General features: G+C 61.2%; 51 protein-coding genes and 1 pseudogene (1 of these 52 only partly in view). 21 read left to right on the top strand and 31 right to left on the bottom strand.

The features are described from left to right. Together ABQX22_RS11800 and pilV are read right to left on the bottom strand one after the other, a co-directional pair. On the bottom strand, positions 1-179 hold the 5' portion of the coding sequence (locus ABQX22_RS11800; protein WP_349799636.1) for a PilW family protein. The gene continues 514 nt to the left of window position 1, outside the view; only the first 179 of its 693 coding nucleotides appear in the window; the start codon lies at positions 177-179; its stop codon lies beyond the left edge, outside the window. Further along, positions 176-634, bottom strand: coding sequence for a type IV pilus modification protein PilV (pilV, locus tag ABQX22_RS11795; protein WP_349799634.1), 459 nt, complete (start codon positions 632-634; stop codon positions 176-178). The genes ABQX22_RS11800 and pilV overlap by 4 nt, the downstream gene beginning before the upstream one ends. 214 nt (positions 635-848) lie before the next feature. On the opposite strand from pilV, the gene ABQX22_RS11790 reads away from it, so the two are divergent. Continuing rightward, positions 849-1,379 (top strand): GspH/FimT family pseudopilin, encoded by a 531-nt coding sequence (locus tag ABQX22_RS11790; RefSeq protein WP_349799632.1) that lies wholly within the window; start codon positions 849-851, stop codon positions 1,377-1,379. On the opposite strand, the gene ispH is transcribed toward ABQX22_RS11790, so the two are convergent. The 6 genes from ispH to murJ form a co-directional block, all read right to left on the bottom strand. Then, positions 1,363-2,310 carry a 4-hydroxy-3-methylbut-2-enyl diphosphate reductase gene (ispH, locus tag ABQX22_RS11785; protein ID WP_349799630.1) on the bottom strand — a complete coding sequence of 316 codons (948 nt, stop codon included), beginning with the start codon at positions 2,308-2,310 and terminating at the stop codon, positions 1,363-1,365. The genes ABQX22_RS11790 and ispH overlap by 17 nt on opposite strands. 82 nt (positions 2,311-2,392) lie before the next feature. Then, entirely contained in the window at positions 2,393-2,860 is a 468-nt protein-coding gene (locus ABQX22_RS11780; RefSeq protein WP_349799628.1) for an FKBP-type peptidyl-prolyl cis-trans isomerase, read from the bottom strand. Next, positions 2,853-3,359, bottom strand: coding sequence for a signal peptidase II (gene lspA / locus ABQX22_RS11775; protein WP_349799626.1), 507 nt, complete (start codon positions 3,357-3,359; stop codon positions 2,853-2,855). The genes ABQX22_RS11780 and lspA overlap by 8 nt, the downstream gene beginning before the upstream one ends. Then, on the bottom strand, positions 3,352-6,183 hold the full coding sequence (gene ileS, locus ABQX22_RS11770) for an isoleucine--tRNA ligase (RefSeq protein ID WP_349799624.1): 2,832 nt from the start codon (positions 6,181-6,183) through the stop codon (positions 3,352-3,354). Before ileS ends, lspA begins: the two co-directional genes overlap by 8 nt. Then, the gene (gene ribF, locus ABQX22_RS11765; RefSeq protein ID WP_349799622.1) at positions 6,180-7,130 is read right to left on the bottom strand and encodes a bifunctional riboflavin kinase/FAD synthetase; all 951 of its coding nucleotides are present in this window, start codon (positions 7,128-7,130) and stop codon (positions 6,180-6,182) included. The genes ileS and ribF overlap by 4 nt, the downstream gene beginning before the upstream one ends. A gap of 118 nt (positions 7,131-7,248) precedes the next feature. Further along, positions 7,249-8,835: a murein biosynthesis integral membrane protein MurJ gene (gene murJ, locus ABQX22_RS11760; RefSeq protein WP_349799621.1), complete on the bottom strand. Its 1,587-nt coding sequence runs from the start codon at positions 8,833-8,835 to the stop codon at positions 7,249-7,251. A gap of 203 nt (positions 8,836-9,038) precedes the next feature. Here murJ and rpsT point away from each other — a divergent pair, with 203 nt between their 5' ends. Beyond that, the gene (gene rpsT, locus ABQX22_RS11755) at positions 9,039-9,317 is read left to right on the top strand and encodes a 30S ribosomal protein S20 (protein ID WP_037015424.1); all 279 of its coding nucleotides are present in this window, start codon (positions 9,039-9,041) and stop codon (positions 9,315-9,317) included. Between the two features lie 168 nt (positions 9,318-9,485). Here rpsT and ABQX22_RS11750 read toward each other — a convergent pair whose 3' ends face one another. The 5 genes and pseudogenes from ABQX22_RS11750 to rplU form a co-directional block, all read right to left on the bottom strand. After that, entirely contained in the window at positions 9,486-9,956 is a 471-nt protein-coding gene (locus ABQX22_RS11750) for a CreA family protein (RefSeq protein WP_349799619.1), read from the bottom strand. Between the two features lie 29 nt (positions 9,957-9,985). Continuing rightward, positions 9,986-11,104: a glutamate 5-kinase gene (gene proB / locus ABQX22_RS11745; RefSeq protein ID WP_349799617.1), complete on the bottom strand. Its 1,119-nt coding sequence runs from the start codon at positions 11,102-11,104 to the stop codon at positions 9,986-9,988. 245 nt (positions 11,105-11,349) lie between these two features. Then, positions 11,350-12,411, bottom strand: a pseudogene (gene cgtA / locus ABQX22_RS11740) (Obg family GTPase CgtA); the annotation flags it as partial. A 287-nt stretch (positions 12,412-12,698) separates the two neighbouring features. Next, entirely contained in the window at positions 12,699-12,971 is a 273-nt protein-coding gene (gene rpmA, locus ABQX22_RS11735; RefSeq protein WP_268798113.1) for a 50S ribosomal protein L27, read from the bottom strand. Between the two features lie 36 nt (positions 12,972-13,007). Further along, positions 13,008-13,319 (bottom strand): 50S ribosomal protein L21, encoded by a 312-nt coding sequence (gene rplU, locus ABQX22_RS11730; RefSeq protein WP_349799613.1) that lies wholly within the window; start codon positions 13,317-13,319, stop codon positions 13,008-13,010. 241 nt (positions 13,320-13,560) lie between these two features. Between rplU and ABQX22_RS11725 the strand changes: the two genes are divergently transcribed. Next, positions 13,561-14,529 (top strand): polyprenyl synthetase family protein, encoded by a 969-nt coding sequence (locus tag ABQX22_RS11725; protein ID WP_349799611.1) that lies wholly within the window; start codon positions 13,561-13,563, stop codon positions 14,527-14,529. A gap of 149 nt (positions 14,530-14,678) precedes the next feature. Beyond that, positions 14,679-14,921: a PA4570 family protein gene (locus ABQX22_RS11720; protein ID WP_349799609.1), complete on the top strand. Its 243-nt coding sequence runs from the start codon at positions 14,679-14,681 to the stop codon at positions 14,919-14,921. Between the two features lie 93 nt (positions 14,922-15,014). Here the strand turns inward: ABQX22_RS11720 and ABQX22_RS11715 are convergent, their stop codons facing one another. From ABQX22_RS11715 to ABQX22_RS11695, 5 genes are all read right to left on the bottom strand, one after another. Continuing rightward, positions 15,015-15,632 (bottom strand): FKBP-type peptidyl-prolyl cis-trans isomerase, encoded by a 618-nt coding sequence (locus ABQX22_RS11715; protein ID WP_349799607.1) that lies wholly within the window; start codon positions 15,630-15,632, stop codon positions 15,015-15,017. A gap of 95 nt (positions 15,633-15,727) precedes the next feature. Then, the gene (locus ABQX22_RS11710) at positions 15,728-16,036 is read right to left on the bottom strand and encodes a DUF6482 family protein (RefSeq protein ID WP_349799605.1); all 309 of its coding nucleotides are present in this window, start codon (positions 16,034-16,036) and stop codon (positions 15,728-15,730) included. A 15-nt stretch (positions 16,037-16,051) separates the two neighbouring features. Next, positions 16,052-16,540: a TIGR00645 family protein gene (locus tag ABQX22_RS11705; protein WP_349799603.1), complete on the bottom strand. Its 489-nt coding sequence runs from the start codon at positions 16,538-16,540 to the stop codon at positions 16,052-16,054. Between the two features lie 171 nt (positions 16,541-16,711). Beyond that, complete coding sequence (locus ABQX22_RS11700) at positions 16,712-17,044, bottom strand: PA4575 family protein (protein ID WP_349799601.1); 333 nt, start codon at positions 17,042-17,044, stop codon at positions 16,712-16,714. Between the two features lie 180 nt (positions 17,045-17,224). Continuing rightward, the gene (locus ABQX22_RS11695) at positions 17,225-19,657 is read right to left on the bottom strand and encodes a Lon protease family protein (RefSeq protein WP_349799599.1); all 2,433 of its coding nucleotides are present in this window, start codon (positions 19,655-19,657) and stop codon (positions 17,225-17,227) included. Between the two features lie 277 nt (positions 19,658-19,934). Here ABQX22_RS11695 and ABQX22_RS11690 point away from each other — a divergent pair, with 277 nt between their 5' ends. Together ABQX22_RS11690 and ABQX22_RS11685 are read left to right on the top strand one after the other, a co-directional pair. Then, the gene (locus ABQX22_RS11690) at positions 19,935-20,423 is read left to right on the top strand and encodes a DUF3015 domain-containing protein (RefSeq protein ID WP_349799597.1); all 489 of its coding nucleotides are present in this window, start codon (positions 19,935-19,937) and stop codon (positions 20,421-20,423) included. A 74-nt stretch (positions 20,424-20,497) separates the two neighbouring features. Further along, a complete protein-coding gene (locus ABQX22_RS11685; protein ID WP_349799595.1) occupies positions 20,498-22,357 on the top strand; it encodes an Lnb N-terminal periplasmic domain-containing protein in 1,860 nt (619 codons plus the stop codon). Positions 22,358-22,479: 122 nt separating this feature from the next. Here ABQX22_RS11685 and ABQX22_RS11680 read toward each other — a convergent pair whose 3' ends face one another. Next, positions 22,480-22,677, bottom strand: a complete 198-nt coding sequence (locus ABQX22_RS11680; RefSeq protein WP_349799593.1) for a heavy-metal-associated domain-containing protein — start codon at positions 22,675-22,677, stop codon at positions 22,480-22,482. 156 nt (positions 22,678-22,833) lie between these two features. Here ABQX22_RS11680 and ABQX22_RS11675 point away from each other — a divergent pair, with 156 nt between their 5' ends. From ABQX22_RS11675 to cueR, 3 genes are all read left to right on the top strand, one after another. Then, complete coding sequence (locus ABQX22_RS11675; RefSeq protein ID WP_349799592.1) at positions 22,834-23,214, top strand: hypothetical protein; 381 nt, start codon at positions 22,834-22,836, stop codon at positions 23,212-23,214. 74 nt (positions 23,215-23,288) lie between these two features. Beyond that, a complete protein-coding gene (locus ABQX22_RS11670) occupies positions 23,289-25,487 on the top strand; it encodes a heavy metal translocating P-type ATPase (RefSeq protein WP_349799590.1) in 2,199 nt (732 codons plus the stop codon). After that, the gene (gene cueR / locus ABQX22_RS11665; protein WP_349799589.1) at positions 25,484-25,891 is read left to right on the top strand and encodes a Cu(I)-responsive transcriptional regulator; all 408 of its coding nucleotides are present in this window, start codon (positions 25,484-25,486) and stop codon (positions 25,889-25,891) included. Before ABQX22_RS11670 ends, cueR begins: the two co-directional genes overlap by 4 nt. A 91-nt stretch (positions 25,892-25,982) precedes the next feature. Here cueR and ABQX22_RS11660 read toward each other — a convergent pair whose 3' ends face one another. From ABQX22_RS11660 to ABQX22_RS11650, 3 genes are all read right to left on the bottom strand, one after another. Further along, positions 25,983-26,876, bottom strand: coding sequence for a PA4780 family RIO1-like protein kinase (locus ABQX22_RS11660; RefSeq protein WP_349799587.1), 894 nt, complete (start codon positions 26,874-26,876; stop codon positions 25,983-25,985). A 314-nt stretch (positions 26,877-27,190) separates the two neighbouring features. Beyond that, positions 27,191-27,460 (bottom strand): hypothetical protein, encoded by a 270-nt coding sequence (locus tag ABQX22_RS11655; RefSeq protein WP_349799585.1) that lies wholly within the window; start codon positions 27,458-27,460, stop codon positions 27,191-27,193. A gap of 317 nt (positions 27,461-27,777) precedes the next feature. Continuing rightward, complete coding sequence (locus tag ABQX22_RS11650) at positions 27,778-28,584, bottom strand: AraC family transcriptional regulator (protein ID WP_349799583.1); 807 nt, start codon at positions 28,582-28,584, stop codon at positions 27,778-27,780. A gap of 97 nt (positions 28,585-28,681) precedes the next feature. Between ABQX22_RS11650 and ABQX22_RS11645 the strand changes: the two genes are divergently transcribed. Then, positions 28,682-29,710, top strand: coding sequence for a bile acid:sodium symporter family protein (locus ABQX22_RS11645; RefSeq protein ID WP_349799581.1), 1,029 nt, complete (start codon positions 28,682-28,684; stop codon positions 29,708-29,710). A gap of 220 nt (positions 29,711-29,930) precedes the next feature. Here the strand turns inward: ABQX22_RS11645 and ABQX22_RS11640 are convergent, their stop codons facing one another. Then, positions 29,931-31,208 carry an acetyl-CoA C-acetyltransferase gene (locus ABQX22_RS11640; RefSeq protein ID WP_349799579.1) on the bottom strand — a complete coding sequence of 426 codons (1,278 nt, stop codon included), beginning with the start codon at positions 31,206-31,208 and terminating at the stop codon, positions 29,931-29,933. A 195-nt stretch (positions 31,209-31,403) separates the two neighbouring features. On the opposite strand from ABQX22_RS11640, the gene ABQX22_RS11635 reads away from it, so the two are divergent. From ABQX22_RS11635 to ABQX22_RS11610, 6 genes are all read left to right on the top strand, one after another. Then, positions 31,404-32,759 (top strand): 3-oxoacyl-ACP reductase, encoded by a 1,356-nt coding sequence (locus tag ABQX22_RS11635; RefSeq protein WP_349799577.1) that lies wholly within the window; start codon positions 31,404-31,406, stop codon positions 32,757-32,759. A gap of 24 nt (positions 32,760-32,783) precedes the next feature. After that, positions 32,784-33,641 (top strand): MaoC family dehydratase, encoded by an 858-nt coding sequence (locus tag ABQX22_RS11630; protein WP_349799575.1) that lies wholly within the window; start codon positions 32,784-32,786, stop codon positions 33,639-33,641. Positions 33,642-33,817: 176 nt separating this feature from the next. Continuing rightward, positions 33,818-34,123 carry a nucleotide pyrophosphohydrolase gene (locus ABQX22_RS11625; protein ID WP_349799573.1) on the top strand — a complete coding sequence of 102 codons (306 nt, stop codon included), beginning with the start codon at positions 33,818-33,820 and terminating at the stop codon, positions 34,121-34,123. Next, positions 34,120-34,869, top strand: a complete 750-nt coding sequence (locus ABQX22_RS11620; RefSeq protein ID WP_349799571.1) for a methyltransferase domain-containing protein — start codon at positions 34,120-34,122, stop codon at positions 34,867-34,869. The genes ABQX22_RS11625 and ABQX22_RS11620 overlap by 4 nt, the downstream gene beginning before the upstream one ends. Before the next feature lie 23 nt (positions 34,870-34,892). Next, entirely contained in the window at positions 34,893-35,522 is a 630-nt protein-coding gene (locus ABQX22_RS11615; RefSeq protein WP_349799569.1) for a DUF4136 domain-containing protein, read from the top strand. Positions 35,523-35,540: 18 nt separating this feature from the next. Next, positions 35,541-36,107, top strand: coding sequence for a DUF4136 domain-containing protein (locus tag ABQX22_RS11610; protein ID WP_349799567.1), 567 nt, complete (start codon positions 35,541-35,543; stop codon positions 36,105-36,107). 123 nt (positions 36,108-36,230) lie between these two features. On the opposite strand, the gene pbpC is transcribed toward ABQX22_RS11610, so the two are convergent. Continuing rightward, on the bottom strand, positions 36,231-38,561 hold the full coding sequence (gene pbpC / locus ABQX22_RS11605; protein ID WP_349799565.1) for a peptidoglycan glycosyltransferase PbpC: 2,331 nt from the start codon (positions 38,559-38,561) through the stop codon (positions 36,231-36,233). Between the two features lie 95 nt (positions 38,562-38,656). On the opposite strand from pbpC, the gene ABQX22_RS11600 reads away from it, so the two are divergent. Beyond that, positions 38,657-38,950: a hypothetical protein gene (locus tag ABQX22_RS11600; RefSeq protein WP_349799563.1), complete on the top strand. Its 294-nt coding sequence runs from the start codon at positions 38,657-38,659 to the stop codon at positions 38,948-38,950. A 139-nt stretch (positions 38,951-39,089) separates the two neighbouring features. On the opposite strand, the gene ABQX22_RS11595 is transcribed toward ABQX22_RS11600, so the two are convergent. Continuing rightward, complete coding sequence (locus tag ABQX22_RS11595) at positions 39,090-44,006, bottom strand: alpha-2-macroglobulin family protein (protein WP_349799561.1); 4,917 nt, start codon at positions 44,004-44,006, stop codon at positions 39,090-39,092. Between the two features lie 168 nt (positions 44,007-44,174). Between ABQX22_RS11595 and ABQX22_RS11590 the strand changes: the two genes are divergently transcribed. After that, positions 44,175-45,515, top strand: a complete 1,341-nt coding sequence (locus ABQX22_RS11590; RefSeq protein ID WP_349799559.1) for an MATE family efflux transporter — start codon at positions 44,175-44,177, stop codon at positions 45,513-45,515. Here the strand turns inward: ABQX22_RS11590 and ABQX22_RS11585 are convergent. The 6 genes from ABQX22_RS11585 to ABQX22_RS11560 all read right to left on the bottom strand — a co-directional run bounded on the left by ABQX22_RS11585 (position 45,505) and on the right by ABQX22_RS11560 (position 52,697). Next, a complete protein-coding gene (locus ABQX22_RS11585; RefSeq protein ID WP_349799557.1) occupies positions 45,505-46,395 on the bottom strand; it encodes an alpha/beta hydrolase in 891 nt (296 codons plus the stop codon). The genes ABQX22_RS11590 and ABQX22_RS11585 overlap by 11 nt on opposite strands. Before the next feature lie 168 nt (positions 46,396-46,563). Next, positions 46,564-48,006 carry a type VI secretion system Vgr family protein gene (locus tag ABQX22_RS11580; protein WP_349799555.1) on the bottom strand — a complete coding sequence of 481 codons (1,443 nt, stop codon included), beginning with the start codon at positions 48,004-48,006 and terminating at the stop codon, positions 46,564-46,566. A 430-nt stretch (positions 48,007-48,436) separates the two neighbouring features. Further along, on the bottom strand, positions 48,437-50,350 hold the full coding sequence (speA, locus tag ABQX22_RS11575) for an arginine decarboxylase (RefSeq protein ID WP_349799553.1): 1,914 nt from the start codon (positions 50,348-50,350) through the stop codon (positions 48,437-48,439). A 171-nt stretch (positions 50,351-50,521) separates the two neighbouring features. Continuing rightward, positions 50,522-50,893: a translation initiation factor Sui1 gene (locus ABQX22_RS11570; protein ID WP_349799551.1), complete on the bottom strand. Its 372-nt coding sequence runs from the start codon at positions 50,891-50,893 to the stop codon at positions 50,522-50,524. Positions 50,894-51,056: 163 nt separating this feature from the next. Continuing rightward, on the bottom strand, positions 51,057-51,602 hold the full coding sequence (locus ABQX22_RS11565) for an NUDIX hydrolase (protein WP_349799549.1): 546 nt from the start codon (positions 51,600-51,602) through the stop codon (positions 51,057-51,059). A gap of 3 nt (positions 51,603-51,605) precedes the next feature. Then, on the bottom strand, positions 51,606-52,697 hold the full coding sequence (locus tag ABQX22_RS11560; protein WP_349799547.1) for a DUF2333 family protein: 1,092 nt from the start codon (positions 52,695-52,697) through the stop codon (positions 51,606-51,608). A 337-nt stretch (positions 52,698-53,034) separates the two neighbouring features. On the opposite strand from ABQX22_RS11560, the gene ABQX22_RS11555 reads away from it, so the two are divergent. The 3 genes from ABQX22_RS11555 (at position 53,035) to aroQ (ending at position 57,298) form a co-directional block, all read left to right on the top strand. Then, positions 53,035-54,693 (top strand): PleD family two-component system response regulator, encoded by a 1,659-nt coding sequence (locus tag ABQX22_RS11555; protein WP_349799546.1) that lies wholly within the window; start codon positions 53,035-53,037, stop codon positions 54,691-54,693. A gap of 213 nt (positions 54,694-54,906) precedes the next feature. Beyond that, on the top strand, positions 54,907-56,691 hold the full coding sequence (locus ABQX22_RS11550) for a protein-disulfide reductase DsbD (protein WP_349799544.1): 1,785 nt from the start codon (positions 54,907-54,909) through the stop codon (positions 56,689-56,691). Positions 56,692-56,845: 154 nt separating this feature from the next. Next, positions 56,846-57,298 (top strand): type II 3-dehydroquinate dehydratase, encoded by a 453-nt coding sequence (gene aroQ / locus ABQX22_RS11545; protein ID WP_349799542.1) that lies wholly within the window; start codon positions 56,846-56,848, stop codon positions 57,296-57,298. Positions 57,299-57,335: the final 37 nt, after the last annotated feature.

Here is a 57,335-nt window from a genome sequence, read left to right as displayed (position 1 = left end):
TGCGCCAGTTTGTTAAGCACAAACCGCGCATCCTCCTGCAGGTGGGCCGACGCGGTCTGACTTTGATAAGTGTCTTTGGCGCTCAGGAAGATTTGGATCAACGCCAGTGACAGCAGCAGCCCAAGCGTCAGCGCCACCATCAGTTCGACCAACGCGAAGCCTTCAGAGCGGCACTTCACGGCTTGATGCTCGTATCAGCCGATACCGTGCTGCTCAGCATGAATGTCTCCCGATGACCGTCTTGCCGGGCGCCTCGGGCATCGCTCCAGTCGATCTGGATAGTCACGGCGTTATCCGTGGCGGCAATCCGACCCTCCGCACTTTCACCCATGCGCTTGAGGTTGCTGGCGAAATCAAATAGATCTTGCTGCCGGGGGTCGTCGAGATTTCCCACCGCGGGCGCCTCACCTGAGGAAGCGAGCGAGTAGTTGGCTTGGGGGTTGGCCCGAATTCGCTCAAGCATGTCATGGGCGATGAAACTCGCCTCGGTGGTGCGCAGAGCGCTGTCCGTCAGTTTGAGTGCGTTGAGCTGAACGGCGGCTGCGCCGAGCGCCCCAACTGACAAAATCAACAATGCGACCAACACCTCGATCAACGTCATCCCTGACTGCCCCGCTCCCTGCTTTTGCGTCATCAATGCGCTTCCGACTTCCTGAGTCCCCCTCATTGAAGCCGAGGATCGGAAGATTGCTCACGTCAAAGCTGGCAGGTGTGTAACCGCCGTTTGCCGACATACCGGCTCACACAGCGGGCTCGGGCAACGCCTTGTGCGCAGGCGAAATCGGGTGTTTTCTTGGCGCCCGGGCGCAACGAATGTCAGCGCCGGATGCGCATCAGGGAGGCACGCAGTGAAACAGACAGGGTTCACGCTGATGGAGTTGTTGGTGGTTGTGGTGCTGATCGCGATTGTGGCGAGCATCGCGTTGCCGGCGTTTAGCGCAACGATTGACTCACAGCGCAGGCAAGACGCTGCGCAGCAACTGGCCAGCGGCATACGCATGGCCAGGGCCGAGGCAATCGCGCGCAACGAGGTGGTGATCATGTCACCCGTGGACGGGGACTGGAGCAACGGCTGGCGCACCTTCATCGACGCCAACCGCAACGGGGTCCAGGACGGTGACGAACCTACGCAGGCAGAGCGCCCGGGTTACCGCAATGTGAAGGTGGTGGGTAACAGCAAGGTCCGGGAGTCGATCCCGTTTGACAGTACCGGGGGATCAATCAATGCCGGCACGGGTAATGGCACGTTGTTCATCTGCGAGAAGACCCGGGCCGCCAGCCAGTACCGCGTGATACTGGCGCCCTCTGGACGCGCCCGGATTGCCACCGAGGAAGTGGCAACCGGGTTGTGCAGTCAACGCGTTAAAGCAGCGACTTGACCCGCAGCTCCTTGGGCATGGAGAACGTGATGTTCTCCTCGCGGCCCGCCAGCTCGTCAGCGCCTGTGGCGCCCCAGGCCTGCAACTGTTGAATCACGCCACGCACCAGCACTTCCGGCGCAGAAGCACCCGCCGTGATGCCGATACGGTCGACGCCATCGAACCAGCCACGCTGCATGTCTTCGGCGCCGTCGATCAGGTACGCCGGGGTGGACATGCGTTCGGCCAGCTCGCGCAAGCGGTTGGAGTTGGAGCTGTTCGGGCTGCCGACCACCAACACCACATCACACTCGTCAGCCAGTTGCTTGACCGCGTCCTGCCGGTTCTGGGTGGCGTAGCAGATATCGTCCTTGCGCGGGCCGCCGATACTCGGGAAGCGCGTGCGCAACGCGTCGATCACGCGGCTGGTGTCGTCCATGGACAGCGTCGTCTGCGTCACGAACGCCAGCTTTTCAGGATTGACCACCTGCAATCTGGCAACGTCGTTCTCGTCCTCCACCAAGTAAATCGCGCCGCCGTTGCTGGCGTCGTACTGGCCCATGGTGCCTTCGACTTCCGGGTGGCCTGCGTGGCCGATCAAAATGCATTCACGACCGTCGCGGCTGTAGCGCGCCACTTCGATGTGCACCTTGGTCACCAACGGGCAAGTGGCATCGAACACCTTGAGGCCACGCCCTGCCGCTTCGGTGCGCACGGCCTGAGAAACGCCGTGAGCGCTGAAGATGACAATCACGTCGTCAGGCACTTGCTCGAGCTCTTCGACAAAGATCGCACCACGCGAACGCAGGTCCTCGACCACGAATTTGTTGTGCACCACTTCGTGCCGCACATAAATGGGCGGGCCGAAAACTTCCAGCGCGCGATTGACGATTTCGATCGCACGGTCCACCCCGGCGCAGAAGCCACGTGGGTTGGCGAGCTTGATTTGCATGATGTGCCTCGTCTTTACGCGCAGTGAAACATATAAACGAAAAGGCCCCGACCGAAGCCGAGGCCGATTGCGCCCCGACTGATCAGAGCGCCTTGACCTCGAAAATCTCTACATCAAAGGTCAACGTCTTGCCGGACAACGGGTGATTGAAGTCGATGGTCACCTGATCATCGTCGAACGCTTTCACGACACCGGGCAGCTCAGTGTTGGCCGCATCGTTGAAAATCACCAGCAGACCTTCGGAAAGCTCCATGCCCGCAAACTGCGAACGGGCGATCACTTGTACGTTCTGCGGGTTCGGCTGGCCAAACGCGTTTTCCGGCAGCACCTGGAGGCTGCGTTTGTCGCCCGCCTTGAAACCGAACAACAAAGTCTCAAAGCCCGGCAACAGGTTACCGTCTCCCACCTTGAACGTCGCTGGCGCTTTGTCGAACGTGCTGTCGACCGTCTCGCCGTTCTCCAGACGCAACGCGAAATGAAGGGTGACTTCCGTGTTCTGACCGATGCGTTGTTCCTGTGCAGCGGCTTCGGTCAATAACTGGTCAGTCATGAACGGTCTCTCCGGTTTTCTTGCTCTTGAACATATCCAGGGCAAGCATGATGGCGCCCACGGTGATGGCACTGTCAGCGACGTTGAACGCTGGGAAGCCATGCTCTTTCCAGTGCACAAAGATAAAGTCGATCACATGCCCGATGGCAATGCGGTCGTACAGATTACCTAGCGCACCGCCCAGCACCAAGGCCAGCGCAATCGCCAGCCAGGTTTCATCACGGCCCAGGCGTTTAAGCCAGACCACCAGCACGGCGCTCACCACGATTGCAATCAGGGCGAACAACCAGCGCTGCCAGCCGGAACTGTCGGCCAGGAAACTAAAGGCCGCGCCGGTGTTGTAGGCCAGCATCCAGCTGAAGTAGTCAGGGATGATGACGATCTGCTCGTACAACTCCAACCGGTTTTCGAAGTAGTACTTGCTCGCCTGATCAATGATCAGGACCAGCACGCTCAACCACAACCAGCTCAGACGGCCAAACCGGCCTGCGTTAGGCATAGTGACGAACCTCGCCAGCGCCGTAGATGTTGTCTACGCAGCGACCACAGATTTCCGGATGCTCGGGATCGACCCCAACGTCCTCGCGGTGATGCCAGCAACGCGCGCATTTGGCATGACCGGACTTGACCACTTTCAGCTTCAGCCCGCTGACTTCGGTCACCACCGCATCCGCAGGGGCGCTGACGAACGGCGCAACACCAGCGGTGGAGGTGATCAGCACGAAGCGCAGCTCGTTGCCCAGCTTGGACAAGTCGACGCCCAGTGCATCTTCCGCATACAGCGTGACCTCGGCCTGAAGGTTACCGCCGATGGCTTTCGCCGCCCGCAGGTTTTCCATTTCCTTGTTGACCGCCACCTTGACGGCCATGATCCGCTCCCAATAGGCGCGATCCAGCTCGATGCCTTCGGGCAGCTCGCTCAGGCCTTCGTACCAGGTGTTGAGCATGACTGACTCGTTACGCTCGCCCGGCAGGTACTGCCACAGCTCATCGGCGGTAAACGCCAGGATCGGCGCCATCCAGCGCACCAGCGCCTCGGAGATGTGGAACAGTGCAGTCTGGCAGGACCGACGTGCCTTGCTGTCGGCGCCAGTGGTGTACTGACGGTCCTTGATGATGTCCAGGTAGAAACCACCCAGCTCCTGCACGCAAAAATTGTGCACCTTGGAGTAGACATTCCAGAAACGGTATTCGCCGTAATGCTCTTCCAGCTCACGCTGCAACAGCAACGCGCGGTCGACAGCCCAACGATCCAGCGCGAGCATTTCTTCGGCGGGAAGAATGTCGGTGGCCGGGTTGAAGCCGGTCAGGTTCGAGAGCAGGAAACGCGCGGTGTTACGGATGCGACGGTACGCATCGGCGCTGCGCTGCAGGATGGTTTCCGAGACGGCCATTTCGCCGGAATAGTCGGTGGCCGACACCCACAGACGCATGATGTCGGCGCCCAGCGTGTCGTTGACCTTCTGTGGCGCAATGACGTTGCCCAGCGACTTGGACATCTTGCGACCGTTCTCGTCGACGGTAAAACCGTGCGTCAGCAATTCGCGGTACGGCGCGTGATCGTCGAGCATGCAACCGGTCAGCAAGGAAGAGTGAAACCAGCCGCGATGCTGATCCGAGCCTTCCAGGTACAAGTCAGCGCGCGGTCCGCTTTCGTGACCCATCGGGTGCGAGCCGCGCAGCACATGCCAGTGCGTGGTCCCTGAGTCGAACCAGACGTCCAGCGTATCGGAGATCTTGTCGTACTTGGGCGCCTCGTCACCGAGCAGTTCGGCAGCGTCCATCTTGAACCAGGCTTCGATGCCCTCTTTCTCGACGCGCAGCGCCACTTCTTCCATCAGCTCGACGGTGCGTGGGTGCAGCTCACCGCTTTCCTTGTGCAGGAAAAACGGGATCGGCACGCCCCAGTTACGCTGACGGGAGACGCACCAGTCAGGCCGGTTGGCGATCATCGAATGCAGACGCGCCTGACCCCAGGTCGGCACGAATTTGGTGTCTTCGATGGCTTTGACTGCGCGCTCCCGCAGGGTGTCGCCCGCCGTCGGCTGCTTGTCCATGCCAACGAACCACTGCGCCGTGGCGCGGTAGATCAGGGGCGTCTTGTGGCGCCAGCAGTGCATGTAGCTATGGGTGATGACTTCTGTGTCCATCAGCGCACCGACTTCTTTGAGCTTGTCGATGATGTTCTGGTTGGCCTTGAAGATGAACTGGCCGCCGAAGAACTCCAGAGACTCGACGTACACGCCGTTGCTCTGCACCGGGCTGATGATGTCATCGTTGGTCAGGCCGTAGCTTTTGCTGATCACGAAGTCGTCAACGCCGTAGGCAGGCGAACAGTGAACGACACCGGTACCCGCGCCCAGCTCGACGTAGTCCGCCAGATAGACCGGCGACAGGCGATCATAGAACGGGTGCCGGAAGTTGATCAGCTCAAGCGCAGCGCCAGGGGCAGTGGCGATCACCGAACCCTGCAGGTTGTAGCGCTTCAGGCACGATTCCACCAGCTCTTCAGCCAGCAGCAGCACGCGATCACCGACGTCGACCAGGGCGTAGCTGAATTCCGGATGGACATTGAGCGCCTGGTTGGCCGGGATGGTCCACGGGGTGGTGGTCCAGATCACGACGGCCGTGGGCTTGCTCAACGCAGGCAGGCCAAACGCCGCCGCGAGCTTGTCTTCGTCGGCGATCGGGAACGCCACGTCGATGGTGGATGATTTCTTGTCCTGGTATTCGACTTCGGCCTCAGCCAGCGCAGAGCCGCAATCGAAACACCAGTTCACAGGCTTGAGGCCCTTGAACACAAAACCGCCCTTGACCATTTCTGCCAGCGCGCGGATTTCTCCGGCTTCGTTGGCGAAATCCATGGTGCGGTACGGATTGGCCCAGTCGCCCAGCACGCCCAGACGGATGAACTCGGACTTTTGGCCCTCGATCTGTTCGGCGGCATAAGCGCGGCACAGCTCGCGGGTCTTGTCCGCGGGCAGGTTCTTGCCGTGGGTGACTTCGACCTTGTGCTCGATCGGCAGGCCGTGGCAGTCCCAGCCCGGCACATACGGGGCGTCAAAACCGGACAGGGTCTTGGAACGGATGATCATGTCCTTGAGGATCTTGTTGACCGCGTGACCGATGTGAATATTGCCGTTGGCGTAAGGAGGACCGTCGTGCAGGACGAACTTTGGACGATCCTTGCCAATTTCGCGCAGCTTCTGGTACAGGCCAATGCTGTCCCAGCGCTGCAGCGTTTGCGGCTCGCGCTGGGGCAGGCCGGCCTTCATCGGGAAGGCGGTGTCCGGAAGATTAAGCGTGGCTTTGTAATCGGTCATTTCAGGCTCTTGGTTAGCGGTTGGCCATGCCAATGGGCACGGGCGGCGGCGATATCCGCGTTGATCGCTGTCTTCAGCGCCTCAAGAGAGGCAAAACGCTGCTCATCACGCAGCTTGTGGTGGAAAACCACCGTCAAACGCCGGCCATAAATATCGCCGGTAAAATCCAGGAGATGCACTTCGAGATGGGCATTGCCATCACCTGCCACGGTGGGACGCACACCAATGTTGGCGACGCCTGGCCACGACGTACCGTCCAGTTCCGCGCTGACGAGGTAAACCCCGGTCAGAGGCACACGCCGTCGCTTGAGCTGCACATTCGCTGTGGGCGTGCCCAGCTGTCGTGCGAGCTTTTGGCCATGCAGGACCCGGCCGGATATTTCAAATGGGCGTCCCAGCAGACGCTCGGCCAAGGCAAAATCTGCGCTGGCCAATGCGGTGCGGACTTTCGTACTGCTGACCCGCGTACCTTCGATCTCGACGGTCTGCGCAGCTTCGACGGTAAAGCCTTGGGCGTTACCTGCCTGCTGCAGGAAGTGGAAGTCGCCGACACGGTCGCAACCAAAGCGAAAATCGTCACCGACCTCAAGATGCTTCACGTCCAGCCCGTCAATCAACACGGTATCAACGAACTCGGAAGCGCTCAGCCGGCTAAACCGCTGGTTGAAGGCCAGGCACAAGACGAGGTCCACGCCTTCATCGGCCAGCATTTTCAGCTTGTCACGTAGACGCGCCAACCGGGCCGGCGCCGTTTCCGGAGCAAAGAATTCGCGCGGCTGCGGTTCGAAAATCACCACGCAACTGGGCAGTCCCAACTCTACGGCACGCTCACGCAGACGCGCCAGGATTGCCTGGTGGCCACGGTGAACACCGTCGAAATTGCCAATAGTGGCGACGCAGCCCCGATGCTGGGGGCGCAGATTGTGAAGGCCTCGAACCAGCTGCATAACGCGCTTCTTGCTCATAAAGTGGCCGATTATAACCACACACCGCCGTCAACGACAGGCGACACATCCAGGCGAAACACAACAATCGGCGTTAACCGCCAAAAACCGCCGATTGTCCTTACATGATGGCGCTACGGGCGAAATCTTTCAGACGAAAGCCCAGCAACAGCAGCATGGCGAAATAAGTCACGCCCCCTGCTGCAACCAGAGCACCCAGACGAACCAGGCGCTCCAGCATCTGCCCCTCGCTCCATGCCGGCATCACATGCATCAAGCCCAACAGCACGATGGACATCACCGCGACCGCGATCACCAGCTTGCCCAGGAATATCGCCCAGCCCGGTTGCGGCTGAAACAGATCCTGTTTGCGCAACTGCCAGAACAGCAGACAGGCATTGATGCAGGCCCCGACACTGATCGCCAACGCCAGGCCCGCGTGCTGCAGCGGGCCGATGAAGATCAGGTTCAGCAACTGAGTAACAATGAGGGTGAAGATCGCAATTTTCACCGGGGTGCGAATATTTTGTTGAGCATAAAAACCCGGGGCCAGGACCTTGATCACGATGATCCCCAGCAATCCCAGCGAATAAGCGACCAGCGCGCGCTGCGTCATGGCCGCATCCAGAGCGTCAAACTTACCATACTGAAACAGCGAGACGGTCAGTGGCTCAGCGAGCAATCCCAGCGCCAACGTGCAAGGGAGTACCAATACGAAACACAAGCGCAGCCCCCAGTCGAGAATCCGCGAATACTCGTGCCGGTCCTTACTGGCGTAGGTCTTGGAGAGTATCGGCAGAAGAATAGTACCCAGCGCAACGCCGAGGACACCGGATGGCAACTCCATTAAACGGTCGGCGTAGTACATCCACGATACGGATCCGGCGACGAGAAATGAGGCAAAAATCGTGTTGATGATCAGAGAAATCTGACTCACCGAGACGCCAAGTATTGCAGGCAGCATCTGCTTCATTACTCGCCAGACGCCACGGTCGCGCAAATTGAGGCGTGGCAATACCAGCATTCCGATCTTCTTCAGATGCGGAAGTTGGTAAAGCAACTGCAGAAGACCGCCTGCCAGCACCGCCCAGCCCAGTGCCATCACCGGCGGATGGAAATACGGTGTCAGGAACAGCGCAAAGAAAATCATCGCCAGATTGAGCAGCGTCGGCACAAACGCCGGTACCGAAAACCGGTTCCACGTATTGAGGATCGCCCCCGCCAGCGAGGAGAGCGAAATCAGCAATATATAAGGAAAGGTCACGCGCAGCAGATCGGAGGTCAGCTGGAATTTTTCCGGTGTGTCCGCAAAGCCTGGCGCGGTGGCCCAGATGACCCAGGGCGCAAAGACGATGCCCAGTAGCGTGACCAGGGCCAGCGCCAATGTCAGCAACCCGGTGACGTAGGCGACAAACGTGCGGGTCGCCTCTTCACCCTGCTGACTCTTGTATTCCGCGAGGATTGGCACGAATGCCTGAGAAAATGCCCCTTCGGCAAAGATCCGGCGCAGAAGATTGGGCAGTTTAAAGGCGATGAAGAAGGCATCGGTAGCCATCCCCGCGCCGAAAGTACGCGCGATGATGGTATCTCGAACGAACCCAAGAACCCTTGAAAGCATTGTGATAGAGCTTACGGCGGCCAGCGATTTGAGTAGATTCATCGAGAGGTTGTATGCCCAGACCAAAGGATGCGAGATAACGCGATCCATTTATGCGATACTCCGCGCCGCAAAACAGCTCAGAGCCAAAACCCGCGAGTTTACAGGTCGCACGCCGGAAAGAAATATCCACGGCGGCACATGGCGACCACTCAGCGGAACGCATCATCTGCCCTTGACAAGACTTCAACTCATCGGCATGATTCGCGGCCTATTTTGTTAGCTATTTCCCAAGTCTTTCGAGGAGCTCGACGGTGGCCAACACACCTTCCGCCAAAAAACGTGCAAAACAGGCTGAGAAGCGTCGCAGCCACAACGCCAGCATGCGTTCCATGGTTCGTACCTACATCAAGAACGTAGTGAAAGCCATCGACGCTAAAGACGCTGAAAAAGCGCAAGCTGCTTATGTTCTGGCTGTGCCAGTTATCGACCGTATGGCCGATAAAGGCATCATCCACAAGAACAAAGCTGCTCGCCATAAAGGTCGCTTGAATGGCCACATCAAGGCTCTGAACCTTGCTGCTGCAGCCTAAGCGATACGCTTGTTAAAAAACCGACCCCAGGGTCGGTTTTTTATTGCCTGCCATTTGAGGCACTGACATGTGTAGGAGCGGGCTTGGCCGTAAAGACACCAGGATATGCGAAGCACAGTTCTAAACCGTGCTAACCACTTCGCGGGGCAAGCCTCGCTCCAACAAGGTTTACGGGGCTGGAGCTTGCGCCCATGGCAGGATAGGAATCGCGGTCACTGCGTTCTGAGGACTGCCTTCGACAACACGGTCGCTGTAGACCAGATAGACCAGCGCATTCCTTTTCTTGTCGAAGAAGCGCACCACCTGCATGGTTTTGAACACCAGCGACGTACGCTCCTTGAACACCTCGTCGCCGTCCTTGAGCTGCTCCTTGAAGTGAATCGGCCCGACCTGGCGACAAGCGATGGAGGCCTCGGCACGGTCCTCAGCCAGACCCAAACCGCCCTTCACTCCCCCGGTCTTGGCCCGAGACAGGTAGCACGTCACGCCATCAACCTTGGGATCGTCAAAAGCCTCTACCACGATCCGGTCGTTCGGACCGACAAACTTGAACACCGTTGAGACTTCGCCGATCTGCTCTGCAGAGGCCAACAGGGGCAGCATTGCAAGCGCGCCCAGCACTACTTTCACGATTCGCATCGCAGATTTCCTTAAATGAAGACTGGGGATCAGACCAGAATCAGATTATCCCGATGGACCAACTCCGGCTCAGCCATATACCCCAACGCATTCACGATGGCGTCGGAAGGCTGGCCGATGATTTTTTGAGCTTCCAATGCACTGTAGTTGCTCAGGCCTCGAGCGATCTCACGGCCGTCAGGCCCTACGCAGACGACCATCTCGCCACGACGGAAACTGCCCTGCACCAGCTTGACGCCTACCGGCAGCAGACTTTTGTGGTCTTGAGCCAGTGCTTTTACCGCGCCCTCGTCCAACACCAGCGTCCCGCGGGTTTGCAGATGCCCGGCAAGCCACTGCTTGCGGGCCGCGAGCATTTCGCGCTCAGGAGAAAGAAGGGTACCCAATCGCTCGCCCGCTTTCAGTCGCGCAAGCACGCGCTCGATACGGCCACCGACGATCACCGTATGCGCGCCCGAGCGAGCGGCCAACCTGGCCGCACGCAACTTGGTCTGCATGCCGCCACGCCCTAGCGCCCCACCCGTACCGCCCGCCACAGCGTCCAGCGCCGGGTCGTCTGCACGAGCTTCATAGATCAATTGGGCTTCAGGGTTATTGCGCGGATCGGCGTCAAACATGCCGTCACGGTCCGTGAGAATGACCAGAAGATCAGCCTCGACCAGATTGGCCACCAATGCCGCGAGGGTATCGTTGTCACCAAAGCGAATTTCGTCGGTGACCACCGTGTCGTTCTCATTGATGACCGGCACCACACCCAGATCAACCAACGTGCGGAGCGTGCTGCGCGCATTAAGGTAGCGCTTGCGGTCAGACAGATCGTCATGGGTCAGCAGAATCTGCGCAGTGTGGCGACCATGCTCCGCAAAGCTCGACTCCCACGCCTGCACCAAACCCATCTGCCCGATGGCCGCCGCCGCCTGAAGCTCATGCATGGCGCTCGGTCGCACAGTCCAGCCCAGTCGGCTCATGCCGGCAGCAACAGCACCAGATGACACCAGAACCAGCTCGACGCCCGCCTCGTGCAGCGCCACCATCTGCTCGACCCAAACACCCATTGCGTCGCGATCAAGACCCTTGCCATCTGCCGTCAGCAGCGCACTCCCGATCTTCACCACCCAACGCTGGGCACCTGTCACCTTGCTGCGCATGATCTTTCAACCTTCAGCCAGAGTTCAAATTCAAGATACTAAAACGCCGCTATCTAAGCGGCGCTGTAGTTTACTTCAGTGAATCAGTCGCGGACGTAAATGATTTCCGGACCGTCTTCATCATCCACATCTTCCTCATCCCAGTCATCGTCACCGATATCGTGGACGCTCTTCACGCCACTGCGACGCAGTGCGCGCTGATCATCGAGCGCTTGCAACTGCGCCCGCGCCTCGTCTTCGATGCTCTGATCCAGCTCAGCCAAGGCCTCAGCGTAAGCGGGGTCGTTCGCGAGGCGGTCAGCGCGATCTTCGAGATAACGCATGATGTCGCGAGTGAGCTGCTCGGTGCCCTCTTTGGCAATCGCGGAGATCACGTACACCGGGCCGGTCCACTCCAGACGATCAATGATCTCCTGCTTGCGAGCTTCGTGCTCTTCTTCGAGGATCTGGTCGCACTTGTTCAGCACCAGCCAGCGATCCCGCTCGGCGAGGGACGGGCTGAATTTCTCCAGCTCACTGACGATCACCTCTGCCGCATCCGGGGCGCTGGTTTCGTCCAGCGGCGCCATGTCGACCAGGTGCAGCAGCAGACGCGTACGCGCCAGGTGCTTAAGGAAGCGAATGCCCAGACCAGCGCCGTGGGAGGCACCTTCGATCAGGCCAGGGATGTCAGCGATGACGAAGCTTTTCCAGCGATCGACACTGACCACGCCCAGATTCGGCACCAACGTGGTGAACGGGTAGTCAGCGACTTTCGGCTTGGCAGCCGACACCGAGCGGATAAACGTGCTTTTGCCTGCGTTCGGCAATCCCAGCAAACCGACGTCTGCCAGCACCTTGAGCTCAAGCTTGAGGTCACGCTGCTCGCCCGGCTTGCCTGGGGTGGTTTGACGCGGCGCGCGGTTGGTACTGGATTTGAAGCGGGTGTTGCCCAGACCGTGCCAGCCACCCTGAACCACCAGCAGGCGCTGGCCGGCTTTGGTGAGGTCGCCGATGATTTCCTGAGTGCCCGCATCGATGACCGTCGTACCGACCGGAACGCGCAGCACCATTTCTTCGCCCTTACGGCCGGTGCAATCGGCGCTGCCGCCATTGGAGCCACGCTCGGCATCGAAGTGACGGGTATAGCGGTAGTCGACCAGGGTGTTGAGGTTTTCATCAGCGACCATGTAGATCGAGCCGCCGTCACCGCCGTCACCGCCGTTAGGCCCACCGTTCTCGATGAATTTTTCGCGGCGGAAGCTCATGCAACCGTTGCCGCCGTCGCCAGCCTTTACTCGAATGGATACTTCATCAACAAATTTCATAACACACGCCTCCCGTCACGAAGACGAGCAGAAACAGCATAAATACATAAGGCTCTTGCAAAGATGAGCGTTGCGATACCGATCAAAAACCAGCGACCCTCGGGTCCACATCACAACGGCTCACACAAACAGCTTTGCAAGAGACTCACCAAACAGATCCATCTGAAACCGATTCACCTGCACACCGACTTAGTGACAAACAAAAAGGCCCTGTCGCGAGACAGGGCCTTTTGAACTCAGACAACGCGAAGACGCAGGGCCCTCTCGCAGACTGAGCTGCTGCGAGATTATGCCGCGACTTCAGTCTTTGGCACGATGCTCACATAACGGCGGTTGAAAGCGCCCTTAACCTGGAACTTGATCACGCCTTCCACTTTCGCGAACAGGGTGTGATCTTTGCCCATGCCAACACCGTAGCCGGCGTGGAACTGGGTACCGCGCTGACGCACGATGATGTTGCCTGGGATGATAGCCTGGCCGCCGTACATCTTCACGCCAAGACGTTTGGCTTCTGAATCGCGACCGTTACGGGTACTACCACCAGCTTTTTTGTGTGCCATGAGTTCAATACTCCTATTGGGCTAGCAGGCTGAAATTCAGGCCGTGATAGCGGTGATTTTGATCTCGGTGAACCACTGGCGGTGGCCCATACGCTTCATGTGGTGCTTACGACGACGGAACTTGATGATGCGGATTTTATCGTGACGCCCTTGGGAGATCACTTCAGCCACAACAGTAGCGCCGGTTACGACTGGAGCACCGATATTGACGGTTTCGCCATCGGCAACCAGCAATACGCGGTCAAAAGTCACGGATTCGCCAGTGGCGATTTCCAGTTTTTCGATTTTCAGGTATTCACCTGGGGCGACTTTGTACTGCTTGCCACCGGTAACAATTACTGCGTACATGGGTATTTCTCCGAAAATCCTGCTCACCCAGCTCTTTATAAGAAGAGTATCGGCTGGCATGGCTGCATGCGGCTGGAACGGCTCACATGCAATTGCGTAAGGCAGGTGCTGCCCAGGAAAGTTAGGGTGCGCGATTGTACGCAAGCGACGTACGCCTTGCAAGCGGTGCAATGTGACGCCTTGACAGGGTGGGGCCTGCAACCTAGCATGCCGCGCAACCCTTCTGGAGCACGTCTCGCTGATGCAACCCCAAGCCTTCTACCGCGCTGTGGCGGACGACTTTACTGCCGTCGACCACATTATCAAGAAGCAGCTGACATCGCGCGTGCCGCTGGTCTCGAAAATCGGCGACTACATCACCTCCGCTGGCGGCAAACGTCTGCGTCCACTGCTGGTATTGCTGTGTGGCAAAGCACTGGGCAAAGGCGGTGATGACTTGCGTCTGTTGGCCGCAACCATCGAATTCCTGCACACCGCGACCCTGCTGCATGACGACGTGGTCGACATGTCCGGCATGCGCCGTGGACGCTCGACCGCCAACGCCATGTGGGGCAACGCACCCAGCGTGCTGGTGGGCGACTTCCTTTATTCGCGCTCATTCGAAATGATGGTCGAGCTCGGTTCGATGCCGGTCATGCAGATTCTGTCCAAGGCCACGCGCATCATTGCCGAGGGGGAAGTCCTGCAGTTGTCGAAGATCCGCGACGCCAGCACGACAGAAGAAACCTACATGGAAGTGATTCGCGGCAAGACAGCCATGCTGTTCGAAGCCTCGACCCACAGCGCCGCCGCACTGGCCGAAGCGTCCCATGAGCAGAGTGAAGCCTTGCGCACCTTCGGCGATCACCTGGGTATCGCCTTCCAGCTCGTCGACGACCTGCTCGATTATCGCGGCGATGCCGAAACCCTTGGCAAGAACGTCGGCGATGACCTGGCCGAAGGCAAGCCCACCCTGCCCCTGATCTACGCCATGCGTGAAGGTACGCCCGAACAGGCAGCCCTGGTGCGCCAGGCGATTCAGAAAGGCGGCCTGGAAGACCTCGAAAGCATCCGAGAAGCGGTCGAGAGCGCAGGTGCACTCGATTACACCGCGCAACTGGCGCGCGATTACGCGACCCGCGCCATCGCGTGCCTGCAGGTCCTGCCGGACAGCGAATACAAGGATGCCTTGATCGAGCTGAGCGAGTTCGCGGTCGCCCGCACGCACTGATCAACCCGCCCCGCTACACCCAAGCCCGTCCATGTGACGGGCTTTTTGTTTCTTGATACCGGCCATCTCAAATGCGAACAAATCTCAAATAGATCCTTGCTATTTATCAGATAGGAATTATTCTCATTGAACACTCAAGGAGAATGAACATGATTTATCTCATCGACGCATGGCTGGATCGGCCACATCCGTATCTGAGAATCCTGCACCGCGAAACGGGCGAAGTGTGTGCGGTCCTGCATGAGGATGCGCTGGACGAGTTGATGGATCAGGGGGATCTGGACGTCAACAGCCTGAGCTCGTGCGAACCCGGTGTTCAAAAGGAGATGGTGCGCAATCTGTTTCTGTTCTGCTATGCCCGGGCATTGCGCCCTGGGCTGGAGCTGCATTGAGTGCCAGCTTTAAGCCACAAGCCACAAGCCACAAGCCACAAGCCACAAGCCCACAGCATGAGCTTGAAGCTTGAAACTTGAAGCTATGAAACCTTACAGAACGTCCAGCAGCTCGACGTCAAACACCAGCACGCTGTGCGGCGCGATGCTGCCGACGCCTTGAGCGCCGTAAGCCAGTTCGCTTGGAACGTACAGACGCCATTTGCTACCGGCGTTCATCAATTGCAGCGCCTCGGTCCAGCCTGGAATAACACCGCCGACCGGAAATTCAGCAGGCTCGCCGCGATCGTAGGAGCTGTCGAACACAGTGCCGTCGATCAGGGTGCCGTGGTAGTGAGTACGCACGTGGCTTTCGCGCGTAGGCTTGGCGCCTGTGCCCGTGGTCACAACTTCATACTGCAGGCCCGACGGCAGCGTGGTCACGCCTTCGCGCTTGGCGTTTTCAGCCAGATACGCCAAGCCTTCGCCAGCAGCGGCCTCAGCCTTGGCAGCCGCTTCGCTCTGCATGATTTCACGGATGACTTTGAAGCTTGCAGCCATTTCTTCCTGGTTGACGCGGCTTGGCTGACCCGCATACGCGTCGGTCAGGCCGGCCAGGATAGCGTCCAGGCTGACACCCGGTGGCGGGTTATCGCGCAGTTGGTCGCCCAACTGACGGCCGATGCCGTAGCTGACGCGTGTTTCGTCGGTGGACAGATTGACTTCGGACATAACACTGCTCCGCTTAAAGAGCGCCTGCGGGCGCCCCGAACCAAAAGGCCGAGCAGCCTAGCACAATCGGGCAAACGGCCCTAGGCGCGCCTCACTCACGACCAGGATGAGCGCATCGAAATCGGCACCCGCAAGGGTTGCTGCCGCGTTTCCTGCAGCCCGCACATCTCGTCGTAGACGGACGCATGAATCAGGAAAAATGGCACCGGCGGCAGCGCCTCAAGCAGCTGGCGCGCATGCTCCACAGAACGCAGGTGCAAGGTCTTGCCATCGACATCGCGCAGCGGGTGGACAACGCCCTGCATGTGCGCTTCAAGCAGATAGATGCCGCCTTCGATGGAAATCACGTTCAGCTCGTCCACCTGCCCGGCCGCAGCGTGGGCGCTCAGATCCTGCATATTCATGGACGAGCCCTCTTATCAATGCTTGGTCAGCTTATCCAGGTAACCCATGGCAAACGCGGAGACCACGAACGTCATGTGAATGATCACGTACCACATGAGGTATTGCGGCTCTATGTTCTTGGCATCCATAAATACCCGCAGTAGGTGGATCGACGAAATCGCCACGATGGAGGCCGCGACCTTCATCTTCAGCGAGGTGGAGTCCATCTTGCCCAGCCAGTTGAGCTTTTCCTTATCGTCGTCGATGTCCAGTTGCGAGACAAAGTTCTCGTAGCCGGAAATCATCACCATGACCAACAGACCGCCCACCAGGGCCATGTCGATCAGCGACAGCAGGACCAGAATCAAGTCCGATTCCGCCAATGCGAAGACATTGGGAATGACGTGGAAAATCTCTTGGAAGAACTTCAGCGCCAGCGCGAGCAGCCCCAGAGACAAACCAAAATAGATAGGCGCCAGCAACCAGCGCGACGCGTACATGGCATTTTCGAAAAAGCGTTCCATTGAAACTCACAGTTCATTAACAAGCCGGCAAGTATAGGGCGTACCGATTGACTGGCAATCTGCGCAGACAACTATTGAAACAATTGACCCCCTCGATCCACGAACAAGCGCCGCCCGAAACCGGAACTACAGGACAACACGGGCGGCGTTTCCGGACGATGAGCAGCTACATCAACTCATCGGGGAAGATTGCTGGCTTTGGCTTGCCGAGCTGTTGATCCGTCGCAGTTCGCCTTGCAGGTGAACGCTCCAGATCGGTATTTCCTCGGCGGTTTGATAGCCATGCAGCGTGAGGCTTTCAGCAATCGCATCCAGCACCGACTCTGCGGCGACAGGCCCATGAAAGGGCCCCTGAGACTTGAGGGCGGTGGGTTGTTCTCCGGACATTCCAGCGGCAAACAACAAGGTCCACATCCCCTTATCGCCGGACAACGGACGGATGACGCATTCGATTCGGGTCATCAGACCCAGGCATTGGCGAGTGAGACAGAGGCTGCGCGTCATGGCGAGCTCCTCGGTAGCTACAGTGTTCGCGCGTTACGGCAATACGGGCGCGTCAGTCCTTTTGACAACTGTGGTAACGAGACAATATAGAAGAACCGCTCCCCTCGAAAAGCCTGAAAACAAACGGGGCGCCGAATGGTCATTTAGCCATCATGCGCCCATTTTGTTGACGTCAAACCCTCAGCTTTTCAACTCTGGCTGTAATTGTGGCGGCTCTTTTTCAAGGTCCTTGAGGTCTTCTTCGCTGAGCATCTCGGCGATGTCACGCAGACGGTCCACCACCCTGCCGTTCACCGAGTCATCCGGGAATTGACCGTCTTCATCGGCTTCGCCCACCGGCTGCCCGACCAGCAGACTCAATGCCTCATCCACCTGGCGCACGGCATAAACATGGAACCGCCCGTCACGCACCGCTTGCAGCACTTTCTCATCAAGCATCAGCGTGGTGACGTTGGCGTGCGGGATGATCGCGCCCTGCTCCCCGGTCAGTCCGCGCGCTTCACAGAGGCGGAAGAAGCCTTCGATCTTCTCGTTGACCCCACCCACCGCCTGCACTTCACCAAACTGGTTGATGGACCCGGTGATCGCGAAACACTGCTTGAGCGGGGTTTTGGACAACGCGGAAATCAGCGTGCAGACCTCGCCCAGCGATGCGCTGTCGCCGTCCACGTAACCGTAGGATTGCTCCAGGGCAATGCTCGCTGAAATCGCCAGCGGAAATTCCTGTGCGTATCGGCTGCCCAGGTAGCCAGTGAGGATCATCACGCCCTTGGAGTGGATCGGCTGACCGAGGTTGACCTCGCGCTCGATGTCGACGATGCCGCTGCCGCCGGGGTAGACCGTCGCCGAAATGCGTGCCGGCACACCGAAGGCCGAATCGCCGACTTCCAGCACCGTCAAGCCGTTGCACTTGCCGACGGCCGCGCCTGCGGTGTCGATCAGGATGACGCCCGCGAGCATGTCATCAAGGATGCGCGCCGAGACGCGTCCGGTACGCGTGGCCTTGGCCTTCAATGCGCGCTCGATATGACCGGCATCGGTGCGTTCATCATTGGCCAGACTGCGAATGAAATCCGCCTCGCTGACCAGCTGAAACAGATCACCGATCCGCGCCGACAGCCGTCCCTGGTGTTCCGCCAGGCGAGCGCTGTAGGTGGCCAGTCGGGCTACCGCATCGGCGGTCAAAGGCGCCATGCCTTCTTCGGACGTCCGGGTTTTCAACAGCTGGGCAAACTGCTCCAGGCTTTCGTCGACCATCGGGATGTCTTCATCGAAATCCACCAGGACGCGAAACATCTCCTGGAAGTCCGGATCGAGGTCCTGCAGCGTGTAATACAGCGAACGTGCGCCAATGATGATGACCTTGACCGTCAGCGGGATCACTTGCGGGGTCAGGGTCACGGTCGCCAGACGACCCAGTTCACCCAGCGGCGACTCCATCTTCAGTTTGCGCGATTGCAAGGCGCGCTTGAGCGCATCCCACACGAACGGCTCGCTGAGCATCTTTTCCGCTTCCAGCACCAGAAAACCACCGTTGGCGCGATGAAACGCACCGGGGCGCAGCTGACGATATGTGGTGTAGAGCGCGCCTTGATCGGTGCTGTATTCGATGCGGCCGAACAGGTTGTCGTAGGTCGGATGCGGCTCGAACACCACCGGCGCGCCGCCGCTGGCAGCATGCCCGACCACAAGGCTCGGCAGGTATTGTTCTTCGAGCATGATGCGGGCCTGCGCATCGGGCTTGCTGTCGTCGACCAGTTGCTCGACCACGGTTTTCAGCAGGTTGACCTGCACCGCTTGAAGGTACGCGCACACCGCAGCGTTTTCCGCGTAGTGCTCGGACAAGGGCGCCAACAGGGGCTGCAACGCCAGTGTGATGGTTTCTTCGTTGAGCTGACGCAGTTGATTGCTGGACTCGCGCTTCCACTGCGGGAGGCTGGCCAATTCTTCGTTCAAGCGCTCTTCAAGCGACGAAATGTCTTCGTGGAAACGCTCGCGATCAGCTTCGGGCAGCTGCGAGAACTCCGCCTCGTCCAGCGCCTTGCCATCGGCCATGGGCGTGAAGGCGATATTGGTGTTGTCGCGATACAGCGCAATACCTTTTTCCAGGGCCAGGCGTTCGATCACATCCAGGGCGCGGTCGTAGCGCTGGTTGAAGGCGCGGTCGATGGCGCTCTTTTTCTGCTGGTAGGACGGGTGCTCGAACACCGCAGGAAAGGTCGCCAGCAAGTTGTCGACCAGCCCGTTGATGTCGTTGATGAAGGCACTGGCGCTGCCCGGCGGCAATTCCAGCGCCTTGGGCTCGCGCGGCTCATCGAAATTATTGACGTAGACCCAGTCGCACGGGGTCTGCATGCGCTTGCCCTCGGCCTTGAGGTAGCGCTTGACGAACGAGAACCGGCCCGTGCCGGGTTCGCCCATCACAAAGACGTTGTAGCCCGGGCGTGGCATGGCCACACCGAATTGCAGTGCCTCGACCGCTCGTTCCTGGCCGAGCACGCCGCGAAAGGGTTCCAGATCGTTGGTCGTCGTGAAGCTGAACTGTTCAGCGGAAAAGGGACGGGTCAGCGCCTCAGGCGCAAGTCGCAAGCTGGCAGCAACAGGATCGGGCATCGGACATCCTTACATCAGGCGGGGCAGATGGGCGCATTCTGGCGCTCGGCGCACCAGACTGGCAAGGCAGGAAAAGGCCGATGCCCGATTCTGTCGCTGATCAGGCCTGCCAGCGCTGTACAGACGGGCTGCAGCGAAGTTTCTGTAATAAAACGCGGAACATTCCTACTGTGCCTAAACTCCAAAGTGCGCGGACGGTAGACAAGTGACTGGCCCGCCCTGGCGCGGTCATCGGCCAGGCTCCGACCCTTGGTTGAATACAAAAGAGAACAAAGCTATGAAACGGATTCTTCTTGGTACTCTCTTCGCCGCTGTGTCCATCAACGCCATGGCGCAAGCCCCAGGCGGCCCGGACTGTGGCTGGGGCAACATGTTGTTCGAAGGCCAACGCGGTACACCCGCTCACTTCCTTGCATCCACCACCAACGGCACCTCCGGTAACGCCACTTTCGGCATGACCTCTGGCACCAACGGCTGCTCGACCAATGCTGCGCTGACCTACGGCGGTAAATCCTGGCTGGCCATGAATGGCATGATGGATGAACTGTCCAAGGACATGGCCATGGGCCAAGGCGAAGCACTGACCACTTACGCGGTCGTGTTGGGCGTTGCACCGGAAGACCGTGCGCATTTCGCCGCAGTCACCCACGAGCACTACCAGCAAATCTTCACCAAGGCAGATGCCACGGCGCAAGATGTCCACGACAACACCGTCAACGTACTGAAGAACGATCCGGCTCTGGCGAAATACGCTTCCCAGGCTTAAAGTCGGCACGCCTGTCTTCCGCTCGGAAGGCAGGCCTCCCACGCATTTGTCTTTTCCTGACTAGTTGCCTATCTATGCTCAAACGCCTTGCCTGGCTGGTGCTCTGTGTGTGCGCCCCGCTGTCTGCCGCACCCCATGTCGACAACGATCGTTTGCAGCAACTTGCCAGTACACCGTTCTGGATTTCCCTGGGCCATTACGAATCCGGCAAGCTGGGCGGTTGGCGCAGCTACGTGGATGACCAGAAGTTCTTCCTCGCGAAAGACGGCGAACATGACCCGACGGCCGAGCTGGCCGCAACAGTGGACGCGATCTACAGACCCGTCATCGCAGGACAAGAAAACGCCCACGCCCAATGCGTGTATCCCTCGCGGACCCGCTGGTTGCAGGATCAGCTCAAGCTCACCGACCTGCCCGCCGTGGACTGCAAGGAATTCAAACAGTGGTTCAAGGACGTGGCCCCGGACAGCACCGTATTGATCTTCCCGGCCGCCTACCTCAATAGCCCGTCGTCCATGTTCGGCCACACGCTGTTGCGTGTGGACCAGGCCGGGGTGCAAGCCAACAAGACCGCGCTGCTCAGTTACGCCATCAACTTTGGCGCGTACATCGAAGGCTCGGACAACAGCATTCTGTACGCCTGGAAAGGGCTGATGGGCGGCTATCCCGGCTTGTTCGCGCTGGTGCCGTACCAGGAAAAACTCTCCGAATACCGTAGCCTGGAGAACCGGGACCTGTGGGAATACCGGCTGAATCTGACGCCGGTGGAAACCCGGCGCATGGTCGAGCACGTGTGGGAATTGAAGCAGATCCGCTTCGGTTATTTCTTCTTCGATGAAAACTGCTCGTATCGCCTGCTGGAGCTGCTGCAAGTGGCACGTCCCGGCCTGGACCTGACCAGTAAATTCCAGCTGACCGCGATCCCGACAGACACCGTGCGCGCCGTGCAGGACGCAGGACTGGTGGAACGAATCGATTACCGCCCCTCCCGCGAGCGCGAGCTGCTAAGCCGGGCCGAACCGCTGAACAACGATGAGCAGCAATGGGTGCTGAAGGTCAGCGCCGACCAGAAGCAGCTGCAGGCGCCGGATTACCAAGCGTTGCCAAAGGACCGGCAGGCGCTGATTCAGGACGCGGCCTACCGCCTGGAACGCTACCGCGCCAACGGCCAGGAACGTGATCCGGTGGCGTCGCAACGCAGTTTCGAGCTGTTGCGCTCCATCAGCAAAAATCCGCCACCTGCGCTAAACATCGAACGCCCCGGGCTGCCCGAAGACGGCCACGAGTCCCGCACCTGGCAACTCGGTGCAGGCAGCCGCAATGGCAAGGCGTTCGGCGAATACGGCCTGCGCATGGCGTATCACGACCTGAACGACAACGCCTATGGCTTCCCGCTGGGCGCGCAGATCGAGATTCTTCAGCTCAAGCTGCGTCAATACGAAGGCAATCGGTGGCAGGTTCAGCAGCTGGATCTGGCGACCATCCGCTCACTGACCCCACGTAACGAGCTGCTGCAGCCGTGGTCATGGCAAGTGCGCGGCGGCCTGGAGCGGGTGCTGGGTAAGCATGGAGATGAAAATCTGGTCAGCCACGTTAACGGCGGTGCGGGCGGGACGTGGGCGTTGGGCGAGGACGTGTTGGGCTTTGCGCTGGGGACGGTGCGCATTGAGCACAACAATGATTTTTCTGCACTGGTGTCACCGGCCGCCGGGTTTAACACCGGCGTGCTGTGGCGCAACCCGCTGGGCAATTTCAGCCTCGAAGCCAAGGGTGATTACTTCACCAATGGCGAAGTGCGCCGCAACATCAGTCTGAACCAGCAGTGGGAACTGTCCCGCAATCTGGGTTTGCGCCTGAGTGCGCAGCGCGAGTTCAGCCAGATGACCTCGCCGGTGAATGAAGTGATGCTGGAGTTGAAGTGGTATCACTATTAGCAAAGAGAAGAGGCATTAATTGTAGGAGCGCGCTTGCCCGCGATATCAGTGTGTCAATCGGCGCACATATCGCTGGCAGATAGCATTCGCGGGCAAGCGCGCTCCTACACAGAGATAATCCTTCACGCGATTTTTGCGCTGTATCCCTCTTCTTCGATCAACCCGATGATCTGCTCATTCGCCAACGCGCTTTGTACGCTGACTTCGCCTTTGGCCAGATCGACGTTCACCTCGGCGCTCGGATCATCCGTCTTTATTGCCTGTGTGACGGCCTTGACGCAGTGCCCGCAGGTCATGCCCTGTACGTTGAAAACTTGCATGTGGTGACTCCTTCGTCGGGTTAGTCCGGTGTGATGTCGGCAGCTTCAACCTTGCCACCCGGGCAAGGTCAAGTTTCTGCTCAACCTGCCGGGCTGGTAATCGTTTTATCCGTGAGCCAAAGTGCACCCATTACCGCCCCAACCGGAGAATCTGCCATGCGCGGGTCTGCCCTTCGCCTTTTCAGTGTTATTGGCCTGTTGGCTTCCGCATCCTGGGCTCAGGCCGATCAGGACTACGGCGTGCTGATCATTTCCCGCGAGCGTCTTGAAATCGCGACCCCGTGCGAGATCGGCATCTTCATGCAGGATCAACTGGTCGGCCGATTGTTTCAGGAGCAATCGGCGTCCTTCAATCTGCCGGCCGGCGATATTTCCGTGCGCCTGCGCGTCTTGCCGGGCCAGGCGCCGGGCTGCTCGCCCGGCATCGAAGCGCAGAACAACTCACGGATTCACATCAACGCAGGCGACGTACTCAAGTACCGCATCGCCACCGGGGCAAACGGCATTTTCCTGAAAAAGGCCGATCTGAATTATTGACATGACAACCGTTGACCTTGCCCGTGTGGCAAGGTTGATCCTTGCAGGCCTCAGTCCTCAAGGGATCTTTATTCATGCCCCCCTCCGCCACGTTCGATCTGCCCATCGTCGGCATGACCTGCGCCAGTTGCGCGGGCCGTGTCGAACGTGCGCTGCGTAAAGTCCCTGGCGTCACAGAGGTCAGCGTCAACCTGGCCAATGAACGCGCCCAAGTAGAAGCCACAGGCGGGATCGACCCCGACAGCCTGATCGCCGCCGTCGACAAAGCCGGCTACAGCGCCAGCCTCCAGCTCGATACCGCCACGCAAGCCGCCGACCAGCAACAGCGCCATGTCGCCGAGCGCTGGGCGTTACTGGCCGCCATCGCCCTGGCACTGCCATTGGTCCTGCCCATGGTGCTTTCCCCGTTTGGCGTGCACGTGATGCTGCCGGCGTGGCTGCAATTTGCGTTGGCGACGCCGGTTCAGTTCATCTTCGGCTGGCGTTTCTACGTCGCCGCCTGGAAAGCCGTGCGCGCCGGGGCCGGCAACATGGACTTGCTGGTGGCCTTGGGCACCAGTGCGGGTTACGGGTTGAGCCTCTATCAGTGGGCGGTCGCCGCACCGGGCACAATGCCGCATCTCTATTTCGAGGCGTCGGCGGTGGTCATTGCCTTGGTGCTGCTGGGGAAATACCTGGAAAGCGGCGCCAAACGGCAGACCGCCAGCGCCATTCGCGCCCTTGAAGCACTGCGTCCGGAACGCGCCACTCAGGTGGTGGATGGACAGGAGCGTGACGTTGCTATCAATGCATTGGCCCTCAACGATCTGGTGTCGGTCAAACCCGGCGAGCGCTTTCCGGTGGACGGCGAGGTGGTCGAAGGTCAAAGCCACGCCGACGAAGCGCTGATCAGCGGTGAAAGCCTGCCGGTCCCCAAACAGCCTGGCGACAACATCACCGGCGGCTCGATCAACGGTGAGGGGCGCCTGTTGATCAGGACTTCGGCACTGGGCGCCGAGACCGTGCTGGCCCGAATCATCCGCATGGTGGAAGACGCGCAATCAGCCAAAGCACCGATCCAGAAGCTGGTAGATAAAGTCAGCCAGGTGTTCGTCCCGGTGGTGCTGGGCATCGCGCTGGTGACATTGATGGGTTGGCTGCTGGCGGGCGCCTCTCTCGAAACCGCCCTGATCAACGCCGTCACGGTTTTGGTCATCGCCTGCCCTTGCGCCCTTGGGCTGGCCACGCCAACGGCCATCATGGCTGGCACTGGTGTCGCGGCCCGCCACGGCATCCTGATCAAGGACGCCGATGCACTCGAACGCGCGCACGCCGTGACGGCGGTGGTGTTCGACAAGACCGGCACCCTGACCTCGGGCCAACCGCGCATCGCGCATCTGCTCGCCACGGACGACAACGAAAATGCCCTGCTGCAACAGGCCGGTGCGTTGCAACGCGGCAGTGAGCATCCACTGGCCAAAGCGGTGCTTGAGGCCTGTAGCGCGCGCGGCCTGACGCTGGGCAATGTCCAAAACAGCCGCTCGCTGGCCGGGCGCGGCGTCGCCGGCACCTTCGTCCATCGCGAGCTGGCGTTGGGCAATCGCCGGTTACTGGAAGACAACGGCGTGCAACCGGGGGCGCTGGCCAAGACCGCCGACGCGTGGGAAGCCGAGGGCCGCACGGTGTCGTGGTTGATCGCGCAGGGACCGCAGCCTTCGGTGCTGGGGCTGTTCGCGTTCGGCGACACGCTTAAGGTCGGCGCGGCTGACGCAATCAGGCAATTAAACGCGCGCCACATCAGCAGCCACTTGCTGACCGGCGACAATCACGGCAGCGCCAGGGTCGTCGCCGACGCGCTGGGGATCAAGGACGTTCACGCCAACGTGCTGCCCGCCGACAAGGCCGCGGCCGTGATCACTCTGAAGAAAACCGGCGTGGTCGCCATGGTGGGCGACGGCATCAACGACGCGCCCGCGCTGGCCGCCGCCGATATCGGCATTGCCATGGGTGGCGGCACCGACGTAGCCATGCACGCGGCGGGCATCACCTTGATGCGCGGCGATCCGCGATTGGTGCCCTCCGCCTTGGATATCAGCCGACGGACCTACGCAAAGATCCGCCAGAATCTATTCTGGGCGCTGGTCTACAACGTGATCGGCATTCCGCTGGCCGCGTTCGGGCTGCTCAATCCGGTGCTGGCCGGCGCGGCGATGGCGCTGTCCAGTGTCAGCGTGGTGAGTAATGCGCTGCTGCTCAAGACCTGGAAACCCAACCTTGAAGGAGAGACACCATGAACATCGGTCAAGCCGCCAAAACCAGCGGCCTGAGCGCAAAGATGATTCGTTACTACGAGTCCATCGGCTTGCTCGCGGCTGCCCATCGCACCGAGGCGGGTTATCGGCTGTATCGCCCGGACGACTTGCATACCCTGGCGTTCATCAAGCGTTCGCGGGATCTGGGGTTTTCGCTGGAAGAAGTGCGCAAGCTGCTGACCCTGTGGCAGGACCGAGGCCGGGCCAGTGCCGACGTCAAAGCCCTCGCCCGTCAGCACATCGCCGAGCTTGAGCAGAAAATCAACGAGATGACCGGGCTGCGCGATACGTTGCAGGAGCTGGTGGAGCATTGTCAGGGCAACGATCGCCCGGACTGCCCGATTCTGAGAGATCTGGAGTCGGGTGGGTGTTGCAAGCGTAATTGATGGTTCCCACGCTCCGCGCGGTAACGCTTAAAGGACGCGGAGCGTCACGGGATGCATGCCCACGCAGAGCGTGGGCACGATCAAACCCGCTTCACTGCATCCAGGGCGGAGGCGGCTCTTCGGTTTTGCCAGGTGGGGCTTCGTCGGCAGCTCGCACCGCCTGACGACGGTCCTCATCCAGCCGCGCCGCTTCGATCTCACGCAGCACACCGCCCACATCAGCCAGGTCTTCCGGCTCGTCGAACTCACCGGTCAACACGGTAGCAGGTGACAAGGTGCCGGCCTCATAGAACGACCACATCTCTTTAGCGAAACGCGTGTCCTTGAGTTCCGGCGCAAAACGGCCGAAGTACGACGCCATGTTGCCGACATCACGCTCAAGCATGCTGAACGCATGGTTGTTGCCAGCTGCATCCACCGCCTGCGGCAGGTCGATGATGACCGGACCGGTGGGCGTGAGCAGGACGTTGAACTCCGACAGGTCACCGTGCACCAGACCGGTACACAGCATCAGCACGATCTGCTGAATCAGGAACGCGTGATACTCGCGCGCCTGATCGGGCTCCAGCGTCACGTCATTCAGACGCGGCGCTGCATCACCGTATTCATCGGCAACCAGTTCCATCAGCAACACGCCTTCCAGGAAGTCGTACGGCTTGGGCACCCGCACCCCGGCGCTTGCCAGGCGGAACAGCGCCGCCACTTCGGCGTTTTGCCACGCGTCTTCGGTTTCCTTGCGGCCGAACTTGGAACCCTTGGCCATCGCACGGGCCTGACGGCTGTTACGGACCTTGCGGCCTTCCTGATACTCCGCTGCCTGACGGAAACTACGTTTGTTGGCCTCCTTATAAACCTTGGCACACCGCAGCTCATTGCCACAGCGCACCACATAAACAGCTGCCTCTTTACCGCTCATGAGCGGGCGCAGCACCTCGTCCACCAGACCGTCTTCGATCAGGGGTTCAATGCGTTTAGGAGTCTTCATCAGCTTTTTGTGTGGGTCCTTCGTTGCCAAACACGCGATTGTTGCTCGTTATACGGCAATCCTCTGCCAGCGAGTAGGGGGTAGGCCGATTCAGTGCCGGTTGGCCGTCGCCCCACTGGGGTAAAGCAGCTTTTGTGCCGTCTGGGGCAAAAGCCTGCATCCACGGTGAATCCCGAAGCTGTTCGGCTCGGGTTCTACGAAAAAAGAACGAAGCCGCGGCGCGCGCAGGGGTCCGAACACGGTTCAATTTGCGGTGAAGCGCTGTAATTAGATCAGTCCCACCAGGCAATCCCCATCCAGCACTTCAGTGCCACTCATTGCTCTGATCGGTGTTTGGTCATTTGCGAATCCACGGCTTCCAGGATGTCGCAGCTGTCTTGTAGCAACAGCCTGGCAACATCCGCCAAGCTGGCGAGGTCGGTTTCGTCGGGGTCGTTCTTGCGGGTGCCGTCGAGGCAGGTCATGAGGTTTTTGACGGCTTGCAGGCGCTGAACGGCGCACGCGTGGAGGTCAGCGATGGGCGCATCCGGGTTGATGAATAGGACAGTGTTGGGGTGTTGGGACAGTGGGGTGTATTGGGTCATTTCGATGGAATTCTCTATGTGATTTGGAAAGCCATCCCGTTTTATCGCCAAACAAAACAGGGGTGGCAACTGTACGCAGGTTGGCGAACCGGTCACATATACCCGGCAGACCCGAAGGTCTCCCACGCACAGCTACCATAACGCTGCCCATAGAGGGCAATCGAGCATCGGAGCTGTTGCAAATATGTAAATCGGATCGCCAAATCCGGTCGCTGAGGTGCAGCGACGGGGCGAATCATAGGGGCGGGTTTTGTGCGATGCAACTGTCGTTCGAGCGGGGATACGTGTTTGCCGCATCGTTTTGGTGGGATGCGGAATCAGTGGCGAAACAACTCCCCCGGCGTAAACCCGAACAACCCCTTGAACGCCGCAATGAACGCCGACGTCGAGTCGTACCCGCACGCCAAGGCTGTGGTCGTGACGCTGATCCCCTCCTCCAGCGCATTGAGCGAGGACAGCAATCTGGCCCGTTGCCGCCAGCCGCGAAAGCTCAGACCTGTCTCGCGCTGGAACAGGCGCATCAAGGTCTTTTCGGACATGCTCAAGCGCATCGCCCAATCGCTCAGCGTAATCATCAGGCCGGGCTGTTCAATCAATTCGGCGCACAGTGCCAGCAAGCGTGGATGCCGAGGCAACGGCAGGGAAAAGCCGACCTCCGGCAGGTGCGCCAGTTGATCGAGCAGTACCGAAGCAAGCCGCGATTCACTGCTCTGACCTTCAGGGTAATCGGCCGGGAACAGGCAGAAGCTCTTGATCAGCTCCCGGGCCAGCGGCGTGACTTCCAGCACCCGGCAGCGGTCCGGCGCCCATTCGCAATCCGCCTTGCGCACATAGAGGCTGCGCATCTCGGCGCGCATGGAGGTGACGACTTCATGCTCCAGCCCTGCGGGAATCCACACGCCCCACTGCGGCGGCGCGAAGAAACTGCCTTGCGGTGTGTGCACGCCCAGCACGCCGCTGATCGCGTAGGAAAACTGCACCCAATCGTGGCGATGCGTCGGGGTCCATGAGCCTGCGCTGAGGCTTTCGGCCCGGGCGTAGATCGCACGCGGCAGGTCGTGCAGGCTCGGTATCTGTCGCTCAGCGCCGGGATGGCGGGCGGAAAAATGTCCGTTAGTCAGCATAGGTTGGCCTTGTGTCGCGAGACGGCAGTCTACGGCTGAGTTACGCTGGGGACATCATTTTTTACACATTCGTCTTCTGCTACGAGCGAGCCCCGTTATGCACGTACTCAAACACCTCAAGCGCGTCGTCACCGACTGGTTCCTTCTGGGGATGCTGCTGGCCACGCTGCTGGCGTATTTCATCCCGTCCTTTGGCGCCACAGGCGGCGGGATGCACGCCGAGATCGTGATCACCGTCGGGGTGTTTCTGGTGTTCTTCCTGCACGGGGTCAACCTGTCCAGCGAGCAGATCAAAAACGGCCTGAAGAACTGGAAGCTGCACATCATGGTGCAGTTGTTCACGTTCCTGGTGTTCCCGGTGATCTGGTTCCTGAGCAACAAACTGCTGGGCTCCCAGGTGCCCGCGCTATTGATGCTGGGTTTCCTTTATCTGTGCGCGCTGCCCTCGACGATTTCGTCTTCGGTGGCCCTGACCGGCAGTGCGGGCGGCAATGTGCCCGCGGCGATTCTCAACGCCAGCATGTCCAGTGTGTTCGGGATTTTCATGACGCCATGGCTGGTGAGCCTGGTGGTGGGCACCGGCAGCGGCGGGATCGATCTGAGCAAAACGCTACTGGACCTGTGCATCATGTTGCTGCTGCCGCTGGTGCTGGGTCAGCTCATTCGCCCGCTGCTGGGCAAGTTTTTCGCGCGGCACAAGAAGTACACCAACCTCATCGACAAAATCGTCATCCTGCTGCTGGTGTACGCCGCGTTCTGCAATTCCATGGTGTCCGGCATGTGGCAGACCCAGGGCGACACGGTCATCCTGATGGCTTTCATCGGCAGCGCGGTGCTGCTGGCGGTAATTCTGCTGATGACCACCAGCACCGCAAAACTGCTGAAATTCAATCACGCGGACAAAGTTGCCGCCGTGTTCTGCGCCAGCAAAAAATCCCTCGCCGCCGGTGCGCCCATGGCCGCGCTGATCTTTGGCGACAACCCTGGGTTAGGCCTGATTCTGCTGCCGATCATGATCTACCACCCACTGCAGTTGATCGTCTGCTCGGTGATGGCCGAGGCCTACGCCACCCGGCACAAGCAGCAGTTGTCCAAAGAAGCGATTGAGGATGCGCAGGCGGCGTAACGCAGTGTTGGAGCGCTTCTGCCCGAAGGGCGTGGGAGTCTGGCTTGCCGACGATCTGCCGGGGACCGGCAGCAAAACCTAGGGCGCGCATTGATTCAATCGCGCTGGCTGACTCCGGGGCCGCTGCGCAGCCCCTCGCTGGCAAGCCGAGCTCCCACGGCCTGCGGCCAGAAGCCTACTCCAGCGTTTGATCGTGGGCACGCCCCATCCAGGATCGACTTCACCGCTCAATGATCGCCGTCACCCCCTGCCCGCCCGCCGCGCAGATCGAAATCAAACCACGTCCCTGCCCGGCCACGCTTAGAAGCTTCGCCAGGTTGGCGACAATGCGGCCGCCCGTTGCCGCGAAGGGGTGGCCGGCGGCCAGTGAGCTGCCTTTGACGTTGAGCTTGCTGCGGTCAATCGACCCCAATGGGGCGGCAAGGCCCAGGCTGGATTTGCAGTACTCGGCGTCTTCCCAGGCCTTGAGCGTGCACAGCACCTGTGCGGCAAAGGCTTCGTGGATCTCATAGAAATCAAAATCCTGCAGCGTCAGCCCGTTGCGCGCCAGCAAGCGCGGCACCGCGTGGACCGGTGCCATCAGCAGGCCCTCACCTCCGTGCACAAAATCCACCGCCGCCGTTTCGCCGTCACGCAGGTAAGCCAGTACTGGCAGGCCACGCTGCTGCGCCCATTCTTCACTGGCCAATAGCACCACCGAGGCGCCATCGGTCAGCGGCGTCGAGTTGCCCGCCGTCAGCGTGCCTCTGGCGCTGCGCTCGTAAGCAAGCTTGAGCGACGAGAGCTTTTCCAGGCTGGCGTCGAGGCGCAGGTTGTTGTCGCGATAGAGGCCACGAAACGGCATCATCAGGTCATCGTGCCACCCGTCGACATAGGCGGCGGCCATTTTTTGATGACTTTCCAGCGCCAACTGATCTTGCGCCGCCCGCGAGATATTCCAAGTCTGCGCCATCAGCTCGCAGTGCTCCCCCATGGACAAGCCGGTGCGCGGCTCGTCCGTGCGTGGCAGCTCAGGCTTGAGGTGGTGCGGGCGCAGCCGCAGCAGCGCCTTCATCTTGTCAGCGGGGGTTTTGCTGCGATTGACCTGCAACAGAATCTGCCGCAGGTCTTCGTTGACGCCGATGGGCGCGTCGGACGTAGTGTCAACGCCGCCCGCAATCCCGCAATCGATCTGCCCCAGTGCAATTTTGTTGGCGACCAGCAACGCCGCTTCAAGGCCGGTGCCGCACGCTTGCTGAATGTCGTAGGCCGGCGTTTGGTGGCACAGCCGCGAGCCGAGTACGCATTCGCGGGTCAGGTTGAAATCCCGAGCATGCTTGAGCACGGCTCCCGCCACCACTTCCCCCATGATCACCCCGTGCAGACTGAAGCGCTCGAGGAGGCCTTCCAGCGCAGCAGTCAGCATCTCCTGATTGGTGGCGGTGGCATACGGTCCGTTAGAGCGGGCGAACGGAATGCGATTGCCACCGATGATCGCGACGCGGCGTGGCTGGTTCATCTAAATCTCCCTGTCGTCGTTAAATGTAGGAGTGAGCTTGCTCGCGATAGCGATGTATCACTCAATATTTCAAGTGACTGACTTACCGCCTTCGCGAGCAAGCTCACTCCTACAGGGTTGCAATAGGACAGCGTAGGACTTATTGCAATCACCTGTGGTCCACTGGTTTGAACCCCAACTCAAGGAGCGTGTTCCATGGCATCTGATCGCTACATTGACTTCGCCAACTCGGACATCGGTCGCCGGCTGGTAGGAGCGGTCGGGCTGCCGTCGCCAGCACGGCTTGAGCGTTGGCAGGCCGGGCGTCTGCGGCCAGTGGAAGGGGCGCTGCTGATCAGTCCGGGACCGCTCTGCGAACGGGTCCGCGCCATTGCGCCCAGCTTGACCGACCTGCTGTTCACCTTTGGCGGCCCGGCGCCCGGCGAAAATCCCTGGATTGAAGGCCAGGGCCCCAAACTCAAGGCCGTGGTGTTCGACGCCAGCGCCCTGACGCGCACCGAGGAACTGGCGCAGCTGCGGTCATTCTTTCAGCCGATTCTGCGCAGCTTCGCGGCCAGCGCCCATGTCGTCATTCTGGCCAAAGCGCCGGACACACTGGACGACGCCGTGGCCGCCAGCACCCAGCAGGCGCTGGAAGGGTTCACTCGCTCGCTGGCCAAGGAATTGCGCGACGGTGCCACGGCCCAACTGCTGCAATTGGATGCCGGCGCCGAAGACCAACTGGAAGGTGCGCTGAGATTCTTCCTGTCGCCCAAAAGCGCTTACATCTCCGGGCAGGTCATTCGCCTGCGGGCCTTCAGCGAAACGGTTCAGGACTGGAGCCGCCCGCTCGCCGGTCGCAAGGCACTGGTGACCGGCGCGGCGCGGGGGATTGGCGCCTCCATCGCTGAAACCCTTGCCCGTGATGGCGCCGAGGTGGTGCTGCTGGACGTGCCACACGCCAAGTCCGACCTTGAAGCCCTGGCCGCGCGACTGGGCGGTCAGGCGCTGGTGCTGGACATCTGCGCCCCCGATGCCGCCGCTCAGTTGAGCGAGCACCTGCCAGGCGGGCTCGACATTCTGGTGCACAACGCCGGCATCACCCGCGACAAAACCCTGGCCAACATGACGGGCGACCTCTGGGACTCGGTGCTTAACGTCAACCTCAATGCGCCGCAGGTGCTGACCCAAGCGTTGCTCGACAGCGGCACACTGCATGACAACGCCAAGGTGATCCTGATGGCGTCGACCAGCGGACTGGCGGGCAATCGCGGTCAGACCAACTACGCGGCCAGCAAGGCGGGCCTGATCGGTTACGCCCGGGCCATGGCGCCCGTGCTGAAAGACCGTGGCATCAGCATCAATGCTATTGCACCGGGTTTCATCGAAACCAAAATGACCGCCGACATGCCATTCGCGATCCGTGAAGCCGGCCGCCGCTTGAGCTCGCTGGGCCAGGGCGGCCAGCCTCAGGATGTGGCAGAGGCCGTGGCCTGGTTGAGTCAACCAGGCAGTGGCGCCGTCAGCGGCCAGGTGCTGCGTGTCTGCGGGCAGAGCGTCATCGGCGCGTGATGACGTAAAAACAGGAGATCGGCAATGACCGCACACTGGCGTTATCTGGATAGCCCACCGGCGCTGCCGGGCTTATTCATGCAGGCGGCGCTGCGGCGCAAGGTCACCGGTTCGCAGCTGCCCGAACAGGGTCTGCGCTGCTGGGTGTCGGTGGACCCGGACAAGGTCGCGGCCTTCCGCCAGGTGTGCGGGTTCGTCACCAGCAGCCTGCTGCCACCGACCTACCCCCACGTACTGGCCTTCCCGCTGCAGATGAAACTGCTGACCGACAAGGACTTCCCCTTCCCGCTGCTGGGGCTGGTGCATGTGGCCAACCGCATCAGCATTCGCCGTCCGCTGGGTGGCGTGATCAAGGTGCAGGCCAGTGTGCGCGTCGGCAATCTCAAGGCGCACCCCAAAGGCGCGACGTTCAGCATGATCACCCAGATCGAGGACGCGCTTGGGCTGCTGTGGGAGGAAGACAGCACGATGCTGTGCCGCGGCGTGCAGCTCGAGGGCGAGGTTGCAAGCGCCTCCGAATCCCTGCCGCTGCCGGTCAACGAACTGGCCACTTGGCACGCGCCCTCGGACATCGGTCGCCAGTACGCCAAGTTGAGCGGTGACTACAACCCCATCCATTTGAGTGACGCCAGCGCCAAGCTGTTTGGGTTTCCTACGGCTATCGCTCACGGCATGTGGATAAAAAGCCGAACCCTGGCGGCGCTGGATGACCACCTGCCGGACGCCAACGTCGACATCGCCGTCGAGTTTCACAAGCCGGTGCGGTTGCCCAGCGAAGTCACGTTGTCGGCCAGCGCGGCCGGGTCTCATGGGCAGTTCAAGGTCGAGGGCAAGGACGGGATTGTGCACATGATCGGGCGTTGGCGGCCGGCGACGGAGTGATCACTGTAGGAGCGCGCTTGCCCGCGATCACATTCGTTCGGGCAACGGATCTCCATCGTTCAAACGGGCCAATCGCGGGCAAGCGCGCTCCTACAGGTGGTCACCAAAACTCCCGCCACTGAATCCTTGCTTCCACCCCGCTTCCCGCTGAAGCTATGCGCCTTCAGGAGACGCCCATGAACCTCGACGCACTCACTCAACGCCTGCACTGCATCCGCGATAACAACGACTGGCGCCAGTTTCACAGCCCGAAAAACCTGGCCATGGCCGCCAGTGTGGAGATGGCCGAGCTGGTGGAAATCTTCCAGTGGAAAACCGAAGACCAGTCCCGCCAGTTGCCCCCCGATGAACTGGCCCACGCCGGTCAGGAAGTGGGCGACATCGTTCTGTACCTGCTGTTGATGTGCAGCGAGCTGGGGCTGGACATGAACGAAGTGGTCAGCGCCAAACTGGCCGACAGCGAGCGGCGGTTCAGCAAATGAGTGACCGTCATTTCGACCTGCTGGCCACGCGCTTCGCGGAAAAAATCTACGGCGGTGCCAAGGGGGCGATCCGGCTGGCGGTGTTGCAGGCCGACCTGACCGAAAGCTTGCCGGACCGTCCGTTGCGCGTATTGGACATTGGCGCAGGCCTCGGGCACATGTCGTTGTGGCTCGCCGAGCGCGGGCACGACGTGACTCTGGCCGAGCCCGCCGAACCCATGCTCGAAGGGGCTCGCCAGCGCTTTATCGACGCCGGGCAGACGGCCACGTTCATCCAGGCGCCATGGCAGGCACTGCCCGACATTCTCACCGAGCGTTACGATCTGGTGATCTGCCACGCCGTGCTGGAATGGCTGGAAGAGCCCTTCACGATTCTGCCGGTGCTGCATCAGTTGACCGAGCCCGATGGCTGGTTGTCGCTAGCGTTCTACAACCGCGACGCGCTGATTTATCGCAATCTGCTCAAGGGCCATTTCCGCAAGATGCGGCGCAACACCATGGCCGGCGAGAAACAAAGCCTGACCCCGCAACAACCGCTTGATCCCCGGGAATTAGCGGCGCAACTTGAAGCGCTGTGGCGAGTCGAAACCGAAAGCGGTGTCAGGGTTTTTCACGATTACATGCCGGTGGAGTTCCAGGCCAAAGCCGAACTCGCCGACCTGCTTGAAATGGAGTTGTCCCACCGCCGCCACCCCGCATTCGCCGGATTGGGACGCTACCTGCACTGGATGTGCCGACCCGTTTGAGACTGCCACTCGCGGAGACCCTCATGAAACGCTGCCTCGCTTTGCTGACGCTCTGCCTGAGCATCACTGCCTGCCAGAGCAACAACCCGTACGTCGCCACTTCAGCGCCGATGCCCGCTGCACCGCCCCAGGCGGCGAACACGCTGGACATGAGCGCGTACCCGGCGCCGCCGCGTGACTATGGCCGCTACCGCAGCTGGACGTGGCTCAACGGTCAGCTGCCGCCGGGTACGGCGTGGGCTGATTCGGCGCAAGTGGCCGAGGCGGTGAGCAACGGGCTGGACCAGCGCGGGTTGCGTCCGTCTTCAAACCCGCAGGCGGCTGACCTGCGGGTGATGGCGCAGACCCGGATGGAAACCCGGATCCGCCAGGAGCGCGACGATTATTACGACCCGTACTATGGCGGCATGGGTGGCGGCTATTACAACGGGTATCGCAACGGCTACGGCGGTTACGCCAGCGTTCCAATTGTGCGCACCTATCAGGTTCAAGTGGTCGTGGTGCAGATCAGTCTGTTCGACGGCCGCAGTGGTCAGCCGGTGTGGAGCGCCAGCGCCGAGACCGGCAGCGGCGGCGGCGGCGATCAATCGGACCGCGCCAAAGCCTTGCGGCAGGCGGTGCAAAGCGCACTGACTGCTTATCCTCCTTCGTAAACGTTCTGGAGAGCCACCATGTTGCGTTGTCTTGCGTTAGTGTTTTTTGCGGTGCTCCTGAGCGCCTGTCAGACGGATCGCGTGAATCGCGATTTCGATGCTCAACGGGACTTCGGCGGCTACCGGACTTGGGCCTGGAAAGAGCCTGCCCTGCAATATCAACCGGATGATCCACGGATCAAAAGTGACCTGACCGAGCAGCGCATCCGGCAGTCGGTGGGTGAGCAGCTCGATCAGCGCGGATTGCGCATGGCAGCGCCGGGCGTCAGGGCGGATGTGCAGGTGCAGGCCTGGCTGATCGTTGAGAACAAGCAGCAACTGATCAGCAACACCTATGGGGGCGGCGGTTACTGGGGCAACCCGTGGGGCGGTTATTGGGGCGGCCCGATGGGCACCGAAACCCGCAGCGTCGATTACAAGGTCTCGACCCTGCAGATCGACATGCTCGACGGCAAGGACGGCAAGCTGGTCTGGCGCGGCAGTACCGAACAGGTCGTCAGCGACAGCTCGGCCAACCCGGCAGCCCGGGAGTTGGCGCTGCGTCAGACCGTGGCGAAAATTTTGCAGCAGTATCCGCCGCGTTGATGATGTGGACGGTGGCTTGTGTAGGAGCTGCCGAGCCGCCGAAGGCTGCGATGCGGTACATCTGACACACCGCAATCGCAGCCTCGCTCGGGCTCGTCAGCTCCTACAGGTCGTGCGAAGCCCTCAATCCACCACACTGAACTCCACCCGCGCCGTCTGGCCGCTTTCGTCCAGCACGCTGAGTTGGTAGCGGCCGCGCCGGGTCAATGTCGGGCTGTAACTGGCCTGGTTCGCCGTATCGGCGACCGGCGCGCCGTCGATGAACCACCAGCGCCGACCGCTGCCGCCCAAGGCTGACACGCTTAGCCGCAGCGATTGTTGGCTGCCGGCAGGCAAGCGCAATTGATCGCCCTCACGAACGCCGACAATCGACAGCGGCGCGGCCAGGCTCACGCCTTGTGGCGGGCAGTGTGGGTCAATCTCGGGCAGTCGCGCCTCCCGACGTTCCGCCCGAGGCAGCCACGGCTCAAGGGGCGCGGGCCACAGCGCGACGTCACGGGCCTGCGCGCCAGGACACTCGGCGCCCACCCGCAACCCTTGCGCGCTGACCCACACCTTCTCCAGCAAACCCAACCCCAACGGCTGGTCGGCGGCCTGCAACGTCGGTGGCGTGGTGCCATCCAGCGTCCAGGCAAAACGCTGACGACGGCAATTGGGCTCGGCCTTGCTCATCGGCTGCCCCAGCGGCCAGCAGATCGCCGCGACACCCACATTCAGCGGCACCGGTTGCACGGGCGCGACGATGTTGCGCTGGGCATCGCGGTTCACCAGCAGGTCGTGCACCTGCAACATCAGCGGCGCTGCCGACGCCAGGCCAAACTGCCCTGGCACCGGTGTACCGTCCGGGCGGCCGATCCACACGCCGATCAAAAACCGCGGCCCGACGCCAATCGACCACGCATCGCGAAAGCCATAACTGGTCCCGGTTTTCCACGCCAGCTGGGGGCGTTGCACGAGGTCGGCGTGCGGGTCCAGATCAGGCCGCGACTGTCCGCTGAGAATCCGTCGGATAATCCACGCCGCCCCCGGCGACATCATGGCGTGATCGCGCAATCGATCATCCGGTTGCAGCCGGATATCCGCGCTGCGCCCCGCTCGCGCCAACGCGGCATAACCGCCCACCAAGTCCTCCAGACGACTGCCGGCGCCGCCCAGGATCAACGCCAGATTCGGTTCGGCCAGCGGCGGTAACGTCAACGGCACGCCCGCATTACGCAACTCGGCGGCGAAACGCTTGGGGCCATAGGCTTCCAGCAATTGCACGGCGGGCAAGTTGAGGGACATCGACAGTGCAGCGCTGGCCGACACCGCCCCGGTGAATCCCGATGAAAAATTGCCCGGCCGATAGTCACCGTAGCGGCGCGGTACGTCCTGCAGCAACGATTCGGAATGAATCAAACCGGCATCCATGGCCTTGCCGTACAGAAACGGTTTGAGCGTCGAGCCCGGCGAGCGCAGGGCGCTGATCATGTCGACGTGCCCGAAACGCCGTGTGTCGCTGATGTCCACCGAGCCGACGTACGCGCGGGTGGCCATGGTCTGCGCTTCCACCACCAGAATCGCCGCCGACGTGCGCTCCGGCAGACGCGCCCGCCAGTTCAGCAGCAAGTCTTCCAGCCGGCGTTGCAGCCCTGCGTCCAGGGTGGTGCGGATCAACGGCGGGCTGTCGGGACGGTTCAGGCGCCGCGCCAGCAACGGTGCCAGAGACGGTTCTTGTCGAGGCGCCAGCAACAACGGCTCTTCCAGCGCGTCGTTGATGGCGTGTTGCGGCCAGACGTCGAACTCGGCCAGACGCCGCAGCACTTTGTCGCGCGCAGCCTGCGCCCGTTGCGGATGACGATCCGGACGCAACCGGCTGGGCGCCTGGGGCAGCACGGCCAACAAGGCGGCGTCGGCACGGGTCAGTTGCTGCGGTGATTTGCCCAGGTACGCCCAACTGGCAGCGGCCACGCCTTGCAACGTGCCGCCGAAGGGTGCGCGGTTGAGGTACAGCGTGAGGATTTGCGGTTTGCTCAGGTGCCACTCCAGCTGGGCCGTGCGCCACAACTGACGCAGTTTGCCGCCAAGCGTTCGCGGGTGCGGATCCAGCAACCGCGCCACCTGCATCGACAACGTGCTGCCTCCGGACACCACGTGGCCACCGCTGAGGTTTTGCCAGGTGGCACGCAGCAACGCCATGGGGTTCACACCGGGGTGCTGATAAAACCAGCGATCCTCGTAGGTCAACAGCGCCTCAAGGTAAAACGGCGACACCTGATCCACCGACACCGGATAGCGCCACACGCCGTCGGCATCGGCAAAGCGCCACAGCGGCGTGCCGTCTTCGGCCAGGACCACACGGGCGAGGTCGTCCTGGGGCAGCGGCAGTGGCCAGAGTTGGTCGGCGAGCCAGAGCAGGAGGATCGATCCCAGCAAGGCGGCGAGCAGCTTGCGCAGAAGTTTTACGCGTCTCATGCCAAAGAGCCTTTATGCTGCACGGAACTCGGCGACACGAGTGACAGCCAAAGCGAACAGTTCCCTTGTTCCATGATCTTCATCAGGAAGCAGATATGCAGGTAGAAAGCTTTTTCGAATGGCTTGGCCAGGCCATTGGTGCCGTGATTCGCTTCATCGTCGACGGCCTGAGCTGGCTGTTCAATCTGTTCACTCATGCCGGCGGCAACTTCGTCGACGGCCTGTCTCGCACACTGGGCATGGACACTTCGCTGATCAGCATCATCGCGCTGATCGTCGGGCTGATGCTGTTGTACTCCGCGGTTCGCGCCTTCATGCGCGCCTCGATCATTATGGGCATCATCTGGCTGTTTCTGGGGCTGTGGCTGTTGAGCTGGATTATTCACTGATAGCGGCATCACCAACGCTGTAGGAGCGCGCTTGCCCGCGATGACGTGAGTGGGCCTGATGCAAATTCATCGGCCTGAACGACGCAATCGCGGGCAAGCGCGCTCCTACAACTGTATGCCCGCACATCCTTATCTCCGCTTATTTCCCCTTCACCACCAACTGCGCCGGCGCTTCACCCAGTGCCTGCCAGTTCGGGCGATACATCGACTCCACCTGCGGCGGCGGCACACGGTATGTGCCGGGCGTGACGGCGCGCGCCAGGTACAGCAGGTCCACTGTGTTGAACCCTTGCAGATCCACCGCTGCCACGTAACGGTCATCGCGGAATTCCTGATGCTTGAGGCCCGCGTTTTCCATCGACTGGCGCCACTGCTTCACCGACTCACTGGCGTTTTCAAGACTCGCTGCGCTTTGCGCCAGGTTCTGGTTTTCGATCTCAAGGCCCGCAGGCAGCAAGTCCACCACCAGCGCATCGGGCACCCGTTCCTTGGATTTGACCTGCAGGTGCACCAGCACCAGCTCGCCGCTTTTCAGCGCATTGAGGTTCAGTGGCTCACCATCCAGCCCCAGATAATCACGACGGATGCTCAGGTTTTCACCACCGGGCGCAGGCGCCTGCACGGGATAGCCCGAGATCGTCATCTGCTGGTACAAGGTCTCGCTGCCGGTGTTCTGCACCGTCAGCGGCGATGCCAGCACCGAGCTGTCGAGTTTCACGCCGGGCTGTTCGTTGCTCAATGCCCGATTCTGCGTCCCGCTGGTTAACGTCGCGGCCCACTTCGCCTCTGGTTTGCCCAGCAAATCACGCCCCGCCATGAACAGTGAATTGCGCTCCTGGGTCGACAGATAACGGCTGGCCGCCACCTGATCGGACAGCGCAAACAGCCGCTCCTCGACCTTGTCGACGGCCAGTTTGTTCTCCTCCAGCAGCGACAAAATCAACGCCTGATCACGCAGCGGACTGCCGTAATCGGCCAGCCAATCGTTGGCCTGGCGCTTGGCCGCCAGCCCGGCCATCAGCGCCTGTTCGGCACGGGATTTGTCGCCCATTTTTTCCAGCGCGACAGACAGCTGAATCAACGGCAGACCCGAGCGCGCATCACTGCGGCGATCAAACAGACTGCGCAACGCACCCAACGGCGCCTGCTGACTGCGGGACAGCACCAGCCCGGCATACGCCTGAACGGCAAAGCGCGTGTGCTCGGCGTTTTCGCTGTAGTTGACCTCAATCTGGTTGCGCTCCTGCAGGTAACGCAGCAGCCGCTCGTTGGCTTTTTTCAGCGCGTCCGGCGGCACCGCAAAACCCTGATCGCGGGCACGCAACAGGAAGTCGGTGACGTACGCCGTCAGCCAATATTCTTCTTCACCGTCCGCGCCCCACAGACCGAAACTGCCGTTGTAGCGCTGCATGCCCAGCAGGCGCTCGATGCCCAGCTCGATCTTGCGCTTGCGCACGGCATCCGGCTCGCCTTCGAGCCCCAGACGCTTGAGCACGGCGGCGTCGGCGTACAGCGACGGATACAGCCCGCTCGCCGTCTGTTCCAAGCAACCGTAGGGGTAAGCTTTCAGCGCCCGGATCTGTTCGCCAAGATTCAACGGCGGACGGCTCGACACCGACAGCAGCGCCTCACGCCCGGCCGGTTCGAAGGCTTCCAGCGCGCCGTCCGGCAGCGTCCAGACCTGATCTTTTAGCACCGCCCGATACTGCTTGAGCATCGCCGGGTACGCGGGGCGCACGCCCAACGTCCACTCGCGGCTGAACGGCGGCATGGTCTCGCCCGGCAGGTCCAGCCCCTGCACCATTACCTTCAAGCCGCCCTGACCGAAACCACCCAATGCGCGCACCGGAATCTGCAGCGTGGTGCGTTGCCCTTGGGCCAGTTGAATCGACTGATGTTGCTCGCCATTGACTAGGCTCAGCTGGCCCTCGGCGCTGACCTGCACATCCAGCGTCTGCGCCTTGCCGGACAGGTTCGACAGGTCCAGCGCCACCTTGGTCTGATCGCCACCGGCCAGAAAGCGCGGCGCCGACAGCTCGGCAATCAACGGCGCGGCGACCACGGTTTTCGCTTCGGCCATGCCGTAGCGCTCGTCGGTCCAGGCCTGAGCCATGATCCGCAGTTCGCCGTTGAAGTCCGGGATGTCGACGCTGACTTCACCCTCGCCCTGCTCGTTGAGCGTGACGGGTGCGCTTTGCAGGGCGACGATCGTCACGCTGGTCTGTGGACGCTTGCCACCCTTGGCCAGCGCTGCGTCGCCACCGAATGCCAGGCTCGCCAGACGGTTACGTCCGGCTTCAATCAATTGCCCGTAAATGTCGAGTTGATCGGCGCCATAGGCCTTGCGCCCGAACAGGCCCGCAAACGGGTCCGGGGTTTTGTATTCGGTGATGTTGAGGATGCCGACGTCAACGGCGGCCACCAGCACATGCACGTTCTTGGGCACTGAGCCGTCGGCGTTTTTCGCGTTGACCTTGAGCGTCAGCGGTTGCTTGGGACGCATTTTTTCCGGCGCCGTGACGCTCAGCGCCAGCTTGCGCTGCGAGCGGTCCAGTGGCAGATGCAGTACACCGACAGCACGTTTGGGCGTGACGTTGGCCTTGCGTTCGCCCGGCCGGATCACCAGCGCGCTGACGTACAGATCATGGCGCGCCCACTGTTTGTCCAGCGGGATGTCGAACGCCTTGCCCTCGGCCGGCACGTCGATCTCCTGCCACCACAACGGTCCTTCACTGGACTCGACGAGCAGGTACCCCTTGCCGGCGGACGGGGGCGTGACCGTGACTTTGGCAGTATCGCCCTCGGCATACGCCGGCTTGTCCAGCGCCAGCTTGACCTGGTCCGGACGCACCGCGCCGCCTTCGGCGTTGTCCTGCCAGCGATAGCCGGCCCAGAAGCGCACGCTGCTGACCAGCCCGGTGCTCGGGTCTTCCACCTCCACGCGATACGGGCCCCATTCCACCGGGAAGCTGACTTTGGCGGTGGCGTCTTTCTGCACGCTGACGGTTTCTTCGCTCAGATTGAGAAATTTCTCGTTGAAGTGATTGCTCCAGCCGTCGCTGTCCGAATAGCTCCAGTAGTAGTCCCGGCGTTCGCGAATCAGCCGAACCTTGAGGTTATCGGCGGCGAGTTTGTGGCCCTCTTTGTCAGCCATCAGCAGCTCGAATGCCACCGGACCGTCGCCGTCGGTGGCGTCGCCTTCGAACAGGCCGCGCAGGCCGGGCATCTGTTCGGCCGGCCACACCGGCTGGATCAGCCGACGGGTGATCGGGCGCCCGCCGGACTCCTGCAAACTGGCCTGCACAATCAACTGCAACGGCGATTTCGCGTTGGCCCACTGACTGTCGATGTTCAGCGCCAGCTCGCCTTTGGCGTCGAGCGTGCTGTCTTCGATTTCAAGGTCCTGACTCAATTCCTCTTCGGTCACCGACCCGAACTGATAGCCCGGCAACCCCGGCACCGCGTCACGCAGCGGGCGCACATACAGCTGACCGCTCAAGCGATTGCCGGACGCCGGCGCGCCGTAGAGGTAGCGACCGGTGATGTTGACGTCCAATGGGGCATCCGGCGCGAGAGGTGAATCGCTGCCTTTGAGTTCGAGGGCCATGCGCTCCGGCAGAAAGTCTTCGACCTGGAATTCATACAGCTGCGGCTTGCCATCGCCCAGATCGAAGACCAGTTGCCAGCGACCGGTTGGCGCTTCGTCCGACAGTTGCAGCTGATATTGATACAGCCCGGAAGCGTCGGCTTCCCACACGAATTTACGACTGACCTGCTCGTCCGGGCGGCGCACTTCCACGGTGATGGGTTGCGGCTTGACGGTCTTGCCGTCGTTGTCGCGCAGCAGGCCGTTAAGCAGCACCACCTCTCCGGGACGATACAGATCACGCGGGCCGAAGATAAAAAACTGCAGCGGGTGCGCTTGCGGGCCGGTGATGTCGAATTCGGCCAAGTCCAGCGCCGAGCTGTTCAGCCGCAGCAGACTGGTCTGCTCGCCCTGATGCGCCAGCAGTACCTGGGCCTTGGCGGGCAGCGGCAGTTCGGCGTGGCCTGCGTTGTCGGTCTTGCCCTGGCCGACCACGCGGCCCTTGTCGTCGAGCAGTTCCAGATCCACGCCGCTCAGCGCCTTGCCGCCCTCCAGCGCCTGGGTAAAGGCGTCCAGGCGATTGGCGTAACGGTGCACCGACAGGCCGATGTCACTGAGAGTGAACAGGGTCGCCGGCTGCGAATAGCTGTAGGTGCCGGAGGCGCGCATCACCGCCAGATAAACGCCGGGTTGCTGCAACGCCTTGATGCCGGAGATGGGCAGCAGAACCGTTTCACGAGTATTGCGCGCAGGGTTCAGGTCGAAGCGACCGCCGTAGACCAGATCGGCCATGGGCAGCAGTTCTTGGGATTCGTAGCTTTGCAGGCTGGAGGAGCCTTCCCATGAGGCGAGGAAGGTGGGCAGCGACTCGGGCTTGATGCGAAAGAACTCGACGTCGACCTTATCGACGTTCAACGCGATCACCGGCAGGCCTTCGGCCAGGCGCGTGGGCAACAGACTGCCACGGCTGGCAAAACCCACGGTGGCTTGCAGGTCGGCCGTTTCCAGGCGGGCGCTGTATTCGGCAGCCAGGGTGTTTTTGTTGACCGCCGCCAGACCCGGATCGACGGTGACGACCAGTTTGCGCTTGGGCTCCAGGTGGCGCAGGCGCAGCTCCATGAGGTTGTCGGACAGTTCCCAGGCGCCATCCACCTTGCCGTCCTTGCTGTCCACCAAGTGCACTTTTTCAGCGAAATTCTGCTCGGGGTCCAGCGGCACGGAGAAACTCAGCGACAGCGTACTGGCGCCATCAAGCTGAACTTCGGAGACGTCCACCACCGTCAGGTCGCGCCCGGCATAGCGCTGGCTCAAGGCGGCGAGATCGACGGCGGGCTTGGGTTTGCTCGGTTCCACGGCTGCGGCTTGCGGAGCAGCAGGCACGGGAGGCGCGGCGGGTTTATCGGAAGTGGACGAATCACAGGCGCTAAGCAGTACCAGCGCACAGGCCAGTAACAATCCTTTGTTCAGCATGAGGCACTCATTGACGGCAGGATGAGGAGGGAAAGTTATAGCACTGGAATGCGCATCGTGACGAAGAGCTTTCGCGGGCAAGCCTCGCTCCAACGGCCTGCGGCCAGAAGCACGCGCCTGTTCGCGCCCCCGAATCTCGCTACAATGCCGGCCTTCCCGGGAGCCTGCATGTCTACTTTTGCTCAGGATTGGCGTCACCGCCCTACGCACAAACGCGTATGGGGGCTGGCGGCGCCGATGATTTTGTCGAACATTTCCGTGCCGCTGGTGACCCTGGTGGACAGCGCCGTCATCGGTCATCTTCCCCATGCGCATCAGCTCGGGGCCGTGGCGGTGGGCGGGACGCTGTACAGCTTTCTGGCCTGGGCCATGGGCTTTCTGCGCATGGGTACCACCGGTTTTGCGGCCCAGGCAGCGGGTCGTCACGACGGCGCCGCGCTGCGTCAGGTGCTGCTGCAAGGCCTGCTGCTGGCGTTAGGTTTCTCGGTGCTGCTGGGGCTGATCGGCTTGCCGTTCCTGCACCTGGCGATCCAGATGATGCAGCCGTCGGACGACCTGAATGCCCTCACCCAAACCTTCTTCCACACCCGCCTGTTCGGCCTGCCCGCCGCGCTGGCCACCTATGCGCTGGTGGGCTGGTTCCTCGGCACGCAGAACGCGCGGGCGTCGCTGGCGATTCTGCTGACCACCAACATCGTCAATATCGTCCTCAACCTCTGGTTCGTGCTCGGGCTCGATTGGGGTGTGGTCGGTTCGGCCCGTGCCTCGGTGGCGGCGGAATGGCTGGGAGCCTTGGTCGGTCTGGCCCTGACGCAAAACGCATTGCGCGCCTATCCCGGCCGGGTAGCGTGGGCAGCGCTGCGGCTGTGGCAGAACTGGCGTCCGTTGCTGGCGGTCAATCGCGACATTTTCATCCGCTCGCTGGTGCTGCAATCGGTGTTTTTCCTGATCACCGTGCAGGGCGCGCGGCTGGGCGATGCCACCGTGGCGGCGAACGCGCTGTTGCTCAATGGATTGCTGCTCACTGCCCATGCACTGGACGGGCTGGCTCACGCGGTGGAGGCGCTGTGCGGTCATGCCATCGGCGCCCGTGATCGCGATGAGCTGCGCCGCTCGATGACCGTCGCAGGCGGATGGTCGCTGATGTGCAGCGTCGCGTTCGCGGTGTTCTTCCTGTGTTTCGGCCATCTGTTCGTGTCTATGCAGACCGACATCCCGCAGGTCCGCGAAATTGCCTTCACCTACCTGCCCTATCTGGCAGTGCTGCCGCTGGTGGCAGTCTGGAGCTACCTGCTGGACGGCCTCTTCATCGGCGCCACGCGGGCCCGGGACATGCGCAATACCATGCTGCTGAACCTGGTGCTGATCACACCCTTCGCCTTGTTGGGTATGGGCTTGGGCAATCACGGCCTGTGGCTGACCTTCCTGCTATTCATGGCGTTGCGCGCGGTGACCCTGGGCTATGTGGCCTACAAGCTCAATCGCAAGGACGCCTGGTTCAGCGGTTGATCGAAGCCGTCGGCTGGGCCTGATCCTGGGCGTGAACGAACGCCGTGACCTCCATCAACACAGGCGCCAGACTGCGTAACGGCCGCGCAAACGCGCCCACCAGCGTGCCGTGATTGGTGCGCGAGAAATACCGCTCACGCACCGACACACCCTGATCGCGCAAGCGAGTGGCCATACCGCCCGTGTTGCGTTTGGGGTTCACCACCGTGTCGTCGGCGGAGGCCATCAGCAGCGCCGGCGGTGATGCAGCACTGACATGGTTGATGGGTTGCGAATCAGGAGGCGAATTCGGAAAGTAGAACACCGGCTTCACGTCAGCTTCTTCGATGGGCAGAAAGTCATACGGCCCGGCCAGGCCAATCCAGCCCTTGACCATCGAAGGGGTCATGCCGGCCTGCGCCAGCCATTTCGGGTCAAGGGCCAGCATCGCCGCGTTGTAGGCGCCGGCACTGTGGCCCATCACGTACAGCTTCGATGGATCACCGCCGTACTGGCCGATGTTCGCGCGGGTCCAGCCCACCGCCTGCGCGCTGTCCTTGAGCAGCCCCTGGTAATGCACCTGCGGATAAAGCCGGTAGTCGGCAACGACTGCGACAATGCCTTGTGACGCCAGGGCTTCGCCGACAAACGCGTAGTCGCTGCGCGATCCGCTGTTCCAGCTGCCGCCGTAAAAGAACACCACCACCGGCGCACCCGGCGGCGCCTCGCGGGGTGTGTAGACGTCGAGCTTGTTGCGCGGGTCCGGACCGTACGCCAGGTCAGCCGTGCGGATGAACGTGCTGCCCGGCGTCAGCGCATTGAGCACCTTCAACGGCGAACAGCCCATCAACAGGGTCATCAGCAGGCCCGTGAATGCTGCTTTAAGTGCCAGTTTGGTCATCGTTATTCTCAAAACTTCATGGGCCACACACTTCTGTAGGAGCCAACTTGTTGGCGAAAAGAGCCATGCGGGGTGTCAGGCCGAATGCTTCGCGAACAAGTTCGCTCCTACAGGTGCCGTTAAAGGCGGCGGCTGTTCAGGGATTACGACTGCACCGGCGCGGGATAGTTAGGACACGCTGCCCTCGTCGTCGATTGCGCTTTGCGTAGCCATCACGATGTTCGGGCTGCTGAGCGTCACGCCGTCGCGGGTGATGTGGACGTGGCTGCTGCCAACGCTGAAATTCAGCTCGTTGGAGCTGTCCAGGTGCAGGGTCAGTTCGTTGATCCGGATCTGCGGCGTGTTCCCCAGAACCTGCTGTCGGTCGAGGCGCGTGGTGATGCCCTTGGGCAACGCAGGCGGTGTCGGCATGCCGCGTTCCGAACCAGGCCCGGCGTCCAGCGGACTGATGTCCGGGTCCCAGAGGTGGTCGATGATTTCCGGTTGATCCGGGTCGCCGTCGACAAAATCCACCACGACCTCCATCCCGCCCCACCACGGCGTGCCGGCATGCTCCAGTTCCGGCTCGATGGGCAACCAGCAATCGGTGTAGCGCGAGCCATCGCCCTGATGCCCCCAGTCAAAACGGACCTTGATCCGCCCTTCGTGATCGCGCTGCGCCTCTTCGAACAGCTCGCCCACCACCCGAGCGCGCTGCAAGCCAATGCGCCGAGGCGCTGATCGGGCCTTTGCCCTGCGCAGGTGAGCGGTCGCCGGCACGCCGGAAAAACTGTTGCCATAGGCTGGCTCCGGAACACCCCCTTTGAATGAAGGCCGCAGGCCGCGATGGTGGACCTCCGTCAGCAGCCAGGCCTGATTGCATGGCGGATCCGCGTGTTCAGTCATCGGCAGTTGCATGCCCGCGTGCAGAAAATGCAGGGCGCTCGCGCCTTTCGCCCACAACACCCCTTGCTCGGCCGTTCCACGACCGCTGGCACGACGGACCTCGAACTGACTGATCTCTCCACGTTCGTACTGCTGCCCGAACTGCACCCGAGAGGTTCGACGGGTGTGGCGCAGATCATCCGTGAAGATCAGCACGTGGCGCACGCTCGAATGCTCGAAGTAATAGTGAATGCCTGCCTGAGCGCACAGCCGGTCAAGCAGTTGCAGGTCGGTCTCGCCATGCTGCGCGCAAAACTCGATCGCCTCGTGGCGGCGGGTCAGTTGAAAGGTGTAGTCGGTGTCACGAATGCCATGCTCGTTCAGCACCTGGCTGATGATCGCGCTCGCCGGCTGGTCCTGGAAAATACGCTGGTTGTAGCGATGTGCCAGACAGCCCATGCGTGGGCCCAGAGTAATGTGATAGTGCGCAGGGCCAGACCCGGTGTTGCTGCGGCCAATGCTTTGGATCTGCGCGTGAAACCCGACGCCGGGCCACTTTGAAGTCAGATAGGCGTCACTGAAAATGCAGTGCTGCAACGACAGCTCGCCGTGGTAGCTGATGGCGTGGACGTCGAAGGAAAAGGGTCTGTTGATCGCTTCGGAGCCTTGGAACGTCACGACCTCAAGCGAGCGCGCAAAGCTGGGGGAGTCCAGACGAAAATGGCAACGGTGTTCTGAGATGGGCATAAGAAGGACGGCCTCGACTGCCTGGCACGAAAGGCCGGCGATTTTGGCCGAGAAGCGCCGCCGCGTAGCGAGCCCCACGATGAACAGGACACTGCCTACAGAACAAACGGACGAAGCATACACGCCTGGCTCCATCCGTTTTGTATCGACCGAAATTCCACCATCGCCCCGATTTATTGTGGGAGCGGACCTGTCCGCGAAGGCGATTCGTCAGGCGCTATAACCCTGTCGCCAGTGCCGGCCCTTTCGCGGACAGGTCCGCTCCCACGGGGTTGGTATTGATTGTTCCCACGCTCTGCGTGGTAACACCGACGCTGGACGCTCCGCGTCCAGATGACGCGGAGCGTCACAGGCTGCGTGCCCACGCATAGGGTGGGCACGACCACAAAAAAACGGGCCCGAAGGCCCGTTCTCGACACGCATTACACGATCACGACGACAGGTAAGAAGACCGTGTCAGGCCCAGACGCAAAGCGTCCAGATACTGCGTGCGCTCGCGCGGGGTGATCTTGGCGCTGGCGACTTTGTCCCGGTAATGAGTCATCAGTTCTTCCGGCGACAAATGCACGTAGCGCAGCATGTCTTCGATGGTGTCGTGGGTTTCGATGCCCGCCGAATAGGCGCTGCCGTCCGGCTTCTGGTAGATGTTCACCGAGTCGGTGTCGCCGAACAGGTTGTGCATGTCGCCCAGGATTTCCTGGTACGCGCCCACCAGGAACACGCCCAGCAGGTAATCTTCACCCTCGTTCAGCGCATGCACCGGCAGACTGGTTTCGATGCTCTGCTCGTCGACGTACTGGTTGATCTTGCCGTCGGAGTCGCAGGTAAGGTCCTGCAGCACGGCGCGACGCAGCGGCTCTTCATCCAGACGATGCAACGGGATGATCGGCAGTACCTGATCGATGGCCCACGTGTCCGGCAGGCTCTGGAACACCGAGAAATTGCAGATGTATTTGTCGGCCAGCTTGTCGTTGAGCTCGTCCAGCACCTGACGGTGCGAACGCTGACGCGCCTTGAGCGAGTTGTGCAGGCGACGGCACACCGCGAAGTAGCACTGCTCACCCAGGGCTTTATCGGCCAGGGTCAGCTTGCCGTCCGAGTACTGCGTGGCGATGTCGCTCATGTAGTGCGTGGCGCGCCAGTAGGTCTCGGTGACCATCTCGATATCGGTGGGACCGAGCAGGTCGATCAGCCACTGCAGGGTTTCCGGCAGGCTTTCCTTGTTGGTGATCTCCGGCACTTCGTCGTTGTGGCGCTCGACGTCGGTCACCTGGATCACCAGCATGGCGTGGTGGGCGGTCAGCGAGCGGCCACTCTCGGAGAATATGTGCGGGTGCGGCAGGCTCTGTGCGTCGCAGAACTCCTTGAGCATGCCCACCACGACACCTGCGTAATCGTCCATGTCGTAGTTGATGGAGCTGGCGTTGCGCGAGTGAGTGCCGTCGTAATCGACCCCCAGGCCGCCGCCGACGTCGATGTGATCCACCGGCAGGCCGAGGTTGCGCAGCTCGCCGTAGTAACGAATCGCTTCCTTGAAACCGTGCTGGTAATCCGCCAGGTTGGCGATCTGCGAACCCATGTGGAAGTGCAGCAGACGAATGCCCTGGTCCAGACCGGCCTGGCGGAAACGCTCGACCACCGACAGCAACTGCGCGGCGGACAACCCGAACTTGGATTTCTCGCCACCGGTGTCAGCCCATTTGCTCGATGCCAGGGACGACAGGCGCACGCGCAGGCCGATCTGCGGCGCAACCTTGAGCTCGGCAGCCTCTTCGATCACCAGCCCGACTTCGGATTCTTTCTCGATGACGATGAAGACGTTGTGGCCCAGCTTCTGCCCCATCAAGGCCAGACGAATGAATTCGCGGTCCTTGTAGCCATTGCAGACGATGGTCCCGCCTTTGGGCGCCAGCGCCAGCACCGCCATCAGCTCAGGCTTGGAGCCTGCTTCCAGACCGATGGAGACGTCCTGGGTGGCGATGATGTTTTCCACCACCGCTTCTTGCTGGTTGACTTTGATCGGGTACAGCGCGGTGTATTTGCTCTGGTATTCCAGGCGCGCAATGTTCTCGTCGAAGGCACCGGTCAGCTGGCGAACGCGATCCTGAAGGATGTCCGGGAAGCGCACCAGCAATGGCAGGGACAAGCCGCTTTTGCGCAGCTTGTCGACCTGCTCGTAAAGATCGATGGGTGAACTGGTCGGGCCATTGGGGCGGACCTCAACGCGGCCGGCCTCGTTGATCGCAAAATACCCGGCCCCCCAGTGACGAATCCCGTAGACACTGCGGCTGTCCGCAACGGTCCATTGGCTGCCATCGTCTTTGCGTGTGCGTCGTGCGGACATCGAAGTCCCCTATATAAAGTCATAAAGCGCTGGCCTCGGTGGGCTGTGCGCAGTGTATAGAGTGGTAATGACGGTTTGTCGCCAGCTCGCTGTCGGGCAGTAGACCTGCCGGGCAAGCCATAGTTTACAAATGGACAGGCTGGAACCGGGTGCGCGTGGCGGGAGACGACATCAGCCGCCCGACTTCTTGGCCTTGAAGCCCAGTTTCACCAGTTCGGCCAGCAGGGTCTCGACGTGATCGCCCTGAATCTCGATCACCCCTTCCTTGAGCGCCCCGCCCGTGCCGCAACGGCGTTTGAGCGTGGTGGCCAGCTCCTTGAGTGCGTCTTCGGTTACCGGCACACCCGTCACTGTCGTCACGGTTTTGCCGCCACGGCCTTTGCTTTCGCGGCGCACGCGGACAATGCCGTCGCCGGCGGGAATCAGGGTGCTTTTGCAAATGCAGGCGTCGACAGGCTGACGGCATTCAGGACAGTGACGTCCGGCGTCGGTTGAAAACACCAGGCCACCGAGGGCGGCGAAGGAAGCGGCTTTTTTGGCCAAGAGCAATCCTCTTGAGAGGACCAAAGACTGGCCGACGGGCGTCGACCGCGAAGCCCCACTCAGGCAGGGGCAGCGCAGCTGGAACGGGTAAGCGGTCCAGCCTGAAAAGGTCGCGCAGTGTAACGGCAAAAACCGTCGCTGCTAAGGTGCAATATGCGCCAATTTACTCATCATTCGCGACCTGCTCCAGATAGCGCTTCAACGCTGCCAGAGAGTCCGGGCAATAGGGCTTTTCGAGGGCTTCACGCATCACGTCCGCGACGGGCATGAAGCGCGCTTCGAGCACCTCTTCCGGCTGCAGCTTCAACGGGCCATCCCAGACGGCTGAAAACACCGCGCACCACAGACGGTTATCGGGCTGATCAAAGAAAAACTGCTCGTGGGAAGTGAGCGTTACACCGCCCACGCCCAATTCTTCTTCCAGTTCCCGCGCGGCGGATTCGGCGTACGTCTCATCGGCCTGGACCATTCCGCCCGCCGCCACGTCCCAGTAACCCGGGTATGTGGCCTTGCTCAGCGTTCGCCGATGAACGCACAACTCGCCGGCGGAGTTGAACAGCAGGATGAACGTGCCACGGCCGATCAGGCCTCGCTCGCGCAGATCCACACGGGGCAGCGCGCCCAATAGCTCATCGTTGCGGTCGACCCAGGCGATGTGTTCGGCGTCGGAGGCGGCGCGGTGCGCGGCCTCCTTGTTGGAAACGGTCATCGATCAGCCTTGCGACAGCAATTGACGCAAATCGATAACGGCTGCGTTGGCGCGGGACAGGTAGTTGGCCATGACCAGGGAGTGGTTAGCCAACACGCCAAACGGGCTGCCGTTGAGAATCATCGGGCTCCACATTGGCTCCTGCGACGCTTCAAGCTCGCGAATGATCTGACGCACGCTGACCGTGGCATTCTTTTTCGCCAGCACGTCAGCGAAATCGACTTCGATGGCACGCAACAGATGCGACAGCGCCCACGCTTGGCCACGGGCCTCGTAGAACACGTTATCGATTTGCATCCACGGCGTTTCGACGATTTCCTCATCCACCTGCGGCACTTCGCCCGGTTTGACGGTCACGGTCGATTGCGCTTCGGTCTTCAGGGTGCTGTTGAGCTTGACGCGGCCGACGCTGGCGGACAGGCGCTGCGACAGCGAGCCCAGACGAGTGCCGACATCGCCCAGCCAGTTGTTCAGGTTGTCAGCGCGGGTGTAAAACAGCGCGCCCTTCTGGTTCGGATCCGAGAGGCGTGCCTGATATCGGCTCAACAGGTTGATGCCGTCGCGGTATTGGGATTCGCTCGACGGCAAAATCCAGCTTTTGTTATCGAAGTTGAACAGCGGCTCGGCTTTCGCCAGATCGCCATCTTCTGCCGATTGCGACTGGGAACGAGCGAAGTCCTTGCGCAAGGCTCGGCTCATGTCACGCACTTGCACCAGCACGCCGTATTCCCAGCTCGGGGTGTTGTCGAGCCACAGTCCTGGCGGGAATCGGTCGTTGGACAGATAACCGCCACGCTTGTCGAGCATGGTCGAGGCGACGGTCTTGAGGGTTTCGACGGTGGTGTAGCCAATCACCATCTGCTTGCCTTCGCGCTCGGCGGCGGCCTGCGCCTGCTGCTGCACCTGAAACAACGGCGGTTCGCTGCTCCACCACCAGCCCAGCACAACGGTGATGATCAGATAAAGCGCAACCAGAATGCCCAACGCCTTGCTGAAAAGCAGACCGCCCAGGTAACCGCGGGTTTTCACTGTCGACGTCGACGAAGTCTCGACACGTTCATCCGCGCTACCCGCGCGTTTCTTCCAATCCAGCATGGCCTTGTCCTTTCAATCGCAGAATTCAGTGCTTCGACCGCAACCTTACAGCAAGGTGCGATTGGCCGGAATGCAGGAGCCGCTCCAATTGCGTAACCGACGGGTCTATAGACGTCACCTCCGGTTCAGCGCCTGCCGACTGCACCTTCTCGTATCAGGCAGACCCTGACACAGCCGTCTATCGCCCGCCCTCGCGCCGGATGAACGCTGGCGCGCGCATTGCTGCATAAACCGGCTAAAGATGACTTTTAAGTGACTTATAGCGCCCTGATGCAGGGAAGTAGTGCTAGCATAGCGCCATCATTTATCTCAGGGTTTCCCCTACAGTAGTCAGGACATGAACGAGCCAGAAGATCCGAGCCCCGACCGCCTGAAACACCACTTTGCGCAGCGCGTCATTCATCAGGCCCGCCAGATTCTGGACGTGTGGCAGCGCCTGCAGCACAGCGAGTGGACAAGCGCGGACATGGCCGAACTGTCTGACGCCAATGTTCGTCTTCTGCGGTTTGCCGAGCGTTTCGAGCAAGCCGAACACGCGCACCTGGCGCGCAGCATCCAGCAGTCCCTCGAAGAAGTGGACGCCAATCGCGGCCGACTGAGCAGTGCCTTGATCACTGATCTCAATCGCCTGATGCAACGTCTGTCTCGCACCGGTTTACGTCACGGTGATCGCCTCGAACAGCTGGCGCTGCCGCCGCTGCGCAAGCCGATTTACGTGGTGCTGCAGGACCACGAACGTGGCGAACGGCTCGCCAAGCAGCTGGAATTTTTCGGTCTCAACGCTCAATCGCTGCACAGCACTCAGGCGTTTCACTTAACGCTGGCCGAGCGCTTGCCATCGGCGGTGGTGATGGACGTCGATTTCGGCGGGCCGGGTCATGGCCTGACATTGGCGGCGCAGATGCAGAAAGGGCTTGAACAGAAATTGCCGCTGTTGTTTTTCAGTCTCCATGAGACCGACACGCCCACGCGGCTGGCGGCGGTTCGCGCAGGCGGTGAGGAGTTTCTGACCGGTACCCTGGAGGCGTCGAGCCTGCTGGAGAAAATTGAAGTCCTGACCCGCGTTGCGCAATACGAGCCCTACAAAGCGTTGATCATCGACGACTCCCGGGCGCAGGCCACCCACACCGAGCGCCTGCTCAACAGCGCCGGGATTGTCACGCGCACACTGTTCGATCCCATCGAAACAATGGCTGAACTGGCGGATTTCCAGCCCGACCTGATCATCCTCGACATGTACATGCCGGGCTGCACCGGCCCGGAGCTGGCCAAAGTGATCCGCCACAACGACCGCTACGTCAGCGTGCCGATCATTTACCTGTCGGCCGAGGATGACCTGGACAAGCAGCTCGATGCCATGAGCGAGGGCGGCGACGACTTTCTCACCAAGCCGATCAAGCCGCGGCACCTGATCACCACCGTGCGCAACCGTGCCGCCAGGGCGCGCAACCTCAAGGCGCGCATGGTCCGCGACAGCCTGACCGGGCTGTACAACCACACCCACATCCTGCAACTGCTGGAAGACTGCAGTTTCAGGGCCCGCCGCGAAAACAAGCCCATCAGTTTTGCGATGCTGGACATCGACCATTTCAAGCGGGTGAACGACAGCCACGGGCATCCCATGGGCGACCGGGTGATCAAGAGCCTGGCGCTGTTTCTCAAACAACGGCTGCGCAAGACCGACTACATCGGCCGATACGGCGGTGAAGAGTTTGCCGTGGTCATGCCCGACACGGACATCCAGTCGGCCTTCACCGTGCTGGATGAAATCCGCCGTCGTTTTGCTGAAATCCACTACCCCGCCCAGCCCGTGGACTTGTTCTGCACGTTCAGCGCAGGTGTGGTCGAGCTGCAACCCGACGATGATGCGTTGACGCTCGCGTCCCAGGCCGATGATGCGCTGTACCGGGCAAAACACGCGGGACGCAATCAGGTGCATGCGCAGCGGGAGATGATTGCCCCGCTGCACTATTTTTCGGCTGATCGCGTTCTGTAACAAATCCCATGGGCGCGGACTGAGCATCACCGAAAGCGCGGCCCCGTGTTGGAGCGAGGCTTGCCCGCGAAGCTCGTAAACAGTTTGGGAATATGCTGAATGCCCCGGCCTCTTCGCGGGCAAGCCTCGCTCCAACCGATCACGACGCCGCTCACCCTGCACGCCCGCAGCCACTCCGCTATCATGCGCGGACTTTTGTGATGCGAGACCGCCATGCGCCGCCTGCTTTGTCTGTTGCTGTTGATCCTTGCCTTGCCCGCCATGGGGGCCGGCCTGCTGGACAGCCGGCCGAACGCGACGCTGGGCGGCAGCACGTTCGACAACAGCAAGGATTTTCTGCCGGTCCGTGAGGCGTTCCAGCTGAACCTGATCGACACGACGCCTGAGTCGATCAAGCTTCGATTCGTCGCCACCGAAGGCTACTACCTGTATCGCCATCGCTTTCAATTTCGCACCGAACCCGCTGACATCGGCCTTGGCGCGGCCCAGTTGCCTGACGGGGAAAAGAAGCACGATGAATACTTCGGCGACGTCGAGGTCTATCACGGCATTCTCGATATCGACCTGCCCCGCAAGCCCGGCGACAACCGTCCATTCACTTTGATCGTGACCTATCAGGGCTGCGCCGATAAAGGCCTGTGCTACCCCCCCGAAACCGAGCGCATGAGCATCGGCGGCGCGGCATCAGGCGGTCCCCCAGCCACTGCGCCCCTCGCGACGCCCGCCTCGTTTACCTGGAAAGAACTGGCGCTGTTCTTTCTCGCCGGTATCGGACTGACGTTCACCCCTTGTGTGCTGCCGATGCTGCCGATCCTGTCCGGCGTGGTCATGCGCGGGCAAGTCGGTGGCGTGCGCGGTTTCTCGCTGTCGTTGGCCTACGTGCTGCCAATGGCCGTCTGCTTTGCGCTGCTCGGCGCGCTGATGGGCCTGTTCGGCGCCAGCCTCAACTTGCAGGCGCGGTTGCAATCGGCCTGGGTGCTGGTGCCGTTTGCGCTGTTCTTCGTGGTGTTCGCCATTGCCATGTTCGGCCTGTTCGAGCTGCGCCTGCCACAGTCCCTCAACAATCGTCTGGACAGGATCGCCGGCAACACCAAGGGCGGTTCGTTGTGGGGCGCAGCGGTGTTGGGCGTGGTGTCCAGCCTACTGGTTTCGCCGTGCGTCTCGGCACCGCTGGCGGGCGCGCTGCTTTATATAAGCGCCAGCGGCGATGCCCTCGGCGGTTCCTTGAAACTGTTTGCGCTGGGGCTGGGCATGGGCGCGCCGCTGGTGTTGGTGGCCACGGGCGGCGCCGCCTGGCTGCCGAAAAGCGGCCCATGGCTGGTCACCGTTAAAAACGCGATCGGTGTCTTGTTGCTGGGTCTGTCGATCGGAATGCTCAGCCGGGTGATACCGGGGCCCTTCACATTGTTGCTGATCGGCCTGCTGGCGGCGGGTGTGGCGCTGTTCCTCGGCACACTCGAGCTCACGGCCAAGTCGGCCCGCCAACGGTTGTCGCAACTGCTCGGCCTGTTTCTATTGGTCTACGCTTTGGCGTGCTGGTATGGCGCGTTCAGTGGCCGGGGCGATCCGCTGCGCCCACTGGGCCGCGCTCAACCGGTTCTGAATGCGGCCGCGCCTGTCGCTGCGACGTCACAATGGCAAACCGTCACCACCTCGGCGCAGCTGGATAAGGCGCTTAGTGAGGCAAAAGAAGCGGGGCTGCCGCTGCTCCTGGATTTCTATGCGGACTGGTGCATCAGTTGCAAAGTGATCGAACACGAAGTGCTGCCCGATCCGAAAATCGTCGATCAGCTCAAAGGCTATCGCCTGATCCGATTCGACATGACTGACAGTAACGATGAGCAACGGGCAACACTGGATCACTACAAGCTGTTCGGGCCACCTGCGCTGCTGTTCTTCGGAAAAGACGGGAACGAGCTGAAAAACGTGCGTGTCGTCGGCGAAATCGACGTAGACGGCTTTGCAGAGCGCTTATCTGGGGCCAATGACCAGATTTAGCGCGCCAGTCACAAATTTTGCGCGAACATCGGTCATCGTGTGGGCTATTGCGTGGAACTGGACATCCGAATGCCCTTTCCGGCATAGTCGCTGCGCATTGAAGGTCCAGGCCTGACATCCGGACCGGCATACCGCTCAAAACAAGGAACAACCGATGGCGACTTTTCTGGTTCTTCATGGACCCAATCTGAACCTGCTGGGCACCCGGGAACCGGGGATCTATGGCGCGATCACATTGGCCCAGATCAATCAGGACCTCGAGCAGCGCGCTCGCGACGCTGGCCACCATCTGATGTACCTGCAAAGCAACGCCGAGTACGAGTTGATCGATCGCATTCATGCTGCACGCGATGAAGGCGTGGATTTCATCCTGATCAACCCGGCGGCGTTTACGCACACCAGTGTTGCAATACGTGACGCGTTGCTGGGAGTGAGCATCCCATTCATCGAAGTGCACCTGTCCAACGTGCACAAGCGCGAACCTTTCCGCCATCACTCCTACTTTTCTGATGTTGCTGTAGGTGTGATCTGCGGCCTTGGCGCCAGCGGATACCGACTGGCCCTGGAGGCCGCCCTGGAACAATTGGCCATAAGTTCAAATGCGTGACTGGCGAAGCCTGAAGCCGAGCCTCACTGCCTGAACC

The sequence above is a fragment of the Xanthomonas sp. WHRI 1810A genome, from assembly GCF_040202885.1.
Lineage (GTDB): Bacteria > Pseudomonadota > Gammaproteobacteria > Pseudomonadales > Pseudomonadaceae > Aquipseudomonas.
Note: the sequence above shows the minus strand (reverse complement) of the source record. Positions and strands in the feature narration are given on the sequence as shown.

Bases quoted from the DNA above. Each gene is read 5' to 3' on its own strand.
- pilV (WP_349799634.1), bottom strand. From the start codon at position 634: ATGACGCAAAAGCAGGGAGCGGGGCAGTCAGGGATGACGTTGATCGAG.
- ispH (WP_349799630.1), bottom strand. From the start codon at position 2,310: ATGCAAATCAAGCTCGCCAACCCACGTGGCTTCTGCGCCGGGGTGGAC.
- ABQX22_RS11780 (WP_349799628.1), bottom strand. From the start codon at position 2,860: ATGACTGACCAGTTATTGACCGAAGCCGCTGCACAGGAACAACGCATC.
- lspA (WP_349799626.1), bottom strand. From the start codon at position 3,359: ATGCCTAACGCAGGCCGGTTTGGCCGTCTGAGCTGGTTGTGGTTGAGC.
- ileS (WP_349799624.1), bottom strand. From the start codon at position 6,183: ATGACCGATTACAAAGCCACGCTTAATCTTCCGGACACCGCCTTCCCG.
- ribF (WP_349799622.1), bottom strand. From the start codon at position 7,130: ATGCAGCTGGTTCGAGGCCTTCACAATCTGCGCCCCCAGCATCGGGGC.
- murJ (WP_349799621.1), bottom strand. From the start codon at position 8,835: ATGGATCGCGTTATCTCGCATCCTTTGGTCTGGGCATACAACCTCTCG.
- ABQX22_RS11750 (WP_349799619.1), bottom strand. From the start codon at position 9,956: ATGCGAATCGTGAAAGTAGTGCTGGGCGCGCTTGCAATGCTGCCCCTG.
- proB (WP_349799617.1), bottom strand. From the start codon at position 11,104: ATGCGCAGCAAGGTGACAGGTGCCCAGCGTTGGGTGGTGAAGATCGGG.
- rpmA (WP_268798113.1), bottom strand. From the start codon at position 12,971: ATGGCACACAAAAAAGCTGGTGGTAGTACCCGTAACGGTCGCGATTCA.
- rplU (WP_349799613.1), bottom strand. From the start codon at position 13,319: ATGTACGCAGTAATTGTTACCGGTGGCAAGCAGTACAAAGTCGCCCCA.
- ABQX22_RS11725 (WP_349799611.1), top strand. From the start codon at position 13,561: ATGCAACCCCAAGCCTTCTACCGCGCTGTGGCGGACGACTTTACTGCC.
- ABQX22_RS11720 (WP_349799609.1), top strand. From the start codon at position 14,679: ATGATTTATCTCATCGACGCATGGCTGGATCGGCCACATCCGTATCTG.
- ABQX22_RS11715 (WP_349799607.1), bottom strand. From the start codon at position 15,632: ATGTCCGAAGTCAATCTGTCCACCGACGAAACACGCGTCAGCTACGGC.
- ABQX22_RS11710 (WP_349799605.1), bottom strand. From the start codon at position 16,036: ATGAATATGCAGGATCTGAGCGCCCACGCTGCGGCCGGGCAGGTGGAC.
- ABQX22_RS11705 (WP_349799603.1), bottom strand. From the start codon at position 16,540: ATGGAACGCTTTTTCGAAAATGCCATGTACGCGTCGCGCTGGTTGCTG.
- ABQX22_RS11700 (WP_349799601.1), bottom strand. From the start codon at position 17,044: ATGACGCGCAGCCTCTGTCTCACTCGCCAATGCCTGGGTCTGATGACC.
- ABQX22_RS11695 (WP_349799599.1), bottom strand. From the start codon at position 19,657: ATGCCCGATCCTGTTGCTGCCAGCTTGCGACTTGCGCCTGAGGCGCTG.
- ABQX22_RS11690 (WP_349799597.1), top strand. From the start codon at position 19,935: ATGAAACGGATTCTTCTTGGTACTCTCTTCGCCGCTGTGTCCATCAAC.
- ABQX22_RS11685 (WP_349799595.1), top strand. From the start codon at position 20,498: ATGCTCAAACGCCTTGCCTGGCTGGTGCTCTGTGTGTGCGCCCCGCTG.
- ABQX22_RS11680 (WP_349799593.1), bottom strand. From the start codon at position 22,677: ATGCAAGTTTTCAACGTACAGGGCATGACCTGCGGGCACTGCGTCAAG.
- ABQX22_RS11675 (WP_349799592.1), top strand. From the start codon at position 22,834: ATGCGCGGGTCTGCCCTTCGCCTTTTCAGTGTTATTGGCCTGTTGGCT.
- ABQX22_RS11670 (WP_349799590.1), top strand. From the start codon at position 23,289: ATGCCCCCCTCCGCCACGTTCGATCTGCCCATCGTCGGCATGACCTGC.
- cueR (WP_349799589.1), top strand. From the start codon at position 25,484: ATGAACATCGGTCAAGCCGCCAAAACCAGCGGCCTGAGCGCAAAGATG.
- ABQX22_RS11660 (WP_349799587.1), bottom strand. From the start codon at position 26,876: ATGAAGACTCCTAAACGCATTGAACCCCTGATCGAAGACGGTCTGGTG.
- ABQX22_RS11655 (WP_349799585.1), bottom strand. From the start codon at position 27,460: ATGACCCAATACACCCCACTGTCCCAACACCCCAACACTGTCCTATTC.
- ABQX22_RS11650 (WP_349799583.1), bottom strand. From the start codon at position 28,584: ATGCTGACTAACGGACATTTTTCCGCCCGCCATCCCGGCGCTGAGCGA.
- ABQX22_RS11645 (WP_349799581.1), top strand. From the start codon at position 28,682: ATGCACGTACTCAAACACCTCAAGCGCGTCGTCACCGACTGGTTCCTT.
- ABQX22_RS11640 (WP_349799579.1), bottom strand. From the start codon at position 31,208: ATGAACCAGCCACGCCGCGTCGCGATCATCGGTGGCAATCGCATTCCG.
- ABQX22_RS11635 (WP_349799577.1), top strand. From the start codon at position 31,404: ATGGCATCTGATCGCTACATTGACTTCGCCAACTCGGACATCGGTCGC.
- ABQX22_RS11630 (WP_349799575.1), top strand. From the start codon at position 32,784: ATGACCGCACACTGGCGTTATCTGGATAGCCCACCGGCGCTGCCGGGC.
- ABQX22_RS11625 (WP_349799573.1), top strand. From the start codon at position 33,818: ATGAACCTCGACGCACTCACTCAACGCCTGCACTGCATCCGCGATAAC.
- ABQX22_RS11620 (WP_349799571.1), top strand. From the start codon at position 34,120: ATGAGTGACCGTCATTTCGACCTGCTGGCCACGCGCTTCGCGGAAAAA.
- ABQX22_RS11615 (WP_349799569.1), top strand. From the start codon at position 34,893: ATGAAACGCTGCCTCGCTTTGCTGACGCTCTGCCTGAGCATCACTGCC.
- ABQX22_RS11610 (WP_349799567.1), top strand. From the start codon at position 35,541: ATGTTGCGTTGTCTTGCGTTAGTGTTTTTTGCGGTGCTCCTGAGCGCC.
- pbpC (WP_349799565.1), bottom strand. From the start codon at position 38,561: ATGAGACGCGTAAAACTTCTGCGCAAGCTGCTCGCCGCCTTGCTGGGA.
- ABQX22_RS11600 (WP_349799563.1), top strand. From the start codon at position 38,657: ATGCAGGTAGAAAGCTTTTTCGAATGGCTTGGCCAGGCCATTGGTGCC.
- ABQX22_RS11595 (WP_349799561.1), bottom strand. From the start codon at position 44,006: ATGCTGAACAAAGGATTGTTACTGGCCTGTGCGCTGGTACTGCTTAGC.
- ABQX22_RS11590 (WP_349799559.1), top strand. From the start codon at position 44,175: ATGTCTACTTTTGCTCAGGATTGGCGTCACCGCCCTACGCACAAACGC.
- ABQX22_RS11585 (WP_349799557.1), bottom strand. From the start codon at position 46,395: ATGACCAAACTGGCACTTAAAGCAGCATTCACGGGCCTGCTGATGACC.
- ABQX22_RS11580 (WP_349799555.1), bottom strand. From the start codon at position 48,006: ATGCCCATCTCAGAACACCGTTGCCATTTTCGTCTGGACTCCCCCAGC.
- speA (WP_349799553.1), bottom strand. From the start codon at position 50,350: ATGTCCGCACGACGCACACGCAAAGACGATGGCAGCCAATGGACCGTT.
- ABQX22_RS11565 (WP_349799549.1), bottom strand. From the start codon at position 51,602: ATGACCGTTTCCAACAAGGAGGCCGCGCACCGCGCCGCCTCCGACGCC.
- ABQX22_RS11560 (WP_349799547.1), bottom strand. From the start codon at position 52,697: ATGCTGGATTGGAAGAAACGCGCGGGTAGCGCGGATGAACGTGTCGAG.
- ABQX22_RS11555 (WP_349799546.1), top strand. From the start codon at position 53,035: ATGAACGAGCCAGAAGATCCGAGCCCCGACCGCCTGAAACACCACTTT.
- ABQX22_RS11550 (WP_349799544.1), top strand. From the start codon at position 54,907: ATGCGCCGCCTGCTTTGTCTGTTGCTGTTGATCCTTGCCTTGCCCGCC.
- aroQ (WP_349799542.1), top strand. From the start codon at position 56,846: ATGGCGACTTTTCTGGTTCTTCATGGACCCAATCTGAACCTGCTGGGC.